At 63.6% G+C, this 54,958-nt stretch carries 59 protein-coding genes and 1 tRNA gene (1 of these 60 cut by a window edge); 41 read left to right on the forward strand and 19 right to left on the reverse strand.

What is annotated here, in order from left to right:
• A protein-coding gene (locus GB880_RS11425) for a peptide ABC transporter substrate-binding protein (RefSeq protein WP_263467145.1) crosses the window boundary here: on the reverse strand, window positions 1-890 show its 5' portion. The gene continues 715 nt to the left of window position 1, outside the view; 890 of the gene's 1,605 nt are visible here — the first part of the coding sequence; it begins with the start codon at window positions 888-890; its stop codon lies beyond the left edge, outside the window.
• 140 nt (window positions 891-1,030) lie between these two features.
• Here GB880_RS11425 and cobU point away from each other — a divergent pair, with 140 nt between their 5' ends.
• The 5 genes from cobU (at window position 1,031) to GB880_RS11450 (ending at window position 5,904) form a co-directional block, all read left to right on the forward strand.
• Window positions 1,031-1,561: a bifunctional adenosylcobinamide kinase/adenosylcobinamide-phosphate guanylyltransferase gene (gene cobU, locus GB880_RS11430; RefSeq protein ID WP_154490255.1), complete on the forward strand. Its 531-nt coding sequence runs from the start codon at window positions 1,031-1,033 to the stop codon at window positions 1,559-1,561.
• Window positions 1,558-2,514 carry a nicotinate-nucleotide--dimethylbenzimidazole phosphoribosyltransferase gene (cobT, locus tag GB880_RS11435; RefSeq protein WP_263467146.1) on the forward strand — a complete coding sequence of 319 codons (957 nt, stop codon included), beginning with the start codon at window positions 1,558-1,560 and terminating at the stop codon, window positions 2,512-2,514. The genes cobU and cobT overlap by 4 nt, the downstream gene beginning before the upstream one ends.
• A gap of 85 nt (window positions 2,515-2,599) precedes the next feature.
• The gene (locus GB880_RS11440; protein WP_154490329.1) at window positions 2,600-3,301 is read left to right on the forward strand and encodes an adenosylcobinamide-GDP ribazoletransferase; all 702 of its coding nucleotides are present in this window, start codon (window positions 2,600-2,602) and stop codon (window positions 3,299-3,301) included.
• Window positions 3,302-3,436: 135 nt separating this feature from the next.
• A complete protein-coding gene (locus GB880_RS11445; RefSeq protein ID WP_154490251.1) occupies window positions 3,437-4,060 on the forward strand; it encodes a TRAP transporter small permease subunit in 624 nt (207 codons plus the stop codon).
• Window positions 4,057-5,904, forward strand: coding sequence for a TRAP transporter large permease (locus GB880_RS11450; protein ID WP_154490249.1), 1,848 nt, complete (start codon window positions 4,057-4,059; stop codon window positions 5,902-5,904). Before GB880_RS11445 ends, GB880_RS11450 begins: the two co-directional genes overlap by 4 nt.
• Before the next feature lie 109 nt (window positions 5,905-6,013).
• Here GB880_RS11450 and GB880_RS11455 read toward each other — a convergent pair whose 3' ends face one another.
• Window positions 6,014-7,138 (reverse strand): TRAP transporter substrate-binding protein, encoded by a 1,125-nt coding sequence (locus GB880_RS11455; RefSeq protein ID WP_154490247.1) that lies wholly within the window; start codon window positions 7,136-7,138, stop codon window positions 6,014-6,016.
• A gap of 241 nt (window positions 7,139-7,379) precedes the next feature.
• Between GB880_RS11455 and nrdR the strand changes: the two genes are divergently transcribed.
• Both nrdR and ribD read left to right on the forward strand, forming a co-directional pair.
• Window positions 7,380-7,844 (forward strand): transcriptional regulator NrdR, encoded by a 465-nt coding sequence (gene nrdR / locus GB880_RS11460; protein ID WP_154490245.1) that lies wholly within the window; start codon window positions 7,380-7,382, stop codon window positions 7,842-7,844.
• Between the two features lie 14 nt (window positions 7,845-7,858).
• Window positions 7,859-8,836 (forward strand): bifunctional diaminohydroxyphosphoribosylaminopyrimidine deaminase/5-amino-6-(5-phosphoribosylamino)uracil reductase RibD, encoded by a 978-nt coding sequence (gene ribD, locus GB880_RS11465; protein ID WP_154490327.1) that lies wholly within the window; start codon window positions 7,859-7,861, stop codon window positions 8,834-8,836.
• 135 nt (window positions 8,837-8,971) lie between these two features.
• Here the strand turns inward: ribD and GB880_RS11470 are convergent, their stop codons facing one another.
• From GB880_RS11470 to GB880_RS11480, 3 genes are all read right to left on the reverse strand, one after another.
• Complete coding sequence (locus GB880_RS11470; protein ID WP_154490243.1) at window positions 8,972-10,975, reverse strand: capsular polysaccharide biosynthesis protein; 2,004 nt, start codon at window positions 10,973-10,975, stop codon at window positions 8,972-8,974.
• 9 nt (window positions 10,976-10,984) lie between these two features.
• Window positions 10,985-12,082 (reverse strand): polysaccharide biosynthesis/export family protein, encoded by a 1,098-nt coding sequence (locus GB880_RS11475; RefSeq protein WP_229774258.1) that lies wholly within the window; start codon window positions 12,080-12,082, stop codon window positions 10,985-10,987.
• A 180-nt stretch (window positions 12,083-12,262) separates the two neighbouring features.
• Window positions 12,263-13,648, reverse strand: a complete 1,386-nt coding sequence (locus tag GB880_RS11480) for a capsule biosynthesis protein (RefSeq protein WP_442793761.1) — start codon at window positions 13,646-13,648, stop codon at window positions 12,263-12,265.
• 179 nt (window positions 13,649-13,827) lie between these two features.
• On the opposite strand from GB880_RS11480, the gene GB880_RS11485 reads away from it, so the two are divergent.
• From GB880_RS11485 to GB880_RS11515, 7 genes are all read left to right on the forward strand, one after another.
• Window positions 13,828-14,421, forward strand: a complete 594-nt coding sequence (locus GB880_RS11485; RefSeq protein WP_154490241.1) for a riboflavin synthase — start codon at window positions 13,828-13,830, stop codon at window positions 14,419-14,421.
• A gap of 81 nt (window positions 14,422-14,502) precedes the next feature.
• Window positions 14,503-15,621: a 3,4-dihydroxy-2-butanone-4-phosphate synthase gene (gene ribB, locus GB880_RS11490; protein ID WP_154490239.1), complete on the forward strand. Its 1,119-nt coding sequence runs from the start codon at window positions 14,503-14,505 to the stop codon at window positions 15,619-15,621.
• A 4-nt stretch (window positions 15,622-15,625) separates the two neighbouring features.
• Entirely contained in the window at window positions 15,626-16,168 is a 543-nt protein-coding gene (locus tag GB880_RS11495) for a 6,7-dimethyl-8-ribityllumazine synthase (protein ID WP_263467147.1), read from the forward strand.
• The gene (gene nusB / locus GB880_RS11500) at window positions 16,165-16,668 is read left to right on the forward strand and encodes a transcription antitermination factor NusB (protein WP_154490235.1); all 504 of its coding nucleotides are present in this window, start codon (window positions 16,165-16,167) and stop codon (window positions 16,666-16,668) included. The genes GB880_RS11495 and nusB overlap by 4 nt, the downstream gene beginning before the upstream one ends.
• 80 nt (window positions 16,669-16,748) lie before the next feature.
• Window positions 16,749-17,045, forward strand: a complete 297-nt coding sequence (locus GB880_RS11505) for a hypothetical protein (RefSeq protein WP_154490234.1) — start codon at window positions 16,749-16,751, stop codon at window positions 17,043-17,045.
• A 425-nt stretch (window positions 17,046-17,470) separates the two neighbouring features.
• Window positions 17,471-18,391 carry a DUF481 domain-containing protein gene (locus GB880_RS11510; RefSeq protein ID WP_154490232.1) on the forward strand — a complete coding sequence of 307 codons (921 nt, stop codon included), beginning with the start codon at window positions 17,471-17,473 and terminating at the stop codon, window positions 18,389-18,391.
• Window positions 18,392-18,707: 316 nt separating this feature from the next.
• Window positions 18,708-19,181: an MmcB family DNA repair protein gene (locus tag GB880_RS11515; protein ID WP_154490230.1), complete on the forward strand. Its 474-nt coding sequence runs from the start codon at window positions 18,708-18,710 to the stop codon at window positions 19,179-19,181.
• Here the strand turns inward: GB880_RS11515 and GB880_RS11520 are convergent.
• Window positions 19,162-19,386: a DUF6324 family protein gene (locus GB880_RS11520; protein ID WP_154490228.1), complete on the reverse strand. Its 225-nt coding sequence runs from the start codon at window positions 19,384-19,386 to the stop codon at window positions 19,162-19,164. The two genes, GB880_RS11515 and GB880_RS11520, sit on opposite strands and share 20 nt — an antisense overlap.
• Before the next feature lie 114 nt (window positions 19,387-19,500).
• Here GB880_RS11520 and GB880_RS11525 point away from each other — a divergent pair.
• Window positions 19,501-19,577, forward strand: a tRNA-His gene (locus GB880_RS11525).
• Between the two features lie 80 nt (window positions 19,578-19,657).
• The gene (gene dusA / locus GB880_RS11530; protein ID WP_154490226.1) at window positions 19,658-20,674 is read left to right on the forward strand and encodes a tRNA dihydrouridine(20/20a) synthase DusA; all 1,017 of its coding nucleotides are present in this window, start codon (window positions 19,658-19,660) and stop codon (window positions 20,672-20,674) included.
• Here the strand turns inward: dusA and GB880_RS11535 are convergent.
• Window positions 20,658-21,470, reverse strand: coding sequence for a phosphotransferase (locus GB880_RS11535; protein WP_263467148.1), 813 nt, complete (start codon window positions 21,468-21,470; stop codon window positions 20,658-20,660). The two genes, dusA and GB880_RS11535, sit on opposite strands and share 17 nt — an antisense overlap.
• 82 nt (window positions 21,471-21,552) lie before the next feature.
• Window positions 21,553-22,308 (reverse strand): nucleoside triphosphate pyrophosphohydrolase, encoded by a 756-nt coding sequence (mazG, locus tag GB880_RS11540; RefSeq protein WP_229774260.1) that lies wholly within the window; start codon window positions 22,306-22,308, stop codon window positions 21,553-21,555.
• A gap of 252 nt (window positions 22,309-22,560) precedes the next feature.
• On the opposite strand from mazG, the gene yajC reads away from it, so the two are divergent.
• From yajC to GB880_RS11595, 11 genes are all read left to right on the forward strand, one after another.
• The gene (gene yajC, locus GB880_RS11545) at window positions 22,561-22,893 is read left to right on the forward strand and encodes a preprotein translocase subunit YajC (RefSeq protein WP_154490222.1); all 333 of its coding nucleotides are present in this window, start codon (window positions 22,561-22,563) and stop codon (window positions 22,891-22,893) included.
• 17 nt (window positions 22,894-22,910) lie between these two features.
• Window positions 22,911-24,575, forward strand: coding sequence for a protein translocase subunit SecD (gene secD / locus GB880_RS11550; RefSeq protein WP_154490220.1), 1,665 nt, complete (start codon window positions 22,911-22,913; stop codon window positions 24,573-24,575).
• 12 nt (window positions 24,576-24,587) lie between these two features.
• Window positions 24,588-25,583, forward strand: a complete 996-nt coding sequence (secF, locus tag GB880_RS11555; RefSeq protein WP_154490218.1) for a protein translocase subunit SecF — start codon at window positions 24,588-24,590, stop codon at window positions 25,581-25,583.
• Window positions 25,583-25,939, forward strand: a complete 357-nt coding sequence (locus tag GB880_RS11560) for an Mth938-like domain-containing protein (protein WP_154490216.1) — start codon at window positions 25,583-25,585, stop codon at window positions 25,937-25,939. Before secF ends, GB880_RS11560 begins: the two co-directional genes overlap by 1 nt.
• The gene (gene ccmA / locus GB880_RS11565; RefSeq protein WP_154490214.1) at window positions 25,936-26,568 is read left to right on the forward strand and encodes a heme ABC exporter ATP-binding protein CcmA; all 633 of its coding nucleotides are present in this window, start codon (window positions 25,936-25,938) and stop codon (window positions 26,566-26,568) included. Before GB880_RS11560 ends, ccmA begins: the two co-directional genes overlap by 4 nt.
• On the forward strand, window positions 26,565-27,221 hold the full coding sequence (gene ccmB / locus GB880_RS11570; RefSeq protein WP_154490212.1) for a heme exporter protein CcmB: 657 nt from the start codon (window positions 26,565-26,567) through the stop codon (window positions 27,219-27,221). The genes ccmA and ccmB overlap by 4 nt, the downstream gene beginning before the upstream one ends.
• A 41-nt stretch (window positions 27,222-27,262) precedes the next feature.
• The gene (locus GB880_RS11575; protein ID WP_154490210.1) at window positions 27,263-27,988 is read left to right on the forward strand and encodes a heme ABC transporter permease; all 726 of its coding nucleotides are present in this window, start codon (window positions 27,263-27,265) and stop codon (window positions 27,986-27,988) included.
• On the forward strand, window positions 27,985-28,128 hold the full coding sequence (gene ccmD / locus GB880_RS11580; RefSeq protein WP_154490208.1) for a heme exporter protein CcmD: 144 nt from the start codon (window positions 27,985-27,987) through the stop codon (window positions 28,126-28,128). The genes GB880_RS11575 and ccmD overlap by 4 nt, the downstream gene beginning before the upstream one ends.
• A gap of 13 nt (window positions 28,129-28,141) precedes the next feature.
• Entirely contained in the window at window positions 28,142-28,660 is a 519-nt protein-coding gene (locus GB880_RS11585; protein WP_154490319.1) for a DsbE family thiol:disulfide interchange protein, read from the forward strand.
• A gap of 86 nt (window positions 28,661-28,746) precedes the next feature.
• The gene (gene hisC / locus GB880_RS11590; protein ID WP_154490206.1) at window positions 28,747-29,850 is read left to right on the forward strand and encodes a histidinol-phosphate transaminase; all 1,104 of its coding nucleotides are present in this window, start codon (window positions 28,747-28,749) and stop codon (window positions 29,848-29,850) included.
• Window positions 29,850-30,791, forward strand: a complete 942-nt coding sequence (locus tag GB880_RS11595; RefSeq protein WP_154490204.1) for a prephenate/arogenate dehydrogenase family protein — start codon at window positions 29,850-29,852, stop codon at window positions 30,789-30,791. Before hisC ends, GB880_RS11595 begins: the two co-directional genes overlap by 1 nt.
• Window position 30,792: 1 nt before the next feature.
• Here GB880_RS11595 and GB880_RS11600 read toward each other — a convergent pair whose 3' ends face one another.
• Entirely contained in the window at window positions 30,793-31,803 is a 1,011-nt protein-coding gene (locus GB880_RS11600; RefSeq protein WP_154490202.1) for a DUF2125 domain-containing protein, read from the reverse strand.
• Between the two features lie 92 nt (window positions 31,804-31,895).
• Between GB880_RS11600 and GB880_RS11605 the strand changes: the two genes are divergently transcribed.
• The 3 genes from GB880_RS11605 to GB880_RS11615 all read left to right on the forward strand — a co-directional run bounded on the left by GB880_RS11605 (window position 31,896) and on the right by GB880_RS11615 (window position 35,336).
• On the forward strand, window positions 31,896-32,453 hold the full coding sequence (locus tag GB880_RS11605; protein ID WP_154490200.1) for a gamma-glutamylcyclotransferase: 558 nt from the start codon (window positions 31,896-31,898) through the stop codon (window positions 32,451-32,453).
• 65 nt (window positions 32,454-32,518) lie between these two features.
• A complete protein-coding gene (locus GB880_RS11610; protein ID WP_154490198.1) occupies window positions 32,519-34,018 on the forward strand; it encodes a hypothetical protein in 1,500 nt (499 codons plus the stop codon).
• Window positions 34,008-35,336, forward strand: a complete 1,329-nt coding sequence (locus GB880_RS11615; protein WP_154490315.1) for a peptidoglycan -binding protein — start codon at window positions 34,008-34,010, stop codon at window positions 35,334-35,336. Before GB880_RS11610 ends, GB880_RS11615 begins: the two co-directional genes overlap by 11 nt.
• 15 nt (window positions 35,337-35,351) lie before the next feature.
• Here the strand turns inward: GB880_RS11615 and GB880_RS11620 are convergent, their stop codons facing one another.
• The gene (locus tag GB880_RS11620) at window positions 35,352-35,903 is read right to left on the reverse strand and encodes a LabA-like NYN domain-containing protein (RefSeq protein WP_263467149.1); all 552 of its coding nucleotides are present in this window, start codon (window positions 35,901-35,903) and stop codon (window positions 35,352-35,354) included.
• Window positions 35,904-35,914: 11 nt separating this feature from the next.
• Here GB880_RS11620 and folK point away from each other — a divergent pair, with 11 nt between their 5' ends.
• The 4 genes from folK to GB880_RS11640 all read left to right on the forward strand — a co-directional run bounded on the left by folK (window position 35,915) and on the right by GB880_RS11640 (window position 39,747).
• Complete coding sequence (gene folK, locus GB880_RS11625; RefSeq protein WP_154490196.1) at window positions 35,915-36,511, forward strand: 2-amino-4-hydroxy-6-hydroxymethyldihydropteridine diphosphokinase; 597 nt, start codon at window positions 35,915-35,917, stop codon at window positions 36,509-36,511.
• A 69-nt stretch (window positions 36,512-36,580) separates the two neighbouring features.
• Complete coding sequence (gene rpoZ, locus GB880_RS11630) at window positions 36,581-36,937, forward strand: DNA-directed RNA polymerase subunit omega (RefSeq protein ID WP_154490194.1); 357 nt, start codon at window positions 36,581-36,583, stop codon at window positions 36,935-36,937.
• Window positions 36,938-36,959: 22 nt separating this feature from the next.
• Window positions 36,960-39,077, forward strand: coding sequence for a RelA/SpoT family protein (locus tag GB880_RS11635; RefSeq protein WP_154490192.1), 2,118 nt, complete (start codon window positions 36,960-36,962; stop codon window positions 39,075-39,077).
• Window positions 39,078-39,087: 10 nt separating this feature from the next.
• Window positions 39,088-39,747 carry a DUF2062 domain-containing protein gene (locus GB880_RS11640; RefSeq protein ID WP_154490190.1) on the forward strand — a complete coding sequence of 220 codons (660 nt, stop codon included), beginning with the start codon at window positions 39,088-39,090 and terminating at the stop codon, window positions 39,745-39,747.
• Here the strand turns inward: GB880_RS11640 and GB880_RS11645 are convergent.
• From GB880_RS11645 to GB880_RS11655, 3 genes are read right to left on the reverse strand one after another with little or no spacing between them, the layout of a single operon-like run.
• Complete coding sequence (locus GB880_RS11645) at window positions 39,744-41,054, reverse strand: NAD(P)/FAD-dependent oxidoreductase (protein ID WP_154490188.1); 1,311 nt, start codon at window positions 41,052-41,054, stop codon at window positions 39,744-39,746. The genes GB880_RS11640 and GB880_RS11645 overlap by 4 nt on opposite strands.
• Window positions 41,051-42,409 (reverse strand): glutamine synthetase family protein, encoded by a 1,359-nt coding sequence (locus GB880_RS11650; protein WP_154490186.1) that lies wholly within the window; start codon window positions 42,407-42,409, stop codon window positions 41,051-41,053. The genes GB880_RS11645 and GB880_RS11650 overlap by 4 nt, the downstream gene beginning before the upstream one ends.
• Window positions 42,406-43,107, reverse strand: coding sequence for a type 1 glutamine amidotransferase (locus GB880_RS11655; RefSeq protein WP_154490184.1), 702 nt, complete (start codon window positions 43,105-43,107; stop codon window positions 42,406-42,408). The genes GB880_RS11650 and GB880_RS11655 overlap by 4 nt, the downstream gene beginning before the upstream one ends.
• Window positions 43,108-43,240: 133 nt before the next feature.
• Here GB880_RS11655 and GB880_RS11660 point away from each other — a divergent pair, with 133 nt between their 5' ends.
• The gene (locus GB880_RS11660; RefSeq protein ID WP_154490182.1) at window positions 43,241-44,368 is read left to right on the forward strand and encodes an aminotransferase class V-fold PLP-dependent enzyme; all 1,128 of its coding nucleotides are present in this window, start codon (window positions 43,241-43,243) and stop codon (window positions 44,366-44,368) included.
• Here GB880_RS11660 and GB880_RS11665 read toward each other — a convergent pair.
• Complete coding sequence (locus tag GB880_RS11665) at window positions 44,365-45,222, reverse strand: ferritin-like domain-containing protein (RefSeq protein ID WP_154490313.1); 858 nt, start codon at window positions 45,220-45,222, stop codon at window positions 44,365-44,367. The genes GB880_RS11660 and GB880_RS11665 overlap by 4 nt on opposite strands.
• Window positions 45,223-45,384: 162 nt before the next feature.
• Here GB880_RS11665 and GB880_RS11670 point away from each other — a divergent pair, with 162 nt between their 5' ends.
• From GB880_RS11670 to GB880_RS11695, 6 genes are all read left to right on the forward strand, one after another.
• A complete protein-coding gene (locus GB880_RS11670; protein ID WP_154490180.1) occupies window positions 45,385-45,939 on the forward strand; it encodes a thioredoxin family protein in 555 nt (184 codons plus the stop codon).
• A gap of 8 nt (window positions 45,940-45,947) precedes the next feature.
• Complete coding sequence (gene gph, locus GB880_RS11675) at window positions 45,948-46,619, forward strand: phosphoglycolate phosphatase (RefSeq protein WP_229774256.1); 672 nt, start codon at window positions 45,948-45,950, stop codon at window positions 46,617-46,619.
• Window positions 46,620-46,710: 91 nt separating this feature from the next.
• Window positions 46,711-47,139: a TIGR01244 family sulfur transferase gene (locus GB880_RS11680; protein ID WP_154490176.1), complete on the forward strand. Its 429-nt coding sequence runs from the start codon at window positions 46,711-46,713 to the stop codon at window positions 47,137-47,139.
• Window positions 47,140-47,375: 236 nt separating this feature from the next.
• The gene (gene typA / locus GB880_RS11685) at window positions 47,376-49,196 is read left to right on the forward strand and encodes a translational GTPase TypA (RefSeq protein ID WP_154490174.1); all 1,821 of its coding nucleotides are present in this window, start codon (window positions 47,376-47,378) and stop codon (window positions 49,194-49,196) included.
• A gap of 84 nt (window positions 49,197-49,280) precedes the next feature.
• Window positions 49,281-49,709 (forward strand): TetR-like C-terminal domain-containing protein, encoded by a 429-nt coding sequence (locus tag GB880_RS11690; protein WP_263467150.1) that lies wholly within the window; start codon window positions 49,281-49,283, stop codon window positions 49,707-49,709.
• Window positions 49,710-49,735: 26 nt separating this feature from the next.
• Complete coding sequence (locus GB880_RS11695; RefSeq protein ID WP_263467151.1) at window positions 49,736-49,903, forward strand: hypothetical protein; 168 nt, start codon at window positions 49,736-49,738, stop codon at window positions 49,901-49,903.
• A 30-nt stretch (window positions 49,904-49,933) separates the two neighbouring features.
• Here the strand turns inward: GB880_RS11695 and GB880_RS11700 are convergent, their stop codons facing one another.
• The 5 genes from GB880_RS11700 to GB880_RS11720 form a co-directional block, all read right to left on the reverse strand.
• Window positions 49,934-50,257 (reverse strand): 2Fe-2S iron-sulfur cluster-binding protein, encoded by a 324-nt coding sequence (locus GB880_RS11700; protein ID WP_154490170.1) that lies wholly within the window; start codon window positions 50,255-50,257, stop codon window positions 49,934-49,936.
• Window positions 50,258-50,335: 78 nt separating this feature from the next.
• Window positions 50,336-51,544 (reverse strand): beta-ketoacyl-[acyl-carrier-protein] synthase family protein, encoded by a 1,209-nt coding sequence (locus GB880_RS11705; RefSeq protein ID WP_154490311.1) that lies wholly within the window; start codon window positions 51,542-51,544, stop codon window positions 50,336-50,338.
• Window positions 51,545-51,681: 137 nt separating this feature from the next.
• The gene (locus GB880_RS11710) at window positions 51,682-51,942 is read right to left on the reverse strand and encodes an acyl carrier protein (RefSeq protein ID WP_154490168.1); all 261 of its coding nucleotides are present in this window, start codon (window positions 51,940-51,942) and stop codon (window positions 51,682-51,684) included.
• A gap of 31 nt (window positions 51,943-51,973) precedes the next feature.
• Window positions 51,974-53,062: a UDP-3-O-(3-hydroxymyristoyl)glucosamine N-acyltransferase gene (gene lpxD / locus GB880_RS11715; RefSeq protein WP_154490166.1), complete on the reverse strand. Its 1,089-nt coding sequence runs from the start codon at window positions 53,060-53,062 to the stop codon at window positions 51,974-51,976.
• Between the two features lie 26 nt (window positions 53,063-53,088).
• The gene (locus tag GB880_RS11720) at window positions 53,089-54,723 is read right to left on the reverse strand and encodes a L,D-transpeptidase family protein (RefSeq protein ID WP_263467152.1); all 1,635 of its coding nucleotides are present in this window, start codon (window positions 54,721-54,723) and stop codon (window positions 53,089-53,091) included.
• Between the last annotated feature and the right edge of the window lie 235 nt (window positions 54,724-54,958).

Genomic DNA, 54,958 nt, shown 5'->3' on the forward strand with positions numbered 1-54,958 from the left:
TTCAGCAGATAGGCATAGGTGCAGGCATAGGGAATGGAAATCGCCTGATCGGGGAATTCCTGTTTCAGCCGCGGATATTGCCCGGCGGGGATCTGCACGCGGTCCAGCTCGCCGGCCTGATAGCGGGTCAGGGCGATGTTGTTGTCGTTGACGGTCAGACCCTTGATCTTTTCCATCACCACATTGTCGGCGTCCCAGTAGGTCGGGCTTTTTTCCATGCTGATCTGGACGCCCAGATCGTGACTGGTCAGGACATAGGCGCCATTGCCGACCAGCTTGCCGGGCTGGGTCCAACTGTCGCCTTCGGCCTCGACGACCTTCTGATTGACCGGGAAGGTCGAGGCGTGCGTCACCATCTTGGGGAAATAGGGGGTGGGCGTGGTCAGCTTGACCTCAAGCGTATGATCGTCCAGCGCCTTGACGCCCAGTTCCTCGGGTTTCTTTTCGCCCTTGACCACGGCAGTGGCGTTTTCGACGTTCATCAGTTCGATGAACCAGGCGTATTCGGACGCGGTTGCCGGATCGGCCAGGCGCCGCCAGCTATAGACGAAATCATTGGCAGTGACCGGATCGCCGTTCGACCATTTCGCCTCGGGCCGCAGCTTGAAGGTATAGGTCAGCTTGTCGTCCGAAACATCGAATCCCGTCGCGACGCCGGGAATCGGGGCGCCAGTGGCGTCCTCGTTCAGCAGGCCCTCGAACAGCTGGCGGATGACATCCGAGCCTGCGACATCGGTGTCCTTGTGCGGATCGGTCGTCTTGATCGCGTCCAGCAACCAGAAGGTATAGCTTTGGTTTTCTGCCAGCTTTTCACCTTCGCCCAGCTGGACAGCCATGGCGGGCATGGCCAGGCCAGCTACCAGCGCAGTGGTCAGGAAAAGACGGGTCATAGGGCACCTCTCTGAATGTTATTGCGCATTGCTACTTTCGCGTGTGCAATGCTGATTGCGCGAGTGTTGCCGATAAGCTGTCTGACAGCAAGCTTGATTTCCGGCTTTCGCTGCCGCGTCGCGTGTGAAACAAGACTGTCATGAGCAAGGAACCGCGCATCATCATGGTGACCGGCGGCGCCAGATCGGGAAAATCCCGTCTGGCCGAAGGGCTTGTGGATGGCCTTGGCGGTCCCCGCATCTATATTGCCACGGCCGAGGCAGGGGATGCCGAGATGGCTGATCGTATCGATCGCCACCGATTGCGCCGGGGTGGGGACTGGCAAACGCTCGAATCGCCCCGGGATCTGGTTGCGGCGCTGACAGCCACCGAAGGGCAGGGCGTGCGGCTGATCGATTGCCTGACCCTGTGGCTGGCCAACATCCTGGACAGCACCCAGCCCGAAGCCGCTGTCGCGGAGCTTTGCGCGACGCTTGCCCGCCAGCATTCCCCCGTCGTCCTGGTCACCAATGAACTTGGCTTGGGCATCGTGCCCGACAACGCACTTGCACGACGTTTCCGCGATCAGCATGGCTGGATGAATCAGGCGGTGGCCGAGGTTGCCGATCAGGTGTGGATGGCGGTCAGTGGTCTGCCGCTGCGGCTCAAACCAGAAAGAGGGACAACGTGAAAGAGTATGACACCGCTGCGGCCGAGGCTGCTCGGGCGCGTCAGGCCGAACTGACCAAGCCGCCCGGATCGCTGGGCCGGCTCGAGGATCTGGCCGTGTTCATGGCCGGCTGGCAGGGTCGCGCGCGTCCAAGTCTCGACAGGGTTCAGGCCCTGGTCTTTGCCGGCAATCACGGTATCGCCGCGCAGGGTGTCAGCCCCTATCCGGCCGAGGTGACTGCGCAGATGGTCGCCAACTTCCAGCGTGGCGGCGCAGCCATCAACCAGCTTTGCAAGATCGCCGGCGCGGAATTGCAGGTGGTTGCGCTGGACCTGGAGCGGCCGACAGCAGACTTCACCAAGGCGATGGCCATGGATGTGCCCGACCTGGTCGCCGCGATCCAGACCGGCAAGGATGCCGTCGATCCCGATGCGGATGCCATCATTCTTGGGGAAATGGGGATCGGCAATTCGACCGTCGCCGCCGCACTGGCCGCAGCCACCTTTGGCGGAACGGCCGAGGATTGGGTAGGCCCCGGCACAGGTGCCGATGCAGACATGCAGGCGGTCAAGGCAGCCGTCATCAATGCCGGGCTGCGTCGTCACAAGGGTGCGGCAACTGCGGCCTCGATCCTGGGCAGCTTTGGCGGACGCGAACAGGCCGCGATCTGCGGCGCCGTGATCCGCGCCCGCGAACTGGGAATTCCGGTCATTCTGGACGGCTTCATCTGCACCGCCGCCGCCGGGGTTCTGGTCGTGAATGACCGGCAGGCTCTGGATCACTGCCTGATCGGCCATGAAAGCGCCGAGCCCGGACACCGCAGGCTGATCGCCGTGCTGAAAAAGGATCCTGTCGTCACGCTGGACATGCGACTGGGCGAAGGAACTGGCGCAGCCGTGGCGCTGATGGTGCTGCGTGCGGCGCTGGAATGTCACAACGGCATGGCCACCTTTGCCGAGGCGGGGATTGGATAAGACGCCGGATCTGCGGAACTCGTTCGATCCGCGGGGGCTGGCAACCGCGTTTGTGTGGCTGACGCGCTTGCCGCTGGGCGGGTTCATGCGCACGCCACCCCCGCCACTGGCTGCGGCCGTCTGGGCATTTCCGCTGGTCGGGCTGGTCGTCGGGGCAGGGGGCGGCCTGGTGGTGCTGGGGGGAAGCATCCTCGGCCTGCCTGATTTCGCAATCGCGGTGCTCGCGGTCGCGGCCTGCATCATGCTGACCGGCGCCATGCACGAGGATGGCCTGGCGGATCTTGCCGATGCGGCAAGCGGGCGCGACCGAAACGAGCGCCTCGCGATAATGCGCGATTCGCGTATCGGCAGTTACGGGGTTCTGGCCCTGGGGCTGGTGAGCGCCCTGCGCATCACATCCCTTGCCGCTCTGGCGCACAGCACTCCCTGGCTTGGACTTGCCGGGCTGACGGGGGCCGCCGCGCTGTCGCGGGCGGCTATGGCATTGGGAATGTGGCATCTGCCACCGGCGCGATGCGATGGTCTGGGACGCATGGCGGGCCGGCCCACGATGGTCGGCGTCGGGCTGGCGCTTCTGCTGGGCGCCGCGATCCTGTGCTGGCCATGCCTGATGATGAGCCGGCCGCTGATGGCCTGGCTGACGACCATCGCGGTTGCAGCAATCCCGGTCATCTGGATCATGCGCCGCGCGCAACGACAGCTGGGGGGACAGACCGGAGATGTTCTTGGGGCCATGCAGCAGACCTGCGAATGTGCGGTGCTGCTGACCCTGGTGGCGTTCACGTGACGCTTCGTCACTTTCTGATGTGTTTTCCTTGAATGGCTTTTACGCTTCATTCATAGGTCACGATTACATCAATAGGTCGGGGCTACCGACCAGCCGTCCCGAACGGGTCGGCCAACTTGGGGGAGGTTTGTCGTCATGGGTGCCCTGCTGGGGCTGTCTCGCGGCATTGATCGCGTCAATACATTCATCGGCCGGAATGTCAGCTGGCTGATCCTGGTCGCGGTGCTGGTCAGCGCCGCGAATGCGGTGATCCGCAAGGTGCTGAACACATCGTCCAACGCCTGGCTTGAACTGCAATGGTATCTCTATGGCGCCGCTTTTCTTGGCGCCGCAGCCTATACGCTGAAGGAAAACGAACACATCCGCATCGACATCATCTACGGGCGCTGGTCACGCCGGACACAACACTGGATCGATCTGATCGGGCATGTGCTGTTCCTGATGCCCTTTGTCATACTGATGCTGTGGTTCCTTTATCCCTGGGTCATGCGCTCATATAACAGCGGCGAGGTCTCGACCAACTCGGGCGGGCTGATCCTGTGGCCTGCCAAGCTGTTGTTGCTGATCGGTTTCGTGCTTTTGTTCTTTCAAGGCATTTCCGAAATCATCAAGAAGATCGCGGTGATGCGCGGCCTGATCGACGATCCCAATCCCTTTGTCTCGCACCATGAGGCCGCGGCGCTGGAGGGCGAGGTCATGGTCCGCCAGATGCAGGATGCGCTGGACGAATCCCCCCGCAGCGAGGAGACGCGCAAATGATGGAATTCATTGCGATGAACATGGCGCCGATCATGTTCGCGTCGCTGGTGCTGTTCCTGCTGTTCGGCTATCCGGTCGCCTTTGCCCTGGCTGCGAACGGGCTTCTGTTCTTTGTGATCGGCGTCGAACTGGCACCCTTGTCGGGCGGATCGATCAATCTCAGCTGGCCCTTGCTGAACGCGATGCCCGAGCGATTGTGGGGGGTGTTGTCGAACGAGACATTGCTGGCCATTCCGTTCTTTACCTTCATGGGCATCGTGCTGGAAAAGTCCGGCATGGCCGAGGATCTGCTGGATACCATCGGGCAGCTGTTCGGTCCAATCCGGGGCGGTCTTGCCTATGCGGTGATCATCGTGGGCGCGCTTCTGGCCGCGACGACGGGCGTGGTGGCCGCTTCGGTGATCGCCATGGGTCTGATCTCGCTGCCGATCATGCTGCGCTATGGCTATGACCGCCGGATCGCGGCGGGCACCATCGCGGCTTCGGGCACGCTGGCGCAGATCATCCCGCCGTCTCTGGTCCTGATTGTTCTGGCCGATCAGCTGGGACGTTCGGTCGGCGACATGTACAAGGGGGCGTTGATCCCCGGTCTGGTCCTGACCGGGCTTTACATGTCCTACATCCTCGTCATGTCGATCATTCGCCCTAACAGCCTGCCTGCCCTGCCCAAGGAGGCGCGGACGCTGGGTTCGGGCGTGACATCGCTTTTCGTGGCCTTGGCCTTGACCTTGGTCATGGCCTGGTTGGCGTTCCGCTGGCTGCACCCGACGGCGGGCAAGGATGCCGATATCCTCGCCCCCGCGCTTGCCATCATCGCCATCTACATCCTGGCGTTGCTGGATCGGTCTCTGAAGATCAATGTGATGTCGCGGCTGGCGCAACAGGTCATCATCGTGCTGATCCCGCCGCTTGCACTGATCTTTCTGGTGCTGGGGACGATCTTTCTGGGCATTGCCACCCCGACCGAGGGGGGCGCGATGGGTGCTGTCGGCGCCTTGATCCTGGCAGCGATCAAGGGGCGCCTGAGCTATGACGTCATCCGGCAGGCCTTGCTGGCGACCACCCGCCTGTCGGCCTTCGTGATGTTCATCCTGATCGGGGCGCGCGTTTTCTCGCTGACCTTTTATGGCGTGAATGGTCATATCTGGGTCGAACATCTGCTGACCTCTCTGCCCGGTGGCGAATACGGCTTCCTGATCGCAGTATCGGTTCTGGTGTTCCTGCTGGCGTTCTTCCTGGACTTTTTCGAACTCGCCTTCATCATCGTGCCGCTTCTGGCTCCGGCCGCCGATGCCCTGGGTATCGACCTGATCTGGTTCGGCGTGTTGCTGGGGGTGAACATGCAGACCAGTTTCATGCACCCACCGTTCGGCTTCTCGCTGTTCTTCCTGCGGTCGGTCGCCCCAAAGGCACCCTACACGGACAAGGTCACGGGCAAGCTGATGCAGCCGGTCACGACCGGGCAGATCTATTGGGGCGCCGTTCCCTATGTCTGTATCCAGCTGGTCATGATCGGGATCGTGATGGCCTTCCCCGGCCTGGTGATGCATTACAAGGGGGCACCGATCGATACCTCGAACGTCAAGATCGAGGTGCCAAGCAGCGGCGGATTGGGCGATCTTGGCGGCTTCGGTGGGCTTGGCGGATCGCCCTTTGCTCAACCGGCAGCGCCTGGAACCGCCCCCTCGACCACAGCCGCGCCAGCAGACCCGTCCTCGGACAACCCCTTGTCGGGGCCGCCGCCTGGCCTTTCCGCGCCGGGTTCTTCACAAGCGCCGGCCAATCCCGCCGATCCGCTTTCCGGCCCACCTCCGGGCCTGTCTGCGCCGGCAGCTGGCAACTGACGCCGACGAAAAGGCCCATTTTTGGGCCTTTTCCGCTCTGCCGAGGTCACGAACATAAAAAAACCGCCGCGGATTTCCGCGGCGGTTTTCATTCTTGCGATGCCGTTTGTTACAGCGTGCCGTTGCGCTGCTGGATCATCATGAAGGTATCGTAGGTATATTCGGCAGTCTGGTTATAAAGATACCAGTCGTTGCGAACCGTCTTGATCGATTCCCAGATCTTCTTGAAGGCGGGGTTGGTCGCCTCGATCTCGGCATAGACCTCGTTGGCGGCCTTGTAGCAGGCGTCCAGGATTTCGGCGCTGAAGGGGCGCAGTTGGGCGCCCGCCGCCACCAGTTCCTTCAAGGCGATCGGATTCAGATGGTCATATTTCTGCAGCATGTTGGCGTCGGTCGCCTGGCACGCCGTGCGCAGCAGAGCCTTGTAGTTATCGGGCAGTTCTTCATACTTGCCCTTGTTGAAGAAGAAATGGACCGTCGGCCCACCTTCCCACCAGCCCGGATAATAGTAATAGGGTGCCACCTTGTAGAAGCCCAGCTTCTGATCGTCATAGGGGCCAACCCATTCCGAGGCGTCAATGGTGCCCTTTTCCAGCGCCGGATAGATATCGCCACCGGCAATCTGTTGCGGCACCGCGCCCAGACGCTCCATCACCTTGCCGGCAAAGCCGCCGACGCGGATCTTGAGGCCCTTGATATCGGCGACGGTGTTGATTTCCTTGCGGAACCAACCGCCCATCTGCGCACCGGTATTGCCTCCGGGCAGACCGAAGATGTTGTGCGTCGCAAGGAATTCATTGAACAGGTCGATCCCGCCGCCATGATATTGCCAGGCGTTCATCGCCCGTGCCGACAGCGCATAGGGAACCGCCGCGCCCAGGGCAAAGGTGGGATCCTTGCCCCAGCTGTAATAGGAAACGGTGTGGCAGGCCTCGACCGTGCCTTCGGTGACGGCATCCTGGGCTTGCAGGCCGGGGACGATTTCGCCAGCTGCAAAGACCTGCAACTGGAACTTGCCGCCGGTCGCCTCTGCCAGATGTTTGGACAGCACCTCGGCGCCGCCATAGATCGTGTCGAGCGATTTCGGAAAGGCCGAGGCCAGTCGCCACTTCACTTCGGGCATTTCCTGGGCGATCGCGGGCGCAGCCAGGGCCGCCCCGGCAGCGGCGGTGGCGCCGCCAATGGTTGCGCGCGTCAGGAAAGCGCGCCGGCCAAGCTGGGTCGTTTCAGTCATGAGTTCCTCCGCATTGCTCGGCCTTCTGCGCGGCCGATTGTGGCGACCTTTGCATGGCGCAAACCGTCTGTCGAGACGCGTGTTCCTCAAATCCGCGTCTGGGTGCAACTGGCTGTTCGTGCCGTTACGTCAATTGGCGGGACGGCCCGAAACCAGTATCTTGTGCCGCCATCATCGGGCTACCCAAGCCGTTTGGCGGGCCCTATAGTTGTGGGTGATCGTGGCCAAGGGGGAACAAGGGATGCGGTGCCCGTTCTGCGGAAATGTCGATACCCAGGTCAAGGATTCGCGTCCTGCCGAGGATAACGTGGCAATTCGTCGCCGGCGGTTCTGCCCGGCCTGTGGCGGTCGGTTCACCACCTACGAACGGGTTCAGTTGCGGGATCTGGTGGTGGTCAAGTCCAGCGGGCGGCGCGAGGATTTCGACCGCAGCAAGCTGGAGCGATCGATCCGCATCGCCATGCAGAAACGCCCGATCGAACCCGAGCGGATCGATCAGATGATTTCCGGCATCGTGCGACGTCTGGAGAGCATGGGCGACACGGACGTGCCCTCGAAAATCATCGGCGAAATCGTGATGGAGGCGCTGGCGCGCATCGATACCGTTGCCTATGTCCGCTTTGCCAGTGTCTACAAGAATTTTCAGGCAGCCGATGATTTCGACAAGTTCGTGTCGGAACTGCGCCCGGGTGCCGTCGAGGAATGAACGATCATCGCCACATGGCGCATGCGCTGACGCTGGCGCGGCGCGGGCATGGCAATACCTGGCCCAATCCTGCGGTTGGCTGCGTGCTGGTGCGCGATGACGTCGTCGTTGGGCGCGGTTGGACACAACCCGGCGGACGCCCCCATGCCGAGGCTATGGCGTTGGCCCAGGCGGGCGCAGCCGCGCGTGGGGCAACTGCCTATGTCACGCTTGAACCCTGCGCCCATCACGGCAAGACCCCGCCCTGCGCCGAAGCCCTGGTGCGGGCCGGTGTCGTGCGGGTGGTTTCGGCCCTGACCGATCCTGACCCGCGGGTGGCGGGTCGGGGGCACGCAATGCTGCGTCAGGCCGGCATCTGCGTTACCGAAAATATTTGTGCCAGGCAGGCAGGCCGGGATCAGGTGGGGTTCCTGACCCGCATCACGCGCGGGCGTCCGATGCTGACGCTGAAGCTGGCCAGCAGCTTCGATGGCCGCATCGCCACAGCCAGTGGGGAAAGCCAATGGATTACCGGCCCCGCAGCGCGCCGCCATGCCCACATGCTGCGCCTGACGCATGATGCGGTGATGGTCGGAGGAGAGACGGCGCGCATAGACCGCCCGACATTGAACGTGCGCGGTCTGGGTCGGGTGCGCCAGCCTGTGCGCGTGATCGTTTCAAACCGTGACCTGCCGCCCTTGCCGCCCGAGGACAGTGCGCACGGGCCTTTGTGGCATCTGCGGGGATCGGTCGCTGACGTCATGTCCGAGCTTGGAAGGCGCGGAGTCACCCGTGTCTTGTGCGAGGGTGGCGGGAAACTGGCGGCAAGTTTGCTGGCGGCGGATATGGTCGACCAGCTTGTCGGCTATTGTGCCGGGATCACGCTGGGTGGGGATGGCTTGCCGACCATTGCGTCGCTGGGCTTGAATCGGCTGGCTGACGCCCCGCGTTTCGAATTGGTCGAACTGCGGTCGCTGGGCGGCGATGTGCTGCATCGCTGGCAGCGGGCCTGACAGGGGCGGCCATTATCGATCGCGCATTTCCGTTCCGCATAATGGGCCTCGGCGCATAGCCGCGCCCCGTGCGCGGACGATCTTGAACGGTTCGACGGGTCATCGCCGCCGGCTGAGACGGCGCCAGCGGAAATTCTAGCGCCGCCAAAGCCAGGCGTGGGTGCTGAACAAACCCTGCAATTTGGCGAGGATACGCAAGACGCGCCCCCCGGCTTCATGCGGGTGATCTTCGCATAGACGGTCCACCACGACCTCGACAGGGCAGGGCAGGTCGCTGACCGGGTCGTGATAGCGGGGATAGGCGATCAATGCGGCGTGGATCAGCCGAAGCATGTCGGCACCTGCCTGACGGCGCGATGGCACCGGACCAAGGTCGTTGGTCAGCCCCAACCCGGCATAGAAGGGCGCGCCAACAGTGGTCACGGGCAGACCGCGCAGCAATGCCTCGAACCCTGTGGTCGAGGTGATGGTCCAGACCTCGTCCACCGCTGCCAGCAGTCGATCCATATCGGCATCGGTCACCACGACATCGGCAACGCCGCGCAGCTCGTCTGCGGAAATTGCGCCCGGCCGCAGGCCGGCTTGAACGTCGGGGTGCGGTTTATAGATCACGACGGATTGCGGTCGATGGGCCCGAACAAGCTGCAACAAGGAAAGATTGTCCCTTATCGCTCCGCCCCCCAGCCGGACCGAAGCGTCATCCTGCACCTGACCAGGCACCAGGATGCGATGACCTGTCGGCAGGGCGGGCAGCGGACCGCCCAGATTGTATTTGGTCAGCCTTGCCGACAGCAGACGTTCGTGCAGTGCTTGCGCCCGACGCTTTTGCTGCGGTGTCAGGGGCGTTGCCATCAGACGTTCAAGGCGGCTTTCGCGACCAGGATCGTAATAGATGCCAAGATCGTCTGCGACCAGCGACAGGGGTGGAACAAGCGCCGCGCCCAGCCCCCGGGACCGCAGGAAGCCATCCTCGATGCGCAAGGCGTTGGGGCAGGCGCTGGCCTTGCCAGCCCAGGCCAGGGTAATGTCCGGACCCGGGCGCGCGCAAAAGCGCACGCCCCGGCCATTACCGAAAAAGCGGGCGATAAGCGGGCGCTTCCATAGCCGGATGCCATAGGCGCGGTGTCCGTTTCGGTCCTGGCGCCAGGCGCGGGCTTCGGCTTCAAGTTGGGAAAGGACGGTTTCAAAATCGGTCAGCCGGTCGCGGCAAGGATCATACCAGGTCGGCGCAAGCAGGTGGCTTGCAGCAAACAGCGCCTCGACCGTGGCGGGCTGGCGGTCCGGCACGGGTTGCTCGTCCTGGGTCAACCCCCGTCCGGCGTAAAAGGGTTTGCCGAAAATGCGCGGCCGGTGACCGGCCAGGACGGCCTCGTATCCCAACAGGGACGACATTGCGTAAACCTGGCGGGCGCCAGCCAGCAGGCGCCAGGGCGATACCGGCGTGTCGCATATCGCCTCGCCCGGGCGCAGATCGGCAGTCAGGAAATGACCGGGCCGCAGACCGCTGGCGGTTTCCGGATGGGTGCGGACGATCAGCGGCAGATCAGGATTTTCGGCACGCGCCCGGTCCAGCATTCGCAGGAAATCGTGCCGGTCCGCCCCCATCAGCGATGCGTCGCCTCGGGTCTGGTCGATCACCAGCACGTAGCCCGGCGGCGGCGCATTTTCCTCGGGCAGGTGGATATTGTATTTCGACACATCCGCCGCGATCAGCCGATCGATGCAATCGCGCGCTCGTGCAAGGGTTTCGGCATCCATGTCGCGCGACAGACAGGCGTCGATCACCGAGGGACGCGACGGGTCAAAGTGAATCCCGTGCGGATCGATCATCAAACCGATCGGCCCCCGTCGCGCGACCCGGCCCCTTGCCCGGCCAGGCAGGACCGAACGCAGGAATGCGTCCTCGACATGCACAAGCCGTGCGCGGCGTGCCTTGGCCAGTGCCCGCCCGCGCCATGCTGTCGGGCTGTTTCCCCAGACACCGACATGATCGTCCGGCCCGGGCAGGCCAAGACGCACCGACCAGCCCGCAAGAGCCAGGATGCGACGCAAGCGCGGTGCGGTAAGAAAGCCGCCGTTGCAGACGAAAAGCCGCCGGGCAAGGGGTTGCCCGGCGGCCTGGGTTTCAGACAGGTGCATCCCGCAGCCTTAGTCCAGCGAGCTGCTTGCCGTGCCCACCTGGGTGACGGGGGTCAGGATCGAATTCAGCGTCTTGCTCCACTGCACGAAGGGGGCTTCGGTGACATAGACGGTATCACCGTCGCGGATGACGAAATCACGCGCCAGGAACAGACCATCGGGTTTGGTCAGGTCCAGGACATAGGCCACCCGTTGATCGCCATAGATGTCAGACCGACCCAGCACTGCCCGAGCCACGGATTGCGGTTCGTTCCGCAGCACGAAAACGCCCTTGGGGTCGGCCAGGGTGGTGCTGAGCCCGCCGACCATGGCAACCGCTTCGATCGCATTGACCTGTTCGTTGCCCAGCGGCACCTTGGTCTGGCCCCCCAAGGCGCCCAGGGCGGTGAAGCTGCGCTGATCCTCTTCGACCAGGATCACATCGCCTGGGCGCAAGGCAATATCGTTGCGCGAGTTGGAATACAGGTCGCGCAGCCAGACCTTGCCACTGGCATTTCCGCGCTTGACGGTGACCACCGCAACTTCGGGTTCGACGCTGACGCCGCCCGCCTTGGACAGCATCGATGACAACGTGCGGGTCGGGCGCTCGATCGGATAGACGCCCTGGGCGTTGACCTTGCCCATGACCGACACGGTGGCGCCATCGCCGGCAACGCGGGTCACCATGACTTGCGGATCCGGGGTCTGGGTTTCCAGTTTCTGGGTGATGATGCGGCGCAGTTCGTCGGGGCTGTTGCCGGCGGCACGGATGCGCCCGGCATAAGGCACGAAGATATAACCCTGGCTGTCGACTTGCAGCTGCTGCAACTGGGTCGAACTGGAACCCATCGAGGCCAGCAGGCCGTCATCGACGTTTTCCCAGATCGACAGGCCCAGCACATCGCCGGGCCGGATCACGTCGGCCCCCACGGTTCCGGCCGAGCGGAAATCGGCGCTGAAGCCATAGGCAGGTGAATAGTTGGCAGCCCGGTTCACGCGATCGTCCACATGAACGATATGCGAACTGCCACCCTTGGCGACCGAGCCGGCGAGAATCTCGCCCTTGGTGGGGCCCGACCTCGGAAGCCCGCAGGCCGCTACCAGCAGCATGGCACCCAGCAGGCTCATCCGTCCAAGACGCGCACCAAGAGCCCGCTTGCCACGGCAAGACCGTGTCGGAAGGACGTGCGACAAATTCAGTTCGATCAAATTCAAGCTCCTGTCCACTCCTCCGCGATTCCTGAACCGCGGCTTATTTGCTCGCCACGTTAGCGTAGCACTGATTGCATTGCCATATTTTGTGCCGTGCTAATGATCTTTGTCGACCATCTGTTGCCGATGCTTGCCACGTCCGGCAAACAGCGCCTGATAGGGATCTTCGGGCGCAAGCATCATGTCCACCACGATACGCAAGGCATGCGCGCGCGAGCGGCGTGCATAGAACCCACCCGGAACCTGACTGCTTTCCAGAAGGAAATCGCGATAGCGTCGATAGGCTGCACCCTGCGGAGGCCGCGGGTCGCGCAGGAAATCGGCCAGGGTCTGATCGGAAACCAGGTCCGGCTTGGAAAATACGGCGCGCCCCATGGCCTTGACCGGCAGCCCGCGCCACAACGCCTGTTGCGCCGCGGTCGAGTTGACGGTGACCGCAGCGCGCGCCTCGTTCAGCAGCTGAGCCAGCTTGCCGCCGCGCACGAAATGCACCCGATCCTCGATCGCCAGCGAGCGCGCCTTGTCGCGGATCGCACGCCGAATGTCGCCACGCCCATCCTCGAGCGGATGGGCCTTGAATACCAGCCGATAGTGCGCCGGGGCGGCGCGCGCGAATTCGGTCAGCACCTCATCGGTGAAATCCGCCATGCGCGCATAAGGGGAATGCGCGACAAAGTTGGAATCGTGCTCAAGCTGCATCAGCACCAGGATATAGGGAAAGCCGCCACGACTTATCCGCCGCGCCTCGCGCCGCTGAGCAAGCGCATCGAACGGTGTCAGCAGCAACCGGCGCAGATGCAGCCTGAATTCCTGCAACACACCGATTTCGCGATGGGTCCGATATCCCGGATAGCGCCCATTGGCCGCGAGGATCATGAAATGGTAAAGGGCGCCGTAGAACTTGTGCTGGCGCATGTCCCCCCAGCGCGCCGGAGGGCGCGTGACTTCGGAACCGCGCAGATGCAAGGCCTGGCGCATGGCGCGCAGGGGAATGTGCATCAGCGCCGAATTTCCGTTGGAGCCACCGCGTTCATAGGTGATCCAGAAGGGGCGCAGATAACCTTCCTCGAATACATGCAGCACCAGCTCGTGATCCTGGGCGGCCTGGCGCGCGGCGGCATGGATCGGTCGCACGTCGCCGTAAAGCACGATATCGGTCACACCCTTTTCGCGGATGATCCGGTCCAGATGCGCGGGCCAATCCTGCGGCTGGCCACTGTGGCGGATGAAGCGTGGCTTGTCGGACCAGAAGAACTCGTCCCCCGCGTTGAATCCTACGCGCCAGACCTGGGCGCCCGCATCGCGAAGCAGCGCACCCACGCGATCGAAGAACGGCCCATGCGGCCCTTGCAGCATCAGGAAAACCCGGCGCGAGGCTGGCATGGCGGCAATGGCCGACACGGGCGTCAGATGTGCGCCGGCGCCGCTTTTCGCGCGCGCTGTCAGGATAGGGCTGGCCTGGGGTTCCGGCAAGGTGGACATCGGCAACTGCAAACTGGATAAACGGGGAACCGCCCCCGATTCTGATTGCCTCAGATGATGCCTGCTGTCACGCGGTTTTGCATATCTGTCTTAATGGATCGGTTTGCCCGTCTCTGCCTTGCTTGAAGATTCTGCGACAACGTTCTAGGTGTCGCACAGGAAGGCTTCAGGGGACGTTCATGTTTACCGGCATCATCACGGATATCGGAATTGTTTCCCAGGTCGAGATGCGCGGCGACATGCGGGCGCGCATCAGCTGCAATTATGACATGTCCGGGGTGGATCTGGGCGCGTCCATCGCCTGCGACGGGGTATGTCTCACGGTCGTGGACAAGGGCGCGGACTGGTTCGATGTCGATATTTCGGCCGAAACCCTGTCCAGGACCAATATCGGCGCCAATGGCTGGGCCGGCGGCAGGCGGCTGAACCTCGAACGCGCGCTGCGCGTGGGCGACGAACTGGGGGGGCACATCGTTTCGGGCCATGTGGATGGCGTCGCCCGCATAGAGGCCATGCAGGACGAAGGCGACAGCACCCGGATGACCTTTTCGGCGCCGCCCGCGCTGGCGCGGTTCATCGCCACGAAAGGTTCGGTCGCGCTGAACGGTACATCGTTGACGGTGAACGAGGTGGACGGCAACCGTTTCGGGGTCAACATCATCCCGCACACCCAGGCAGTTACCACCTGGGGCGAGGCCAGGGTGGGCGATCTGGTCAATCTGGAAATCGACACCTTGGCGCGTTATGTGGCGCGCCTGGCCGAGACGGGCTAAGGACACGTCCGGGCGGATGGAAGCAATCGGGCGGCATGGCGGGTTGCGCCGCTCGCCACAGGATCACTGCAGGAGATGCACATGCATTACGACAAGCCCGGACCCGTTGAGCGCGACTGGTCGCAAGCCATCTCTCCGATCGAAGACATCATCAACGAGGCCCGGAACGGTCGCATGTTCATCCTGGTCGATCACGAGGATCGCGAGAACGAAGGCGATCTGGTGATACCGGCCCAGATGGCCACGCCCGAGGCGATCAACTTCATGGCCACGCATGGGCGCGGGCTGATCTGCCTGTCGCTGCCCGGTTCGCGGATCGATGCGCTTGGCCTGCCCCTGATGAGCCCGAAGAACTCCAGCCGGCATGAAACCGCGTTCACCATGTCGATCGAGGCGCGTGAAGGGGTCACGACGGGCATTTCGGCCCATGATCGCGCGCGCACCGTTGCGGTCGCCATCGATCCGACCAAGGGCGCGGCCGATATCGCGACACCGGGCCATGTGTTTCCGCTGCGCGCGCGCGAAGGGGGCGTGCTGGTGCGCGCCGGACATACGGAAGCGGCCGTCGACATCGCCCGGCTGGCCGGGCTCAACCCGTCGGGCGTGATCTGCGAGATCATGAACGAGGACGGGACCATGGCGCGCCTGCCCGATCTGGTCAGCTTTGCGCAGAAACATGGGCTCAAGATCGGCACCATCAGCGATCTGATCGCCTATCGCCGCCGTCACGACAACCTTATTGCCGAACGCGGACAGCGCGCGGTCAAGTCGATCCATGGCGGCGACTGGATGATGCGCATCTTTGCCGATGAAACGACGGGGGCCGAACATATTGTCTTGACCAAGGGGGATCTGACGGCGCCGGGGCCGGTGACGGTGCGGATGCATGTGCTGGATCCGTTGCATGATGTCCTGGGCATCGGTCGCGCAGAGGCCGGCACATTGGGTGCGGCGATGAACATCATCGCGCAGGAAGGGCGCGGGGTCGTCGTCCTGTTCCGCGACCTCGAGCCGCGACTGCCGCGTCAGGACGAGGTGTCGTCGCATGTTTTGCGGCAATATGGACTGGGTGCACAGATCTTGTCGGCGCTGGGACTTTCCGAATTGATCCTGCTGACCAATTCCGCACCTGTAAGGGTCGTCGGACTTGACGCCTACGGTCTTTCGATCCATTCCACCCGCTCGATTCCCAAGGAATAAGCTCGTGGCCGCCAGCATAGAACATTATCAGCTTCCCCTGCCGCAGATCGAGGGCGCGCGCCTGTTGATCGTGGTCGCACCTTATTATCGCCAGATCGCCGACGGGCTGATCGCGGGTGCGCGCGATGTCGCCGCCCGCGCCGGGGCCAGCGTCGATCTGGTCGAGGTGCCGGGGGCGCTGGAAGTTCCCACGGCCATTGCCATGGCGGCAAGCCGTGGGCTTTATGACGGCTATGTCGCGCTGGGTTGCGTCATCCGCGGCGAAACCACGCATTACGACACGGTCTGCAATGACAGTTCGCGTGGCATCACCCTGCTTGGCTTGCAGGGGCACTGCATCGGCAACGGTATCCTGACGGTCGAGAACGTCGCCCAGGCCGAGGTGCGCGCCGATCCCCAAGGGCAGAACAAGGGGGGCGGCGCCGCGGCAGCAGCCTTGCATCTGATCGCGCTGAAGCGGCGCTGGGACATGCAGTCGCCCCGTGCCGACCGCCCGCGGGACCCGATCCGCCTGGCCGGCGATCTGGAAGGGACGCGCCCGGCATGAGCGACACCCCCACATCCCGTCCGCGACATCCCGCCGATCGCGCCCAGCGTCAGGCGCGCAGCGCCGCCGCCCGCCTTTATGCCGTGCAGGCTCTTTTCCAGATGGAGGCCGCAGGACAATCCGCCGATCGCGTCCAGCGCGAGTTCCTGAACTGGCGAATCGGGCGTGAGGGCGAGGATGACGATATCGTTTCGGCCGAGGCCGACGATGCCCTGTTTGCGCGTATCGTCGACGATGCCGTTACCTGGCAGGCACGGATCGATCAGATGACGGATCGGGCCCTGGTCGCCAAATGGCCGATCGACCGCATCGATCCTGTGCTGCGTTCGGTGTTCCGCGCAGCCGGGGCGGAGCTTGTGGCCGGGAAGGCGCCGCCGCGTGTCGTGATCAGCGAATATATCCGCATCGCCGAAGCATTCTTCGCCGAAGGTCGCGAAGCAAAATTCGTCAATGCCGTCCTGGATCACATGGCACGCGAGGCCCGGCCCGAGGCATTCTGACACAGGGGCGGATATTTGCTTGGGCAAATGTCCGCGTCACGCTATACTGCGGGTCAGGTTTTCTGCACCATCGGCCTTCAATGCCACAGCTTGTGCGCCTTTACGCAGTCAGCATCGTCATCGGAACGGCTCTGGCCGCTGTATTCGCGGTATTGATCGTTTCGTGCGACATCGCGGGATTGCGTCACCTGATCCTTGCGTCGCCCCAGGGCTGGATTGCCGGCCTGATGCTTTGGCTGTTTCCTGCACTGCTGTTTTCAGGCGTTCAGTTCGGCATACGCGTGATGCTGATGGCCGAGGATGAGGATACCGGCGGGGGTCAGCCGCGCCCGGCACAGCCTGAATCGCTGGTCATCCCGGTTCCCGTGCGGCGCTGAGCTGCACTTTAAGGTTCGGTTCGTGAATTATTTGCCACGCCACTGTGGACGCTGTGCAACAGATGATGCGGTTGCGGCTTCGCCCGGTTCTGCCTGAATTTTAAGCAGTGCGCACACGTCAGCAGAATTGTTTCGGCCCGTTAACAGTGTGTGAGCGCGAACACCGCAAATTAACTGTTGAAAAACTTTTGTTTTGTCGATGTTGTTCACGCCCCCTTGAGGTTCCATCACGAATCATACCGAACGGTTTTCTGCCGATGGGCTCGGATGTTGCCGATTTCACGTTTTTGCGACTTCTGGTGATCGTTCGCGAGCCTCTTTAAGCGCGAATGGGTCGGCTCTACCTCTGTGCCAGCAGAGATGCTCGTGATCCCGGAGGGCCGGGGTTGCGGACAACTAACGGTTCGAGAAAAGGACTGATTGAGATGAAAACCATCGCTTATCTTGCAGGCGCTACCGCCCTGGCCGCGGCCTTTGCCGCCCCTGCCTTTGCGCAGTCGGAAACCGCGACCGGTGCCAACGCCACCGGCATTTCCGCCGTGAACGAACAGATCAAGGATGTCGAGGAAGCCGTCCGCGACGATTTCGACCGTTCGGCCGATGCCTACCGTTTCGGCAACCCAGAGCGTCGTGAAGGCCTCTATGGTTCGGTCGCGATGACCTATGCCGGCCGCACCGGCAACAGCGAAAACCAGGACTTCAGCCTGGCTGGTCGTCTGTCGCACAACCAGGGCCCGTTCTCGCAGTCGGTCGGTATCCTGCTTGAGTATGGCGAGAACAACGCCGGCGACAAGGACACCGAAAAGACCTACGTGATCTACGAAGGCATGTATAACTTCAACGATCGTTTCTATGGTTTCGCGCTGGGTCGTCTGACCACCGACGCGCTGGCCAATGATCCGATCAGCCTGGCTTCGGATCAGACATTTGCCGATCTGAACGGCCGGCTGAAGCGTGATGCCTATTTCGGCGTTGGTCCGGGCTATCGTGTGATCAACAACGAAACCACCGCCTGGCGCGTGCAGGCTGCCGTTGGCGTGCGTTACACCAAGGCCGTGAACGTGATCGACCCGGTCGCCGAGACCTATGACTACAACTCGAACACCGAAGCCGGCTACCTGCTGTCGTCGCGCTTCTACCACAAGTTCAACGACCAGTTCTTCCTGACCAACGACACCGACTACCTGACGTCGGACACCAACGATACGGCCACGAACGAACTGGGCCTGAACTTCAAGATGTCGGATGCCTTTGCAACCCGTGTGTCCTACAAGACGGAATACGTCTCGGACCGCGCGATCCGCACCGACAACACGCTGGGCGTGTCGCTGGTCTACGGCTTCTGATCGGGTAACTTCCCTTCTCTCTCGTGCGGGGCGGCCTTCGGGTCGCCCCTTTCGATTGCGGGGAAGGGTGGCGGGAACCGCAGCGACCGTGACGGCACAGGTTTCCCCGAAAGCCTGGATGTCCAGGTGGGTGCCGGATAACGGGACCAGGGCCCCGACAGAGCCAGCCCCCTCGGTGAAGTTATAGGCCAGTGAGAAAAATGGCCGCACACGCGAAGAGCAGAAACCCGCCAATGCGCAAGATAGGGCAGGGTGGCAGGCGTCGCAAGAGAGGCGCGGGCTTGCAGAATGTTTTTGTTTCGTTCATGTTTCAGGCATGACGCATCCCGATGCCGCCTCGACAAGCCTGCCACTGCGTCCGGGTCAGCGACTGGCACGGGGGGTATCGCGCTATCTGATCGACGCGGGCCATGCGCCGCTGGTCGAATTTGTGCCCGACGCAGGTCTCAGGGTGGATGTCGTGTCGATTTCACCAAAAGGGGAAATCTGGATCGTCGAATGCAAGAGCAGTCGCGCCGATTTCCTGTCCGACCGCAAATGGCAGGGTTACCTGGATTTCTGCGACCGCTTCTTCTGGGCGGTGGACGAGACATTTCCCGACGAGCTGCTGCCCCTGGGGGCCGGCCTGATCCGCGCTGACAACTGGGCGGCGGAAATGGTGCGCATGGCGCCCGAAACCCGCCTGCCAGCAGCCCGACGCGCGCGATTGCTGCGCGATATTGCCCGCGTGTCTTCCCGGCGGCTGATGGCTCTGACCGATCCGATAGGGGTCAGCGGCGCGGCTTTCTAGGCCCCTTTGCCGGGCCGGGCTTGCCCATGCTGCGCGCAGCCTCTGCGGCGGCCATAAGTTCTTCGGCGATTTCCTCGGCTTCGTCCGGGTCGAAATCCAGCGGCAGATCGATGTTTTCGGCCTCGACATAGATGCGCACCATCCCCTGATCGGTGGGACCGATCTGCAGATTCGCCGCAATATCGCTTTCGCTGTTGATGCCCATTTGCAATTTCCTGACACTGGCTCGAAGAGGTGGAAATTTTCCTTAGCGCCGATGCGAAAAAGCGGCAAGACGGGCTTGCGCACGCAGTTTGCTGGCGCTAGATACCACGCCTGTGCCGCCTTAGCTCAGTTGGTTAGAGCGCTAGATTGTGGATCTAGAGGTCCCCCGTTCGAGCCGGGGAGGCGGTACCACCAGATCAGGCGCTGATATTGGCAGGGGCGGCGATTGCGGCCCCCATACGCCATTCCAGACAGGGCAGAGGATGTCGCCGATGCAATCGCAGACACCTGCCAGGGTGCAGGATATCAAAGACGCCAGCCGGTTGTCCGTCGCCCCGATGATGGATTGGACTGACAGCTTGTGCCGGCGTTTCCATCGGCTGCTATCGCGGCGCGCGCTGCTTTATACCGAAATGGTGACGGCGCAGGCGCTGGTCTTTGGCGATCGCGCGCGGCTTCTGCACCATGACGCAGCGGAACACCCCTTGGCGCTGCAACTGGGCGGGTCCGATCCCGACCAGCTGGCGCAGGCCGCACGCATCGGCGCGGATTGGGGATATGACGAGATCAACCTGAACGTCGGCTGCCCCAGTGACCGGGTGCAATCGGGCTGTTTCGGGGCGGTGCTGATGACGCGGCCTGAACTGGTGGCCGATTGCGTGGCGGCGATGATCGCGGCCAGCGCCGTCGAAGTTACCGTCAAGTGCCGCATCGGGGTCGATGATCAGAACCCCGAAGAAGTGCTGCCCGATTTTCTTGCACGTATGCGCGCGGCGGGGGTCAGGCGCGTCATCATCCATGCCCGCAAGGCATGGCTGCAAGGGCTGTCGCCGCGCGAAAACCGCGAGATTCCGCCGCTGGACTATCCGCTGGTGCATCGGATGCGGCAGGAATTTCCCGATCTGCACCTGTCGATCAACGGCGGCATCACCTCGCTGGATCAGGTGCGCCAACACCTGCAACACATGGATGGGGTGATGGTGGGGCGTGCGGCATATCATCAGCCCTGGGATATTCTGGGTGACGCCGATCTGCTATGGGGCGACACGCCGCCCTTCGATGACCCGCTGGAGGTGGCACGGGCGATGCGTCCGCAGATCGAGGCGCATCTGGCGCAGGGCGGCAGGCTGCACCAGATCAGCCGCCACATGCTGGGCCTGTTTCACGGTCGCGCCGGCGCCCGCGGCTGGCGGCGTCAATTGTCCGAGGGAGCCAGCCGTGCGCGCGATGCGGCTGCGGCGTTGGCGGTCTATGACGCGGCCCTGGCCGAGGTCATGGCCCCGGCCTGATCGCCCAGTCGCGCATCGCCCGCGCCAGCGCCTGGCGGCGATCGGGCTTGCTGGCGCTGGCCAGATAATAATCCAGCAGCAATTCCCCGATCATGAAGCGCAGGATCGGCGCCTGATCGGCGGGCAGCAGACCGGACAGCGCGGAAAGCGCCGTGTGATCGGCGAGGGCGATCCCGTCGCGCTGCGCCGGCGCCGGGCAGTCGCGTCGGCTTTCCAGCCAGACCAGCAGCCGCGCCACATCGCGAACGACCGGTAACGGCGACGAGGGGCGCGGATCGATCGCGGTCAGCCGCGCGCCATGCAAAAACAGGTTGTCGGGCGTAAGATCGCCGTGGATGGTGGCCCGCAAGACCTTAGCGCCTTGCAATTTCATGGCCGCCTCTCGAAGCACGCCCATATGCGCGGCCACCAGAATCCTGTCGATTGGTGCGCGCACTTGCGCAATCCTGCCGTCCAGCCGGTGCAACCAGAAACCGGGTGCGAAAGGTGCCCGGTGACGATCCTGTCCGATCAGGCGGCGCAACCAGGCCGCGATTCTCGCCAGCAGTGCGGCACGGCGCTGCGGCGGGGCCGCGGCGAGCAGGCGCGACATCTGCTGACCGGGTGCTGCGGCGGTGATCAGAACCCCGTGGGCGGGCAGGGTCAGCAGGAGCTGGCACAGCGCATCCGGCCCCTCATCCAGCAAAGCGGCCATGCGCGCGATCTGATCGAGGGTGGCGTCCAGCCGATCCTGGGCGTCGGGGCCCAGGAACTGCTTCAGAAAGGCGGGCCGACCATGCAGGCGGATTTCCAGCACCAACCTGTCCGGCCGGTCGCGGCACAGTCGCAGGGGCTGGACCCCCGCCAGTTCGGGCAGCGCCAGCAGCGCCGCCAGCGGATCAGGCGCGCTCGGCAGCCTTTGCCTCGTTCCACAGACGATCCATTTCGGCCAGGTCGCTGTCCTCGGGGCGGCGGCCCTGCAACGCCAGTGCGCTTTCGATTGCGCGGAATCGGCGGGTGAACTTGGCATTCGCCAGACGCAACGCCTCTTCGGGATCAATCTTCAGATGGCGGGCCAGATTGGCCATGACGAACATCAGATCACCGAATTCCTCGGTCAAATGGGCGTGATCGCCGCTGTCGCGCGCAGTGACCAGTTCGCGAGTTTCCTCGGCGATCTTGTCAAGCACCTCGGTCGCGTCGGGCCAGTCGAATCCGACACGGGCGGCGCGGTTTTGCAGCTTGACTGCGCGCGTCAGCGCAGGCAGGCCCAGCGCCACCCCGTCCAGGACACCCTGTTCGGCCTTGGCCGCGCGTTCTCGGGCCTTGATCGCCTCCCAGTCGCGGACCTGCTGCTCGGCGGTCTTGTCGCGCGATTCGCTGCCAAAGATATGTGGGTGCCGGTCGATCATCTTGTCGGTGACGGATTGCACGACATCGGAAAACCCGAACATTCCCGCCTCTTCGGCCATGCGGGCGTGAAAGACGACCTGCAACAGCAGATCGCCCAGCTCGCCCGGAAGTTCGTCCCAGGCCTCGCGCGCGATGGCATCGGCGACCTCATGGGCTTCCTCGATCGTATAGGGGGCGATGCTGGCGAAATCCTGTTCGATGTCCCAGGGGCAGCCGCTTTGCGGGTCGCGCAGCGCCGCCATGATTGCAAGCAGGCGGGCGATTCCGGTCTGGTCCCCTTCCCGCAGGGCCAGCGCGGGATGGCGCGCATCGGGGCTGTGCTGGTTCATGCCTGTTCCCTTGCGTTGGTGCTTGCCCCTGAACTGCCACAGCGGCATGGCCATGTCCACGTCCCGCGCATGTCCCAGCTTTCTTGCCTTCGGCCGGGCTGGCGGCTAGGGTGCGCGCCAATCTGGCGGGGTCAGCCCGCAGCAAAGCCAAGAAGGGATCCTTTGATGTTCGTGACCCCCGCCTATGCCCAGGCCGCCACCGCCCCCTCTGCCGGGGCCGGCCTTGCCTCGTTCCTGCCGCTGATCCTGATTTTCGTCATCATGTATTTCCTGATGATCCGTCCGCAGCAAAAGCGGATGAAGGAACACCGCGCCATGGTCGAGGCCCTGAAGAAGGGCGACGAGGTCGTGACCCAAGGCGGGCTGATCGGCAAGATCGCTGCCGTGCGCGACAACGAGGTCGAGGTCGAGATTGCTCCCGGCGTCAAGGTGCGCGTGGTGCGTTCGACCATCACCGGGCTTGTCAACCGCACACAACCTGCCGCCGCCAACAACTGAAGGCCGCGCGCTGAAAAATGCTGGACATACCTTTCTGGAAGCGTCTGCTGATCCTGGGCCTGGTGGCCCTGGGTCTGTTCTATGCGATGCCGAACCTGTTCTACACCAAGGTCGAGCAGCATAACGACGCGATCGCCAAGATCGAGCGCACCGGCGTCGAGACGCCCGAGGATCTGGCCGACCGCGCCCGCTGGCCGGACTGGCTGCCCTCGGGGCTGGTCAATCTGGGCCTTGATCTGCGCGGCGGCGCCCATCTGCTGGGCGAGGTTCATGTCCAGGACGTCTACAAGGCGCGGATGGATGCGCTGTGGCCGGAACTGCGCGACGCGCTGATGGCTCAGCGCGACGTGGTGGGCGCCGTGCGCCGCGTCAACGCACCCGAAGGAGAGCTTGCGGTCGAGATCGCCAACCCCGAGCAAATGGCCAAGGCGGTCGAGATTGCGCGTGGCCTGGCCACGCCGGTCGTCTCGCTGACCGGGGCCGGGCAAAGCGATCTTGATATCTCGGGCGCCGGCAACCGCCTGTCCGTGCGTCTGTCCGACGCCGAAAAGGCCGCGACCGATGATCGCACCGTGCAGCAATCGCTTGAAATCATCCGTCGTCGCATCGACGAGGTCGGCACGCGCGAGCCGACCATCGTCCGTCAGGGCAAGGACCGGATCCTGATCCAGGTGCCCGGGATCGGCTCGGCCGAGGAATTGAAGCAGCTGATCGGCACCACCGCCAAGCTGACGTTCAACCCGGTCGTTGGCCGCACGTCGGATGCCAATGCTCGCGCCGGGGCCGGCAATGTCGTGCTGCCGTCGATGGATGAACCCGGCGTCTATTACATCATCGAGGAAGCCCCCGTCGTCACCGGCGAGGATCTGACCGACGCCCGGCCCAGTTTTGACCAGAACGGTCAGCCCGCGGTCGATTTCCGCTTTGGCCCGTCCGGGGCGAAGCGGTTCGGGGCCTATACCTCGTCCAACATCGGCCAGCCTTTCGCCATTGTTCTGGACAATCAGGTGATTTCTGCGCCGGTGATCCGCCAGGCGATCACCACCGGCTCGGGCCAGATTTCGGGCGCGATGAATGTCGAGGAATCCAGCCGCCTTGCCGTGCTGTTGCGGGCAGGGGCGCTGCCGGCCGAAATGACCTTCCTGGAGGAGCGGACGGTCGGCCCCGAACTGGGGCAGGATTCGATCGACGCCGGGCGGCTCTCGTCGATCATCGCCACGGCGGCGGTGGTTGCCTACATGATCGCCAGCTACGGGCTTTTCGGTGTCTTTGCCTCGATCGCGGTGGTGACCAACGTGATCCTGATCCTGGCGGTGATGTCGATGATGGGCGCGACGCTGACCTTGCCGGGCATCGCCGGCATCGTGCTGACCGTCGGCACCGCGGTCGATGCCAACGTCATCATCTATGAACGCATCCGCGAGGAGTTGCGCGCCGGCAAGCGCGTGGTCAAGGCCATCGACGACGGCTTCAACGAAGCCATGAGCGCAATCATCGATGCCAACGTCACCACCTTCATCGCCGCCATGGTGATGTTCTTTCTGGGCTCGGGTCCGGTCAAGGGCTTTGCCGTGACGCTGACCATCGGCCTGGTGACATCGGTGTTTACCGCCATTTACCTGACGCGGCTGCTGATCGTGTTCTGGCTGGAATGGCGCAAGCCGAAGCAGCTGATTCTGTAAGGGGACTGGAACATGGCCTTTCGTCTGAAGCTGGTGCCCGACCAGACCAATTTCAACTTCTTTCGCTGGCAGTGGCTTACCTTTGGCATCTCGGCTGTAGCCATGGTGGCATCGGTGGTGCTGGTCCTGGTGATGGGGCTGAACTTCGGCATCGATTTCCGGGGCGGCACCACCATCCGCACCGAAAGCCCGACCGCCTTCGAGGTGGGCGATTATCGCCAGGCGCTGAGCGATCTGAACCTGGGCGATGTCGCCATCACCGAGGTGTTCGACCCGTCCTTCGGCCAGGAAAAGCATGTGGCGATGATCCGCATCGGCACGACCGAGGGCGCCGGCTCGGTCACGCCCGAACAGCTGAACCAGGTCGAGGCCGCGCTGCAAACCGTCGATCCGGCAGTGCGCTTTGCGGCGGTGGAATCGGTCGGGCCCAAGGTCTCGGGCGAATTGATCAAGACCGCGATCTATGCGGTGGGGGCGGCGACCATCGCCATCATGTTCTACATCTGGCTGCGTTTCGAATGGCAGTTCGCCCTGGGCGCGGTGGTGTCGATCGCGCATGACGTGCTGCTGACGCTGGGCCTGTTCGCGCTGTTCCAGCTGAAATTCGATCTGACCACTATTGCAGCGCTGCTGACCACGCTGGGGTATTCGGTCAACGATACCGTGGTGGTCTTTGACCGGTTGCGGGAAAACCTGATCAAATACAAGTCGATGCCGCTGATCGACGTGATGAACCTGACCGTCAACGAAACCCTGTCGCGCACTGTGATGACGGCGGTCACCACCGCGCTGGCGCTGACCGCCATGCTGATTTTTGGCGGCGACGTCATCCGCGAGTTTGTCATCGCCATGTTGTGGGGGGTGTTCGTCGGCGCCTATTCAACGGTCTATGTCGCCAAGAACGTGGTGCTGTGGCTGGGCGTCAAGCGCGACTGGTCCAAGCCCGGCGACAAGAAGGACAAGCCCGTGGGTGAGGATGTGCCCGCCGCCTTCCGGGACGCGCCCTGATGGCCAACATGGTCCCGACCGAGTTTCTGGGGGCGGTGCCGATCGACGGCTATGGGCCCGGATTCTTCCGTGTCGGCGGCGTGGTGCATCGCGGTGCGGTCATCGTGACCGCGTCCGGGGTCACGCCCTGGGGCGGACTTGAGGATCGCGCCGCCTTGCTGGCACTGGCGGGACAGATCGATGTGCTGTTTCTGGGCATGGGCGCCGACATCGCCTTGCCCTCGGCGGAATTGCGGGCGGCGCTGGATCGGGCCGGGCTGATGGCCGAGCCGATGAACACCCCCTCGGCGGCGCGCAGCTATAACGTGACGCTTTCCGAAGGGCGGCGCGTGGCCTGCGCGCTGCTGCCGGTATGAATCTGCTGACCGTCAGCGATCTGGCGGTAGCGCGGGGCGGGCTGCGGGCGGTCGAAGGGCTGTCTTTCGTGCTCGAGCCGGGGCGGGTGCTGCTGTTGCGCGGCCCGAACGGGATCGGCAAGACCACGGTGCTGCGCACGCTGGCCGGATTGCAGCCGGCCGCGGCCGGCGAAATCGAGGCCGCGCCCGAGATCATGGCCTATGCGGGCCACGCCGACGGGCTGAAGCCGGCGCTGAGCGTGGCCGAGAATCTGACCTTCTGGGCGGGTATCTTCGGTGGTGGCACGGTCGGCCCGGCGCTTGAGCAGATGAACCTGACCGCGCTGGCGCGACGACCGGCGCATGCGCTTTCCGCCGGTCAGAAGCGCCGCCTGGGTCTGGCGCGGTTGCTGGTCACCGGCCGGCCGCTGTGGCTGCTGGATGAGCCTACGGTCTCGCTGGATGCGGCTTCGGTGCAGCTTTTTGCCGACACCCTGCGGCGCCACCTGGGGCAGGGGGGCGCAGCGCTGATCGCCACCCATATCGACCTTGGCCTGCCCGAGGCCGACAGCCTGGACCTCAGCTCCTATCGCGCCCGCAACCTGTGTCCCCCGCCGCGACCGGCAGGTTTCAACGAGGCATTCGGATGAAAACCCTGGTGTGGCGCGACCTGCGACTGGCCATCCGCGCCGGCGGCGGTTTCGGCCTGGCGCTGGCGTTTTTCCTGATCGTCTGCACGCTGGTGCCCTTTGGCGTCGGGCCGCAGCAAGCGCAGCTGGCCCCCATCGCCGCGGGCGTGCTGTGGGTGGCGGCGCTGCTCTCGTGCCTGCTGTCGCTCGATCGCATCTTTGCCCTGGATTACGAGGACGGCTCGCTGGATCTGCTGGCCACCGCCCCCCTGCCGCTCGAGGGCGTGGTGGCGGCCAAGGCGCTGGCGCATTGGCTGGTCACGGGGCTGCCGCTGGCATTGGCGGCGCCGGTGTTCGGACTGCTGCTGCATCTGCCGGCGCCGGCCTATCCGTGGCTGGTGGTGTCGTTGCTGATCGGCACGCCGGCGCTGTCGATGCTGGGCGCCTTTGGCGCGGCGGTGACAGTGGGGCTACGCCGCGGCGGGTTGCTGCTGTCGTTGCTGGTGTTACCGCTTTATGTGCCGACGCTGATCTTTGGCGCCGATGCGGTGCGGCGTGCTGCCGCAGGGGGCGATCCGGGCACAGCGCTGGCGTTTCTGGGCGCGATTTCCCTTGCGACGCTGGCGCTTGTGCCATTTGCCGCGGCTGCGGCGCTGCGGGTCAATCTGCGGTGAGCGGGCTTGAGCCAAGCCGCCGCAGCGGATAGTGAGGGCTGATGTCGATCTGGGAATACGCCAATCCTGCCAAGTTCATGCGCACCTCGGGGCGGCTGCTGCCCTGGGCGGTGGCGGGTGCCGCGGTCTGCACCGTTACCGGCCTGGTCTGGGGCTTTCTGACCCCCGAGGATTACAAGCAGGGCTCGACCGTCAAGATCATCTTCCTGCACGTTCCGGCGGCGCTGATGGCGATCAACATCTGGCTGATGATGCTTGCCGCCTCGCTGATCTGGCTGATCCGTCGTCATCACGTCAGTGCGCTGGCCGCCAAGGCGGCAGCGCCGGTGGGCGCGGTGATGACGCTGATCGCGCTGGTTACCGGGGCGATCTGGGGCCAGCCGATGTGGGGCACCTGGTGGGAATGGGATCCGCGGCTGACATCCTTTCTGATCCTGTTCCTGTTCTATCTGGGATATATCGCGCTGTGGGCGGCGGTCGAGGATCCCGACAGCGCCGCCGATCTGACCGGGGTGCTGTGCCTGGTCGGTTCGGTCTTTGCGCTGCTGTCGCGCTACGCGGTCAATTTCTGGAACCAGGGCCTGCATCAGGGGGCGTCGCTGTCGCTGGCGCCGGGAGAACGCATGTCGGCGGTCTATCGCTATCCGTTGTATCTGACCATGCTGGGGTTTTTCCTGCTGTTCCTGGCGCTGCTGCTGGTCCGCACCCGGACCGAGATTCGCCGCCGCCGCCTGGCCGCCCTGTTGGCAAAGGAGAACCGGAGTTGATCGATCTGGGCAAATACGCGGGCACGGTGCTTGCTGCCTATGGCGTCAGCCTGCTGCTCTTGGTGGGGGTGATCGTGCAAAGCGCGCTGGCCAGCCGCCGCGCCCGCCGCGCATTGGAGGAGTTCGAGGATCGTGGCTAGGTTGTCGCCGATGATGCTGTTGCCGGTCGCAATCTTTGCCGGCTTTGCCGCCGTTGCCGGCTGGGCGCTGCTGCGCTCGGACCCCAATGACCTGCCCTCGGCCTTCATCGGACGCGAGGCGCCATCGGTCGGGGCGACCACCTTGCCCGGCAAGACCCAGCTGACCGACGAGATGCTGCGCCAGCCCGGGGTCAAGCTGGTCAATTTCTGGGCCAGCTGGTGCCCGCCCTGCCGGGCCGAGCATCCGACCCTGACCGAGCTTTCGGCCCGCATGCCCGTCTATGGCGTCGACCTGAAAGACCCCGAGGCCAATGCCCAGGCATTCCTGTCCGAACACGGTGATCCCTTTCATGCGCTGGCCACCGACCCGCGCGGGCGCGTCGCCATCGATTGGGGGGTAACCGCGCCGCCGGAAACCTTCATTCTGGACGGAAACGGCCGTATCCTTTACCGGCACGCAGGGCCCCTGGTCCGCGACGATTATACCAACCGCTTCCTGCCCGAACTGGAAAAGGCGCTGGCGGCGCAGTGACGGGCGGCATCGGCCGCGCCGTGCGGTCGAGGCTTTCCATTGCCATTCAGCGGGGTTAAGACGGCCGGGCTTGCAAGAGGCCCGCCATGTCGCAGAACCAGACGACCATCGCCCCGCAACCCGGCATCATGGACATCGCCCTGTATGAGGGCGGCGCCGCCAAGATTGCCGGGGTGGAAAATGTCACCAAGCTTTCGTCGAACGAAAACCCCTTCGGCCCCTCTGACAAGGCGCGCGAGGCCTTTGCCCGTGCCGTTCACAACCTGCACCGCTATCCGAGCACCGATCATTCCGGCCTGCGCGCGGCCATTGCCGAGGTTCACGGCCTGGATGCGCGCCGCATCATCTGTGGCGTCGGCTCGGACGAGATCATCCATTTCCTGTGCCAGGCCTATGCCGGTCCGGGCACCGAGGTTCTGTTCACCGAACACGGATTCCTGATGTATCGGATCAGCGCCCAGGCGGCTGGCGCCACTCCCGTTCAGGTGGCCGAGCGCGAGCGCGTCACCGATGTCGACGCGCTGATCGCCGCAGTTACTCCGCACACGCGACTGATCTTTGTCGCCAACCCGAACAACCCCACCGGCACGATGATCGGCCTGGCCGAGCTTGAGCGTCTGGCCCGCGCCGCGCCGCATGCGATCGTGGTCATCGACGCCGCCTATGCCGAATATGTCGAGGATTACGATGGCGGTGCCGAGCTGGCGACGCGGCTGCCCAACGTTTTCATGACGCGGACGTTTTCCAAGATCTACGGTCTTGGCGGCCTGCGGGTGGGCTGGGGCTACGGGCCGCAGGCGATCGTGGATGTGCTGAACCGAATCCGCGGCCCCTTCAACCTGTCGTCGGCGGCGCTCGAGGCGGCCGAAGCTGCGGTGCGCGACCGCGATCACGTCACGCGCTGCCAGGCTGAGAATGCGCGCATGCGCGCCTGGCTGGCCGAGGCGCTGGCAGAAAAGGGGGTGCCTTCGGACACCTCCTGCGCGAACTTCATCCTTGCTCGCTTTGCCGACACCGCCACCGCCGAGGCCTGCGACGAGGCGCTGAAGCGCGAAGGTCTGATCGTGCGGCGCGTCGCAGGTTACGGCCTGCCGCATTGCCTGCGCATCACTATCGGAGACGAGGCATCCTGCCGCCGTGTTGCCCATGTCATCGGCCAGTTCATGGCCCAGCGCGCAGGGGATCGCTGATGCAGCCGATGTTCCAGCGGGTTGCTTTGATCGGTCTGGGCCTGATCGCGGGATCGATGTCGCTGGCAATGCGCCAGGCTGGCCTGGCGGGCGAGGTGGTGGGCTATGCGCGATCGGCCGAAACCCGTCGGGTGGCGGCAGAGATCGATCTTGTCGATCGGGTCGTGGACACTGCCGAACAGGCGGTTGCCGGTGCCGATCTGGTGGTGTTGGCGGTTCCGGTCGGCGCGATGGGCGAGGTCGCGGCCCGCATTGCCCCGCATCTGAGCCCGGGCGCCATCGTGACCGATGTGGGGTCGGTAAAGCGGGCTGTGGTCGACGAAGTGTCCCCCCATATCCCGCCAGGCGTGCATTTCATTCCGGGCCATCCCTTGGCGGGCACCGAACATTCCGGCCCGCGATCGGGCTTTGCCACGCTGTTTCACAACCGCTGGTGGCTGCTGACCCCGGCCGAGGATGTCGATGCACAGGCGATTGCGCGGCTGACGGCATTGATCCGGGCGATGGGCGCCAATGTCGAAAGCATGGATGCCGCCCATCATGATCTGGTGCTGGCGGTGACGAGCCATACCCCGCACCTGATCGCCTATACGATGGTTGGCGTGGCCGATCACCTCAAGCGCGTCACCGAAAGCGAGGTCATCAAGTATTCCGCCGCCGGTTTTCGCGATTTCACCCGCATCGCCGCATCCGATCCGACGATGTGGCGGGATGTATTCCTGCAGAACAAGGACGCGGTTCTGGACATTCTTGGTCGGTTCACCGAAGAGCTTTTCGTGTTGCAGCGTGCCATTCGCATGGGCGACGGTCAGCATCTGCACGACTATTTTACCCGGACCCGTGCCATTCGGCGTGGGATCATCGAGGCAGGCCAGGACACCGCCGCCCCGGATTTCGGCCGCAGCCAGGCATCGCCACCGATACCCGGCAACAAGGCCTGATCTAGCGCATCAGCACTGGCGCTGGTCCCAGGGGCAGGGCGCCAAGGCTGATCCGTCCCCTCTCCATCAGGAAAGGCAGGCGCATTTCCCCAGCCTGCGGCGCGGGCAGTTCCTGCGCCGGGCCCGGCGGCAATGGCATGGCTGCGATATTGTCCAGCATCGTTGCGGCCAGCACCACCGCCTTGGCCGGGATGAAGCCGCTTTCGGCCGCCAGGGCAAGCCAGGGTCGGGGGTCGCTTGTATAAATGCCCAGATGACCCTGCGCGCGGCCCTGCTCGTCTGCCGAAATACTCCCGACGATACGCGCATTCAGGCGACCGACGCGCAGCTGTCCATCGCTGATGTCCAACCCCAGCAGGCGCGGGGTGCGAAGGGGATCGGCAAGGCTATCTGGGGTTGCTGCGCGATCCAGCCACAGCCGAGCGCGCAGGCTGCCATCAAGTTCTGCACCTTCCGGCAGACCGGCCGGCAACAGCGATGCCGACAAACCGGTGACCGACATGTCCAGATCATAGGCCGCGGCCGTGCCGACCGGTGCATCTTCGGGAACATTCGCCTGCACGGCCTGGGCACTGATCGCCTTGGCCAATGTCTCGCCTTCCAGCTTCAAGGGACCGGCCGCAGCAACAGCCGTTCCGATCTGCAAGCCATGCAGAGGCCGCAGGCGCAAGTTGACATGCGCATCCCCCAGATCGGCGATGACCGGCCCACCACCCAGATCCGCCCCAGCTTGCTCGGGCAGGTCCAGTCGCAGCACCGCGGGCGATGTCGCGGCCAGCCAAAGCCTGGCTTCGGGCAATGTGATCCGGCCCCGGTCGCTGCGGATCACGATACCGGTCGCATCGACGCCAACCCGGCCCGGCTGACGCAGGGCTGCGATCTGCTGGATGGTCACTGCGGATTCCTGTGCCAGCTGGCGCGACAACTGCCGCACCAGCAGCGTCTCGGACCCCCACCACAGAACCACCACCGCCAAACACCCCAGGATCAAGAGGCGAGTTAGACGCTTCATCGCAAAACCTCTGCTTCGCACCGCCTTGGAAGGTCGGCCCGGCTGTCCTAATCTGGATTGCGTGGCTTGTATGCACCCGTTCGGGGACAAGAATGAGTGATCACTGGGTCTTTGCCTATGGTTCGCTGATGTGGAACCCGGGTTTCCCGGTGGCCGAGGCGGTCCGCGCCCATGCCCACGACTTTGCCCGCAGCTTCTGCATGCGTTCCGTCGTTCACCGCGGCACGACCGAAACTCCTGGTCTGGTTCTGGGGCTGGAACTGCAGCCCGGCGCCTGCTGTCATGGGCTTGCCTTGCGGGTCCATGCACGGGACTGGCCGGCAACGCTGACGCTGTTGCGGCGGCGCGAGCTGCCCACCGATGCCTATGCCGAGGTGCAGCTGCCGATCTTTCTGGAGGACGGGCGTCAGGTCGAAGGGCTGACCTATGTCATTCGCCGCGACCATCGCCAGTATTGGGCCGATCTGGACACGGTTGATCAGGCCCGCATCATCGCCGAAGCCCGCGGCAAAAGCGGTGCCAACGCCGAATACCTGTTCAACACCGCGCGGCATCTCGAGGAAATGAACATAGACGAGCCGCAGATTCATGATCTGGCCCGGCGGGTTGCGCAGCTGATGAAACGCAACGGCGGGGACCATTGTTGCTGATGGCATCGCTTGGCAGCAGGGGCTTCTGCCCCTAAAGTCGGGCCGAAGCAGCCAGAGGATGCCCTTTGTCCCGCAACGACGCTGAACTGCCCCCCGCAAACTCCGGCCCGCCCCAGGGGCGCCGGGCGCGCGCCGCCCGACTGTCGGCCCAGCGCAATGCCGCCGCGGTTCCCAGCCAGCCGCAATTCTCGCAGCCGGTGCGCCAGATCGTGATGATGCTGGTGGTGCTGGTGCTGGTGATCGCCGGTGCCTGGTGGACCTATGGGCGCATCCTGTCCGTATTTTCATCCAACATCGCACTGAACGGCCTGATCCTGGCGGTATTCGTCATGGGGGTACTGGCCTGTTTCTGGCAGGTGGCCGAACTGGTCAAATCGGTCAGCTGGATCGAACGCTTTGCAGCGCGCCGAGGCGGCGGCGCGGGCGCAGCGGCCGCGCTGGATGCGCCCGATCAGGCGCCGCGACTGCTGGCGCCGCTGGCGGCGCTGCTGGGGCAGGGTGGGCCGCAGGGCACAGTGCTTTCCACCGAATCGGCCCGATCGATCCTCGAGTCTGTCGCCACCCGCATCGACGAGGCGCGCGACATTACGCGCTATCTGGCGAATCTGCTGATATTCCTGGGGCTTCTGGGCACATTCTATGGTCTTGCGACAACGGTGCCGGCGGTGGTCGATACCATCCGGGCACTGGCGCCTTCCGATGGCGAAACCGGAATCGAGGTTTTCAACAAGCTGATGACCGGGCTGGAATCGCAACTGGGCGGCATGGCCACGGCGTTTTCCAGTTCCCTGTTGGGTCTTGCGGGCTCGCTTGTGGTGGGACTGCTGGAGCTGTTCGCAACCCATGGGCAGAATCGCTTTTACCGCGAACTCGAAGAATGGATGTCGGGATTTACCCGCATCGGGCTGGCCGGAGCCGAGGGGCAGGGGCTGGCCGAAGCAGCGCTGATGGGCTTTGTCGATCGTATGGATCGCCGCTTGTCCGCACTGCAGGATTTCTACGCCGAACGAGACCAGATCCGGGACGAGGAATCCTCGGCTGCCGATCAGCGGTCGCTGGCACTGGCCCGCGGGGTCGAAGAGCTGACCGCGCTGATGGGACGCGAACGGGATGCCCTGGTCAGCGCGTTGGAGGAACAGCGCAGCATCAGCGCCCAGGCGCTGGCGCGGCTGGAAACCGCGATGGAAATGCGCGATCGCTCGGCCGCGCCGGATCACGGGCCGCAGATACTGGCCGTTCTGGAGCGGCTGGCCGAGATACAGACGCGCATGCTCGAGCATGCTGAAACAGCACGCGGCACGGTGCCCGATCAGACCAATTTGGCACCGGCCCTGGCGCGGCTGGCCGACGCACAGGATCGACTGATCGATCTGACCCAGTCGCGGGGCCCGACAGCCACCGACGATCCCGAAGCGCGGATGCGGTTGCGGTCGATCGATGTGCAACTGGGGCGTCTGGTCGAAGAGGCAGCTGCCGGTCGCGACGGACTTATTGCCGAATTGCGCGCTGACATGGCGGCATTGACCCGGGCGATACGGCGGCTGGAGCATGGCGATGGGACTTAGCCGCGGCAACGGCAACCGCTTCTCTGCCGCCATCTGGCCGGGCTTCGTCGATGCGATGACCGCGCTGTTGATGGTGATGATGTTCGTGCTGACCATCTTTTTGCTGGTTCAGTCGGTTCTGCGCGATCAGATCACCACCCAGGACAGCGAACTGGACCAACTTGGCGCGCAAGTGGCGCAGCTTTCCGATGCCTTGGCCTTGTCGCAGGATCGCGCCCGGCAACTTGACCGCGATCTGGCGGCGACTGGTGAAAAACTGGATGCCGCAGCAGAACAGGCACGACTGGAAGCCGCGCGCCGAGCCGCGCTGGAGGCACTGACGGCCGATCTTCGCCGCCGCAACAGCGATACCCAGGCCCGGCTGGATGAGGCCCAGACCGCCCGGCAGGCATTGGACGCCAGGCTGAACGCCACCGAAAGCGAGCTGGCGGCCATGACCATGGAGCTTGAAAGCGCACGCAAGCAGGCGCAGGAAACGCTGACACTGCTGGCCGCGGCCGATGCGGCACGCAAGGAAGTCGAGGCAAAGGCCCAGGAAAACCTCGGCGAAGCTCAGCGACAGGCAGCGCTGCTGGCGGTGGCCCAGCAAAAGCTGACCGAACAGCAGGAACTCTCGGCCGAGGACCAGCGCCGCGTGGCCTTGCTCAATCAGCAGGTGGCGCAGTTGAACAGCCAGTTGGGTTCGCTGCGCGAGGTGCTGGCAAGCGCCGAAGAACGGGGCGAGGCGGCGGATGTCCGGATCAAGGATCTTGGGCAACAGCTGAATCTGGCACTGCTGCGCGCCAGCGAAGAAGAACGCAAGCGCCGCGCCCTGGAAGAGGCGGCCCGTCAGAAGGCCGAAGCCGAGGCCCGGGATCTGGCGCGCTACCGTTCCGAATTCTTTGGCCGGCTGTCCCAGATCCTGGCTGGCCGGGAAGGCGTGCGCGTCGTCGGCGACCGGTTTGCCTTTTCCTCGGAAGTGCTGTTTGCACCGGGCGAGGCCAATCTTTCCACCGAGGGCCGCGCGCAGATTGCCCGCGTGGCCGACAGCTTGCGCCAGATCGTGCCGGAAATACCGCCGGAAATCGACTGGATCATCCGTGTGGATGGCCACACCGACGACCAGCCGCTATCCGGGCAGGGGCGCTATCGCGACAACCGCGAACTCAGCCAGGCACGCGCCTTGGCCGTGGTTCGTTACATGGTGGATGAGCTCGGCTTTCCCGCAGAACGCCTGCTGCCGACGGGCTTTGCCGACACCCGCCCCGTGGTTCCCGGAACCAGCCCCGAGGCAAGGGCCCAGAACCGACGCATCGAATTGAAGCTGACCGAACGCTAGGCCCGGTCAGCGAAGTCACGCATCGCTTGCCGCCGTTTCACGCGGCGGACGGCCGATGATCTCGCGCAGGGCGTCAAGCTCGATGAAATTGTCTGCCTGACGCCGCAGTTCGTCCGCGATCATGGGCGGCTGGCTGCGCATCGTGGAAACCACCGAAACCCGCACCCCCTGGCGCTGCAAGGCCTCGACCAGCGGCCGAAAATCGCCGTCGCCGGAAAAAAGCACCGCGTGATCAAGCCGCGGCGCAAGTTCCATCGCATTGATGACCAGTTCGACGTCCATGTTGCCCTTGACCTTGCGCCGACCCAGGGCATCGGTGTATTCACGGGCAGGTTTGGTTACCATCGAGTAGCCGTTGTAGTGCAGCCAGTCGACCAACGGACGGATCGGTGAGTAATCCTCGTTCTCGAGCAGCGCGGTATAGTAATAGGCGCGGATCAGTTTGCCACGACGCTCGAATTCCTGACGCAACAGCTTGTAATCAATATCGAAACCCAGAGCCTTTGCCGCCGCGTATAAATTCGACCCGTCGATGAACAGCGCGAGTCGGTCGTCCTTGTAAAACACGTTTCCCCCAGATGAATGGCAGCCAAAGCCGGAACGCACCTTTCTTAGCCCTAGTCGCTCTGGGGGCAAACCTGCCTAGTTCGGCAGGTGCGCCGCAAGCCAGTTTGCGCTTTGCGTTGAACAGGATAGCGCAGGTGCCGGGGGTCGCCTTGACCGCCGTCAGCCGTTTCTGGATCACGCCTGCCCATCCGCGCGGCTCTGGGCCCGACTATGTGAACGCCGCGGCGGCGCTGCGCACCAGCCTGCCGGCCGACAGCCTGCTGACACATCTGCACGCGATCGAGTCGGAGCTGGGCCGCGAACGCAGCGGTGCCCGCTGGCAGGCGCGGGGTCTGGATCTGGACCTGCTGGCGGTCGAGGACATGGTCTGCCCCGATACTGCCCAGCACGACCGCTGGCGCCTGCTGCCACCCGATCAACAGCCGCTACATGCCCCGCAGGAACTGATCCTGCCGCATCCGCGCTTGCAGGACCGCGGCTTTGTTCTAGCCCCTCTGGCCGAGATTGCCCCGAACTGGTGCCATCCGCGCCTGGGCCTTGGCGTGGCGCAGATGCTGGCCGCCTTGCCAGCCGAGGCAATGATGGATATAAGACCGGCGACAACTTGACATTTTCGGTGGACGAAGCACATATTCCGGTTTCGCCCTTGAACTCCGATTCCAGATGATAGGTGACCTATGGCCCGCGTGACAGTCGAAGATTGCGTCGACAAGGTTCCGAACCGGTTCGACTTGGTGATGCTGGCCGCGCATCGTGCCCGCGAAATTGCCGCCGGCAGCCCGCTGACCGTGGATCGGGACAATGACAAGAACCCGGTCGTTGCGCTGCGTGAAATCGCCGATGAAACCCAACCCGTCGACGAGCTGCGCGAGCGCATGATCGAGGCGAGCCAGACCCAGATCGAGGTCGACGAACCCGAAGAGGACGCCATGGCGCTGCTGCTGGGCGCGGAAATTGACCGTCCCAAGCCGGCCGACGAGGAATCCGAAGAGCGCATGTTGCGCATGATGCTGGAAGCACAAGGGCGTAACTGAACCAGGGGTCTTCGGCTGAATCATGATCGATGTCGAAGACCTGATCGCGCTTGTCAGAAACTACAATCCGCGCACGAATGCCGATCTGCTGCGCGATGCCTATGAATACGGCCGGCGGATGCACGAAGGGCAGTTCCGCCATTCTGGCGAGCCTTACTTCACGCATCCCGTGGCGGTGGCGGCGATCCTGACCGAAATGCGGCTGGATGACGCAACCATCGTCACCGCCCTGCTGCATGACACGATCGAGGATACCCGTTCGACCTGGAACGAGGTTTCCCAGTTGTTCGGGCGTGAGATCGCCGATCTGGTCGATGGCGTCACCAAGCTGACCAATCTGCAACTTTCTGGCGCCCACAGCAAGCAGGCTGAGAATTTTCGCAAGCTTTTCATGGCCATGTCACGCGATCTTCGTGTGATCCTGGTCAAGCTTGCCGACCGGCTGCACAATATGCGCACGATCAAGTCGATGCGCCCGGAAAAGCAGCTGCAAAAGGCGCGCGAAACCATGGACATCTATGCGCCATTGGCCGGGCGCATGGGCATGCAGTGGATGCGCGAGGAACTGGAAGACCTTGCTTTCAAGGTCATCAACCCCGAAGCACGAAACTCGATCATCCGGCGCTTTGTCAGCCTGCAACGCGAATCCGGCGATGTGATCCCAAAGATCACCGCCGATATCCGCATGGAACTTGAACGCGAGGGCATCGAGGCCGATGTCTATGGCCGCGCCAAGCGTCCCTTCAGCATCTGGCGCAAGATGCAGGAAAAGCAGCTGTCCTTTTCCCGGCTGTCCGACATCTACGGCTTTCGCATCATCACCCGGACCGAGCCGGATTGCTATCGAACGCTGGGGGTCATCCATCATCGCTGGCGCGCCGTCCCTGGCCGGTTCAAGGATTACATCAGCCAGCCCAAGGCCAACGGCTATCGCTCGATCCACACCACAGTTTCCGGACGCGACGGCAAACGGGTCGAGGTGCAGATCCGCACCCGCCAGATGCACGAGGTCGCCGAGGCCGGCGTGGCCGCGCATTGGGCCTATCGCGATGGCGTGCGCACCGAAAACCCCTTTGCGGTCGATCCCGGCGAGTGGGTCTCCAGCCTGACCGAGCGTTTCGGCGAAGAGGATCACGACGAGTTCCTGGAACACGTGAAGCTGGAAATGTATTCCGATCAGGTGTTCTGCTTTTCACCCAAGGGCGAGGTGATCCCGCTGCCCAAGGGCGCGACGCCGCTGGATTTTGCCTATGCGATTCATACACGTCTGGGCAACAGTTGTGTCGGCGCCAAGGTCGACGGCATCCGCGTGCCGCTGTGGACACGGCTCAAGAACGGGCAGTCGGTCGAAATCATTGCCGCCTCGGGGCAGCGGCCGCAGGCAACCTGGCTCGACATTGTCGTGACCGGCCGTGCCAAGGCCGCGATCCGTCGCAGCCTGCGGCAAGAGGATAGATCACGCTTCATCCGGCTGGGCTCGGAGCTGGTGCGCGTCGCCTTCGAGCATGTAGGCCGTCGTGTGAGCGACAAGGCGCTGCGCACCGCGGCGCGAACAATGGCGCTGCCCGATACCGACGAGCTGCTGGCCCGCATCGGCAGTGCCGAAATTTCGGCTCACGATGTGCTGAGCACGCTTTACCCGGAACTTGCGGCCAAACGCAGCGAAATCGACAGCCGTGCCGCTGTTGCCGGGCTGGAGGCAGATCAGGAATTCACGCGCGCGCCCTGCTGCAATCCTTTGCCGGGGGAACGCATCGTCGGGATCACCTATCGCGGCAAGGGTGTGGTGATTCATGCCATCGACTGCCCGATCCTGGCCGAGTTCGAGGACAGTCCGCAACGCTGGGTCGATCTGCACTGGCGCGAAGGCCAGCACCCGCCTGCCTATTCCACCATGCTGTCGCTGACCATCCGTCATGATGCCGGCGTTCTCGGACGGATATGCACCTTGATCGGGGCGCAGGGCGCAAATATTTCCGATCTCGAGTTCGTGGATCGCAAGCCCGATTTCTACCGCCTGCGGGTCGAGGTAGAGTTGCGCGACCGCGAACACCTTCATGCGCTGCTGACTGCGCTTGAGGCCGAAAGCGACGTTGCACAAGTCGCGCGCATTCGCGATCCTTCAGCGCATGTAAGCTGAGATCGGCCCGATGTTCAAACGCCGCAAGCCACTGAGCTATGCTCGGATGTGGACCGAACTGTTCTATCCGCGCTCGGGGTGGAAGCGCGCATCCAAATATGTGCTGCATCGGCTGCGCCGGCTGCCGGATCAGCCGCATCGCATCGCCCGCGGTTGGGCCTGCGGAATCTTCATTTCCTTTACGCCATTCTTCGGCTTTCATTTCATGGGCGCGGCGCTGCTGGCGTGGATCGTCCGCGGCAATATCCTGGCGGCGCTGCTGGGCACCTTTGTCGGCAATCCGCTGACGCTGCCCTTCATCGCGTTGATCTCGGTCGGCCTGGGGCGGCGGATGCTGGGGGTCGAGGGCAAGTTTACCCCGAATCTGATATTCGAGGAATTTACCCGCGCCGGCAGCGAGTTCTGGAACAATCTTCTGGCCCCGCTGAGCCCCGAGCGCAGTGCCCATTGGGATCAGCTGGCACAGTTCAACGAACAGATATTTACCCCCTATCTGGTTGGTGGTCTGGTCCCAGGGCTGATTGTGTCCGTCGCGGCCCATTACCTGACGGTCCCGATCATCCGCGCCTATCACCGCCATCGTGAAAAGCAGATGGCTGATCGCATCGCCCGCGCCAAGGCGCGGCGCGAACAGCAATCCAGCCCGCCATCCGATCGGGATGGTGCCTAGAAACCCAGCCGATCGCGCAGCGAATACCAGCTCATTCCCGCTACCAGCAGGGGCCAGCGTAACATCGCGCCGCCGGGAAAGGGGCGCGAGGGCAGGGCGGCCATGGTATCGAAGCCCTGCGCTTGCCCCAGGACTGCCTGCGCCATCAGCTTGCCGGCCAGATTGGCCAGGGCCAGGCCATGACCGGAATAGCCGCTGGCCGACAGGCAGTTCGGGGCCGGCCGGGCAAAGCAGGGCATCCGGTTCATCGTGATGGCCAGCGTTCCACCCCAGGCGTGGGTCAGCGCCACATCGGCAAGCTGCGGATAGATGGACAACAACGGCTTGCGCACCTTGGCAAAGATGTCGGCCGGAAAGCGATAGCTGACGTTTTCGCCGCCGCCAAAGATCAGCCGGCCTTCGGGGTCCAGCCGCCAGTAATTGACCACGAATTTGGTGTCATGCACGCCGATGTTTCGGGTCAGCACCTGGGCGGCGCGCGGGCCCAGCGGCTCGGTCGCCACGATGAAGTTGTTGATCGGCATCACCCGCGCCGCGACATGGCCGTTCAGCTGCCCCATGTAACCATTGCCGGCCAGGATGACATGATCGCACAGCACGCGGCCCCTCTCGGTCTGGACCACGGTCTTGTCACTGGCCAGACGGGCGTGGCGAATGTGGTGAACGTGGCTAAGTTCGCGCAAACGCGCCCCGGCAGCATCGGCCAGCCGCGCCAGGCCCAGGACCAGTTCAAGCGGATTGAGATGCCCCGCGCCATGGTCCAGTTCGCCCGCGATATAGGCATCCGACGGCACCAGCGCCCGGAACGCGTCGCGCGCCAGCGGCTCGATCCGATCATAACCGTAATCGCGCGCCAGCTTGTCGATCAGTCGCCGGGCATGGTCGAATTCGGCGGGCTTGCGAAAGGCGTGGGCGATACCGTCAGCGACCGGCACCTGGCAGCGCGCCGCAAGGGCGCGGGTCAGGGCCTTGGCCTCTTCGGCCATGTCCCAAAGCCGACGCGCGGCCTCTGGACCGGCCAGACGTTCCAGTTCGTCGACCTCAAGCCGTTGGCCAGAGCCGAGCTGCCCGCCGTTGCGTCCCGAGGCGCCGAAGCCGACCCGATGCGCCTCGAGCACCATCACATCGCGACCGGCCTCGGCCAGGTGCAGGGCGGCGGAAAGCCCTGTGTAGCCCGCACCCACGACCACGACATCGGCGCGCTCTTCGCCCTGCTGACGCGGAAATGCGGGCAGGGCGCTGCGGCTGGCCGCATAAAGGCTGGGCGGATACTCGCCACGCCGATCGTTGGAAAACAGCAGGTTCATACGTTCAGCAACAGATGTTCGCGTTCCCAGGGGCTGATGACCTGCAGGAATTCCTTGTATTCATTGCGCTTTACCGCCTGATAGATGGCAAAGAACTCGGAACCCAGCACCTCGCGCATGGGCACGCTTTCATCCATCAGGTCCAGCGCATCGCCCAGGTTATAGGGCAACTCGTCCTCGGACATATAGGCGTCGCCCAGACATTCGGCTCGGGGGTTTTCCTGCTCGATCAGGCCCAGATAGCCGCAGGCCAGCGAGGCAGCCAGCCCCAGGTAGGGATTGCAGTCCATCCCGGCCAGGCGATTTTCGACGCGGCGGGATTCCGGCCCCGAAATCGGCACACGCAGGCCCGTCGTTCGATTGTCGCGCCCCCATTCAAGGTTGATTGGCGCAGCAAAATCGGGGACATAGCGGCGATAGCTGTTCACATAAGGTGCCAGCAGCGCCACGGCTGCGGGCAGATGCTTCTGCATGCCGGCGATGAAATGCATGAAGGCGGGTGTCTCACGGCCCTGATCGTCGGAAAAGATGTTGCGACCATCCTTCAGCCCAACCACCGAATGATGGATGTGCATCGCACTGCCCGGCTCGCCCTCGATCGGTTTGGCCATGAAGGTGGCAAAACAGTCGTGGCGCAGGGCGGCTTCGCGGATCAGCCGCTTGAAATAAAAGATCTGGTCGGCCAGCTGCACAGGGTCACCGTGGTTGAGGTTGATCTCGACCTGGCCGGCACCGCCTTCCTGCAGGATACCGTCAATCTCGAAGCCCTGTGCCTCGGCGAAATCGTAGATGTCGTCGATGACCTTGCCGTATTCATCGACCGCCGACATCGAATAGGCCTGCTTGGCGGCAGCGCGGCGACCTGACCGGCCCATCGGCGGCATGATCGGCTGGTTCGGATCGATGTTGCGGGCGACCAGGAAGAATTCCATTTCCGGGGCGACGATCGGTTGCCAGCCTTTCTGGCGATACAGGTCGACCACGCGCTTTAGCACGTTGCGCGGGGCAGTGGGCACCGGCCGGCCGGATTGGTCGGTCACGTCGTGGATGACCTGCAAGGTCACATCCGCAGTCCAGGGTGCGGCGGTCGCCGTGGAAAAATCCGGCGTCAGGATCATGTCAGGTTCGGTAAACGCCCCCGACGGGTTGTCGGCCCAGTCGCCGGTGATCGTCTGCAAGAAGATGGAATTGGGCAGATAGAAGCGTTCCTGATGGGCAAACTTCGATGCGGGCATCGCCTTGCCGCGGGCCACGCCGGCAATGTCGGCAACGATGCATTCGACCTCGTCCAGGCGTCGACCGGCAATGTAATCCTGCGCAGCCTGCGGAGTTTCGGAAATCCAGTGGGCTTTCATTCGGCACCTTTGGCCGCGGCGTCGCGCGGCGACTTGAAGAATTGTTCGATACGGTCGGCCAGTGTGGCCGAATGGCGCGCACCACCCATGCGTGACTGCGCGTCGTCAAGCAGTTCATCGGGAACCTTGCCCCGCGCCCGGTGCGTGATCAGTCCCTGAATGAAGCCGTCGTCGAATTCGGGATGAGCCTGCACGGTGAACGCCTGGCTGCCATAGACCAGTGCGGCGTTTTCGCAGAACTCGTTGCTGGCTGCGACCTCGGCCCCGGCCGGGCGTTCCACCACCTGATCCTGATGCCAGGCATTCAAGGTCAGTGTCTGATCGTCAAATCGGTAATCCTGAGCCCCGATCGCCCAGCCGCCCGGATGCTTGATGACCCGCCCACCCAGGGCCTGGGCAATGATCTGGTGGCCGAAACAGATGCCGACCATCGGCACCTGCGCGCGATAGGCGCGACGGATGAAATCCTCGAGCGGGGGGATGAAGGGATGATCCTCATAGGCGCCGTGGCGCGATCCGGTCAGCAGCCAGCCCTGGGCGTCGTGGACATCGGCCGGAAACTGCATGGCCTCGACGTGGTAGCTGGTGAACTCGAACCCCCGGCCGGCAAGAAGTCTTTCGAACATGGTGTCATAATCGCCCATATCGCCACGAATCTCTTCGGGCGATTGGCCGCATTTCAGAATGCCGATACGCATGATTGGCCTGTTGGTTGTCCGGCCTCAAGCTAGTCCTCGGACCGTGATACGGCAAGAGGGCCTGCGCGGTCTGGCCGGCAGGCGCGTCGGGCGCTAGGGTGATGGCAATCGTCACCTTGTCACAGGAAAGATCATGCCCGGACTGCTTCCCCACGTGGATCCTGATGGCCTGCAGGAATTTTCGGTCGTGTTCACCGACCGCTCGCTGAACCACATGTCGCAGAAATTTCAGCAGGCCATGCGCGACATCTCGACGATGTTGCGGGATGTTTATGGCGCCGAGGCCGTGGCTTTGGTTCCCGGCGGCGGCACCGCCGCGATGGAGGCCGTGGCCCGCCAGTTCGGCCGCGATGCCCATGCGCTGATCGTGCGCAACGGGTTTTTCAGCTATCGGTGGAGCCAGATCTTCGACGCCGGCGGATTTGCCCGCGAAACCACGGTGATGCGGGCGCGACAGGCCGGAAACGATTCCCGGGCACCCTTTGCCCCCGCGGCCATCGACGAGGTGGTGGCCAGCATCCGCGAAAATCGGCCCGATGCGGTCTTTGCACCACATGTCGAAACCGCATCTGGCATGATCCTGCCCGACGACTACATCACCGCGCTGGCCGATGCCGCGCATGAGGTCGGGGCGATCATGGTTCTGGACTGCATCGCCTCGGGGGCGATCTGGGTAGACATGCGCAAGACCGGGGTGGATGTGCTGATTTCGGCACCGCAAAAAGGGTGGTCGGCCTCGCCCTCGGCCGGGATGGTGATGTTTTCCGCAAGGGGCATGGAACGGCTGGCGGCGACGACTAGCGACAGCTTCATGCTGGACCTGAAGAAATGGCGCGCGATCATGCAGGCCTATGAGCAGGGGGGGCATGCCTATCACGCCACCATGCCGACCGATGCGCTGATGGGGCTGCGCGATGCCATGATCGAAACTCGCGACATGGGCTTTCAGGCGGCCTGCGACGCGCAATGGCAACTGGGCCGGGCGGTGCGCGCCGAACTGGCACAGCGCGGTCTGCGTTCGGTCGCGGCCGAAGGGTATCTGGCGCCGGGCGTGGTGGTCTGTTACACCGACGACGCGGACATCCAGAGCGGCCGGCGCTTTCTTGACGAAGGCTATCAGATCGCGGCCGGAGTTCCTTTGCAGGTAGGCGAGGGCGAGGGCTATCGCAGCTTTCGCATCGGCCTGTTCGGGCTGGACAAGCTGAAGGATGTCGAAGGCACCGTCGCCCGCCTGCGCCCGGTGCTGGACAAGTTGTTCTAGGCAGTGATGCCCGATTGCGCCGCCGGTTCATCCCCGGCGGCGGTTTCGGCCAGCGGCCAATAGAAATCGGGCGGCAGGCCGGCCTCGGCGCGCTTTTCCTCGTTGAACGGAGGCTTCAACGCGCCGTGGAAATACTTCCGCACCAGGGCGTGGAACGTCTCCTTGGGGTCAAGCTCGTGCCGGCCGCACAGGAAATGAAACCATTTCGAGCCATAGGCGACATGGCCAACCTCTTCGGCATAGATGGTTTCCAGCGCCGCCACCGCATCCGACTGTCCGGCCTTGCGAAATATCTCGATCATCCCGGGGGTCACGTCCAGACCGCGTGCCTCAAGAACCATGGGCACCACCGTCAGTCGGCCCATCAGGTCATCCACCGTATCCTCGGCCGCGCGCCACATGCCGGCATGGGCCGGCAAAGCACCGTAAAAGCTGTCCATGCGCTGAAGGCAGTCGCTGACCAGATTGAAATGCCTGGATTCCTCATCCGCCGATTTCACCCAGTCGTCATAAAATCCCATTGGCATGGGTGTCGCAGTAAAGCGGGCAATGATGTCCCAGTGCAGGTCTACGGCATTCAGCTCGATATGGGCGACCGCATGCAGCAAGGCCGTGCGCCCCTGAGCGGTGCCGGGGCGGCGGCGCGGCACATCGCGTGGCGCCAGCAGATCGGGCCTGGTCGGCCGCGCGGGACGCAAAGGCGGCGCGACAGTGCCCAGCGGCATCGGCTTGCCAGCGGCGCGACCGGCGAACCAGGCGGCGGCATGGGCGCGCGAACGGGCAGTCTTTTCCCATGGGTCTGCGGTGGTCAGGACATCGACGGCGCAGGCGGCAAGGCAATCGGGCGTGTTCATGACGTGCAGGATAACGGTGCCGGCCAGAACCGGCCAGACCGAAAGCGGGCCCGACGGCAAGAACTATAAATTGGATAATCCGTATTATGTAATATGATCTCTTGTGCGGATGCCGGATTGCTGCGATGATTTCTGTTCAATGTCCAGATGAACGAGGCGCGAATGGCGGTCAGTCCTCCGGTATGTGATTTTGGGGCCAAGGCCCCGGATTTTGCGCTGCCCGATCCGGATGGCAGGATTTTCCGGCTGGGTGACATTGCAGGGCCGCGTGGCACTCTGGTGATGTTCATTTGCAATCATTGCCCCTATGTCCAGGCGGTGGCCGACCGGATCCGACGTGATGCTGCCGAGTTGCAGCAGCTGGGCATCGGCGTGGTGGCGATCTCATCGAATGATATCGAGGCCTATCCCGAGGACGCCCCGGAAATGATGAAGGCCGAGGCGGCGCGGCATGGTTTCACCTTTCCGTATCTTTACGATGAAACCCAAGAGGTTGCCCGTGCTTACGGAGCAGAATGCACGCCCGACTTCTTTGGCTACAACGCCAGGCTAGAGTTGCAATATCGCGGTCGCCTGGATGCCTCCGGTCGGGCGCCGGCTGCCCTGGATGCAAGACGCGAGCTGTTCGAAGCCATGCGTCAGATCGCCGAAACCGGCCAGGGACCACGCGATCAGGTGGCCTCGATCGGATGTTCGATCAAATGGAAACCTGAATGAACCTCTGCATGGCACCCTGCCCGGTCGTCTTTGATCTGGACGGCACATTGATCGACAGTGCGCCCGACATTCATGCCTGCGTCAACAACGTATTGCGCTTGCACGGGCTGCGGCCGCTGACGCTTGATCAGGTGCGCGGTTTTATCGGTGGCGGCGTCGACGTGCTGTGGCGGCGCATCATCGCCGCCCTGGGCCTGTCGCCCGAGAGCGAACGCGATCTGATCGCATCCTTCATGACACGCTATCATCAGGCAACCAGTCTGACGCGCCTGTATCCCGACGCACTGGAATGTCTGGGCATTCTGGCCGATCGCGGTCATCCATTGGGGATCTGCACCAACAAGCCGGAAGGCCCGACCCGCGCCGTGCTGGACCATTTCGGCATTCAGGGATTGTTTGCAAAGATCGTGGGGGGCGACAGCCTGCCCCAGCGCAAACCAGATCCGCGCCCCCTGCGCGCGACCTTCGTGGCGCTGGGCGCCCATCCCGATAGCATTCGGGGCATCTATGTCGGCGACAGCGAATACGATGCCCGCGCAGCCCACGCTATACCGGTGCCCTTCCTGCTTTACACGCAGGGTTATCGCAAGGCAGCAATCGCGGATCTTGGCCCCCAGGCCAGCTTCGACAGTTTCGCTGAACTGCCGGCGCTGGTCGAAGGCGCGATGATGGGGTTGTGAACCGGATGCACGCTTGCGTTCGCTTGACACCAGCCGCAAACCAGAGGATGCCTCGGCCAAAGCCGATTTTCCTGCACGAAAAGGAAATGCCATGGATCTGCGCCAATTGACCCCTGATCTTGCGGTTTCTGCACAAATCCGCCCGGAGGATGTGCCGGCCCTGGCAGATGCGGGCTTTCGTGTGCTGATCAACAATCGCCCCGACGCCGAGGTGGGTGAAGATGAAAATGACGCGGCGATGCGCAAGGCCGCCGAAGATGCGGGACTAAGCTATTTCTACATCCCCTTCAGCCCCGGTCAGGTCACACCGGACATGATCACCGCCCAGGCCGAGGCACTATCGGCGCCCGGTCCAAAGGTGGCCTATTGCCGGTCCGGCAATCGCTCGACGGTCCTGTGGGCGCTGACACGTGCGGGACAACAACCGATCGATGAGTTGATGCAGGCCGCGGCACGCGCCGGTCATGATATTGCAGGCATACGCCCCCTGATCGAGACGCTGGCGCGCCGCCCGGCCTGAGCGATACGGGAACCCTCTCTGCCCGGCGGACGTTCCTGAACATGTCCAAGCCATCCGAGGCACCTCTGGGCCAGGGAGAAAATCATGAATTCGATCATCTATCTTGTGGGACTTGTGGTCGTCGTCCTGTTCATTCTCAGCATTCTGGGATTGCGCTAGGTCGCTTGCGATTGACGCTGGCCTTTCGCGGCCCCTTGCGTTAGGGGGGCGCAACTCAAGTCAAAGGCCCGCACCGCATGGATATCCGCAATATTGCGATCATCGCCCACGTCGACCACGGAAAAACCACCTTGGTCGATCAGCTTCTGAAGCAATCCGGCGCCTTCCGCGAAAATCAGGCCGTCGCCGAACGTGCGATGGACAGCAACGACATCGAACGCGAACGCGGCATCACCATTCTGGCCAAGGCGACCTCGGTCGAATGGAAAGGCACCCGCATCAATATCGTCGATACGCCCGGCCACGCCGATTTCGGCGGCGAAGTCGAACGCATCCTGTCGATGGTGGATGGCGTCTGTCTGCTGGTCGATGCCGCCGAGGGGCCGATGCCGCAAACCAAGTTCGTGACATCCAAGGCCCTGGCCCTGGGTCTGCGGCCGATCGTCGTTCTGAACAAGGTCGACAAACCTGCCGCCGACCCCGACAATGCGCTGAACGAGGTGTTCGACCTGTTCGCCAATCTGGGTGCGTCAGACGAACAGCTTGACTTTCCACATCTTTATGCCTCGGGCATCGGCGGCTGGGCCGATCTGACGCTGGACGGTCCGCGCAAGGACATGTCGGCCCTGTTCGATCTGGTGCTGCGCCATGTCGAGCCGCCCCGTCAGATCGCGCGTCAGGACGAGCCTTTCCAGATGCTGGCGACCACACTTGGCGCCGATCCCTTCATCGGCCGCATCCTGACCGGACGGGTCGAGGCTGGCCGTGCCCGCGCCGGCGACACCATCAAGGCATTGTCGCGCGACGGCGAACGGATCGAACAGTTCCGCATCTCGAAGGTTCTGGCCTTTCGCGGCCTGACCCAGCAGCCGATCGATGAAGCTGTCGCCGGGGATATCGTGTCGCTGGCGGGCATGTCCAAGGCGACCGTTGCCGATACGCTTTGTGCGCTCGAGGTCGAAAGCCCCCTGCCCGCGCAGCCGATCGATCCGCCGACCATCAGCGTGACCTTCGGTATCAATGACAGCCCCCTGGCCGGCCGCGATGGCAACAAGGTGCAGTCGCGCGTGATTCGCGAGCGCCTGCTGAAAGAGGCCGAGTCCAACGTCGCCATCCGGGTCGAGGATACGCCTGGCGGCGAAGCCTTCGTGGTGTCCGGTCGTGGCGAACTGCAGATGGGCGTCTTGATCGAAAACATGCGCCGCGAGGGTTTCGAGCTGTCGATCAGCCGGCCGCGCGTGATCTTCCGCGAGGAAAACGGTCAGCGGCTCGAACCGGTCGAAGAGGTGATCGTCGATGTCGACGATGATTACACCGGTGTCGTCATCGAAAAGCTGACGGGTGATCGCAAGGGCGAGATGGTCGACATGCGACCCGCAGGCCACGGCAAGACCCGCATCATCGCGCATGTGCCCTCGCGCGGTCTGATCGGCTATCATGGCGAATTCATGACGGATACACGCGGAAATGGCGTGCTGAACCGGATCTTTCATGGATGGACCCCCTACAAGGGGCCGATTCAGGGCCGGCGCCAGGGTGTGCTGATCTCGATGGAAGACGGGGTATCGGTCGCTTATGCGCTGTGGAACCTGGAAGAGCGCGGCAAGATGTTCATCGGCGCCCAGGAACAAGTCTATCAGGGCATGATCATCGGCGAACATTCGCGCGACAACGATCTTGAGGTCAATCCGCTCAAGGGCAAGAAGTTGACCAATATTCGCGCTTCGGGATCGGATGAAGCCGTGCGCCTGACGCCCCCGGTGCGGATGTCGCTGGAAGAGGCCATCGCCTATATCGATGATGACGAGCTGGTCGAGGTCACGCCCAAGAGCATCCGTTTGCGCAAGCGTCATCTGGATCCGCATGAACGCAAGCGCCAGGCGCGCGCCGAGGGCTGATCTGTCACGAAATTCATGATTTTACAGACTTCCGCCTTGGCGGAAGTCTGCTAATCTATTGGTGTTGCCTGTTCAGGAGCGGCTATGGAAAGCCGGGGAAACATTTATCAGACGCTGATTCTTGCCGCCCAGTCCCATCTGGAGGAAAAAGGATACATACCCGAGGATCTGGACGATTTCGCGGCTCGCTGTTCGCTTGCGGCCGATGAGATCCTGGCGGTTTTCCCCTCGACCAGTGATCTGCGTGAAGGTCTTATCTATCAGGCCGTGACCTTGCTGAACGACGCCCTGCGCGATGGGGTGATTCATGCAGCCAGCGACGATCCGCTGGTGCAGCTGCGGGCGATTGGTCATGCCTACCTGAAATGGGCCGAAGCAAATCCGGCCTTGTTCCGAATGCTGGTCACGGCGCTGAACGGTCCGATCGAGCCCGACAGCACCCTGCATCGCTATACCAGTTCGATGCCGACCTTTACCATCGCAAGCTGGCCGAAGCACAGAATCGTGGGCTGATCTCGTCGGCGCGGAATATCGAGGTGGTGACCATGATGCTGCATTGCCTGGTCAAGGGCGGCAACATGATGTTCCTGACCCGCGACACGGACCCATGGTATCAAGGCGAAACGCGTTCCACCCGTGATCTTGCGGAAAGTATCTTTCAGGAGTTTTTGGACAGCATTTCTGCCAAGCCGGCTGCGGCAGGATAGGCGCGGCCACCGCCGCGCCTGCCCCCGGCATCAGATCTGGCGTTCCGGCAGATTGACGATCAGCCCATCCAGTTCGGGCGTCACCTTGATCTGACAGGTCAGGCGCGAGCGTTCCGGATCCGGCTGCCAGGCAAAATCCAGCATGTCCTCTTCCATCGCCTCGCGCGGGGGCAGGCGGTCGATCCAAGCTGCATCGACATAGACGTGGCAGGTCGAACACGCGCAGGCCCCGCCGCAATCGGCATCGATGCCCGGCACGCCATGGTCGCGCGCCCCCTCCATCACGGTCATGCCGGGTTTGACATCGACCTCGTGGACGGTGCCGTTGTGTTCGATATAGGTGATCTTGGCCATGGTCGCTTCCTTGGGCATTCTGCAGCAGAGGGATCATGGCGGGCCGCTGCAAGACACCGCCGACAATTGTTTCCGGTTTCAGACCTTGCGCAGCGCAATCACCGCATTCAACCCACCAAAGGCGAAGGCGTTCGACAGCGCGGCCTCGACCTTGGCTTCGCGCGCCTCGTTCGGCACCACGTCCAGCGCACATTCCGGGTCGGGTTCCTCGTAGCCGATGGTGGGCGCAATGATGCCATCGCGCAGCGCCATGATGCAGGCCAGCAGTTCGACCGCACCGGTGCCGCCTATAAGATGCCCGTGCATGGATTTGGTCGATGAGATCATCAGCCGGTCGGCGTGATGGCCAAAGGCATGGGCCACGGCGGCGCATTCCGTCTTGTCATTGGCGGCGGTGCCGGTGCCATGGGCGTTGATATATCCGACCTCGTCGGGGCGCATATGCGCGTCGTGCATGGCGCCGGTGATGGTGCGCTCGGCGCCGATGGCTGAAGGCATCACGATGTCCTGCGCATCGGCGGACATGGAAAACCCGACGACTTCGGCCAGGATATCGGCGCCCCGCGCCACTGCATGTTCCCAATCCTCGAACACGAAGATGCCCGCACCCTCGCCCTGCACCATGCCGTTGCGGGTGGCCGAGAACGGACGGCAGGCGTCCTTCGACATGACCCGCAGCCCCTCCCACGCCTTGACGCCGCCAAAGCACAGCATGGCCTCGGAGCCACCCGTCAGCATGACAGTGGCCGCACCGGAACGCACCATGTTGAAGGCCATGCCCATCGCGTGGTTGGAACTGGCGCAGGCGGTCGCCACCGTGAAGCTGGGGCCCAACAACCCGTATTCCATGCTGAGATGCGAACAGGCGGCATTGTTCATCAGCTTCGGCACCACAAAGGGGTGAACGCGGTTCTTCCCCTCTTCGTAGACGGTGCGATAGTTTTCGTCCCAGGTGTTCATGCCACCGGCGGCGGTGCCCAGCACCACGCCGGACCGCAGGCCCAACTCGCCCTCGAACACCAGCCCTGACTGGTTGACCGCCTCGCGCGCGGCCAGCAGGGTGAACTGCGTGAACTTGTCGTAAAGAACGATCTGCTGGCGGTTGAAATAGGTCTCTGGTTCCCAGTCGCGCACCTGGCCACCGATACGCACCGCCAGCCGATCGACGTCGCGGAAATCCAGCGGGCCGATGCCGCAGCGTCCTTCACGCATTGCTTCCAGCGTCGAAGGCACGTCGCGCCCCAATGCGTTGATGGTGCCCATGCCGGTAATTGCGACCCGGCGCATACCATTGGCGTGACGCCCCATGATGACGCGACCCAGCATGGTGCGGGCGATCTTGGTCGCGTTCTTGACCTTTCCCTTGACCTTTGCGGTCTTGGGCGTTGCTTTCGCGGCCTTTTCGGCCTTGGTTCTTTTCGCGTTCATGCCTTCTCGGTGACCAGTTTTTCGACAGCGGCGACGATCGCCCCCAGACTGGACACGTCGAAATCCGATTTTTCGGGCTCATTGGCGTTGAACGGCACCGAGATGTCGAAAGCCTCCTCGATGGCGAAAATCGATTCGACCAGGCCCAGACTGTCGATGCCAATGTCCTGAGGCGACATTTCGAGGCTCAGTTCCGAAGGGTCCATCATCGCCTGTTCGGCAACGATCTGGATGATGCGATCGCGGATTTCACTCATGTCGATATCCGATTGGCCTCCTGCGCTGGACTCATTCGCTCTTGTCGAGCAGTTTCTTGACGTTTTCACGAAGCTCCGCCACCTGCGCGTAAAGACGCGGCAGGCGGCGGATGTTCTTTTGCGCCTCGACATGCGCATCCATCTTGACCGCCGGGCTGCCGAGCAGCACCCGACCTGCGGGCGCATTGGTAAAGATCTTGGTCGCGCCGCCGGCAATCACGTCGTCCCCGACAAAGATGTTGTCGGACACCCCGACCTGCCCGCCCAGGACGACGCGGTTGCCGATCCGGGCCGAGCCCGCGATCCCGACCAGACCGCACAAAAGACAGTCCTCACCCACCACGACATTGTGGCCGATCTGGACCAGGTTGTCGATTTTGGTGCCTCGTCCAATGCTGGTGGCCCGAACCGTGCCCCGGTCGATGGTGGAATTGGCGCCAACCTCGACATCGTCGCCGATGTTCAGCCCGCCCAGCGAATGAATCCGCGTCCAGTGCTGCTGTCGGATCTGCTGACGCTCGCCCAGGGTTTCGCGGATTTCCTCGACGCCGGATTTTTCCGGAGTGACAAAGGAAAACCCGTCGCCTCCCAGAACAACGCCGGGCTGGAGGATCACACGGTTGCCGATCGAGACCCTATGCGCGATGCGAACGCCCGCATGAATCAGTGCGTCGCGGCCGATCCTGCTGTCGGCGCCAATCGAGACATGGGGGGCGATCCGCGCGCCAGCACCGATGCGCACGCGCGCACCGATCACCACGAAGGGCCCGATTGCTGCATCATCGCCGATCTCGGCGCTGGGGTCGACGATGGCGCTGGGATGAATGCCCGGTGCAATTTGCGGTCCGGGATCGAAGCTGCGGGTCAATCCGGCCATGGCAAGGCGGGGGCGCGTCACCAGGATCGCAGCGCGCAGTCCCAAGGCGTCGGGATCGGTCCCTTCGGCCAGCAGTGCCAGGCCGCCCGGTGCCAGCTTTTCCACATAGGCCGGGGTTGTGGCCAGCGCGATCTGGTCTGGCCCGGCCTGGCCGGCCTCGGCCGCGCCGGCGACGAGGGCCGTGCCATCGCCCCAGAACGGGGCATCCAGAGCCTTGGCCAGTTCCGCAATGGTCAGTGTCATGAAATCCCCATCCGTTCGGGGATGATCTAGTCGCCCCGGCGACCAGAATCCAGCCCGGCCTTGAGCAAAGCCGCATGAACCAGCGCATCGCGGCCGTAAATGTCGGGGAAGTGATGGATACGCCCCGCCTCGTCCGGGAAGGCGGTGAAATAGACCAGATGCACCGGCACCGGGGGGCGCAGATTCAGATAGGTCTCGCGCCCGGATTTCAGCGCCTTGCCGAACACCGCCGCGGGGTCGGCGCTTTGCGGGCGCAGCAACTCATGCGCCAGGTCGATCGGCCGCCCCACCCGGATGCAGCCATGCGAATAGGCCCGGCTGGATTGATTGAACAGGTGTTTGGTTGGGGTGTCGTGCAGATAGATGTTCCACGGATTGGGGAACATGAACTTCACCTGCCCCAGCGCATTGTCGTCGCTGGGCTTTTGCCGCATGCGATACGGGAATGTGCGGGCTGAGTATTTGTTGAAATCGATGCGGTCGCGGGGAATGACATTGCCCGCACCATCCACGATATCCAGGTGGCTGACCGCGTAACGGTTGGCCTGAAGGCGCGGCAGATACTCCTTGACGGTGATGGATCGCGGCACGTTCCAGCGCGGATTGACGACCATGTATTTCATGGTTTCGGAAAATTCCGGCGTCTCGAACTCCTGGTTGGCCTTGCCGATCACGACCCTGGTTTCAAAGATTTCGCTGCCGTCCTGATAGATGCGGGCGGTGAACTCGGGCAGGTTGACCCAGACGTGGCGCGCATTCAGATCGTGGCCGCGCATCCAGCGCATGCGTTCAAGCGCGACGACCAGGGCAGCCGCCTCGCGGCCGGGTCCGCGGTTCAGCCGTGTCACGGTGCGGGGGCCGGCAATGCCGTCGGCGGTCATGCCCGCACGCTGCTGAAAGGCGGCCACGGCCGCGGTCAGCGGCGCATCGAACGTCTGCTCGCTGGCCAAGGGCGGTGCCGGGAAGCCGATTGCCGTCAGTCGCGCCCGCAGCGCGGCGACCGCCGGATGGGTCATTCCTTCGCGCCAGACGCCTTCGGCAATGGACGGCAGATCGGCCGGAGCCGTCAGCCCCCCCTGCCCGGCCAAGGCCGCTTGCAGCGCCAGATAGCGGGGGTCGCGCGGCGCGAGGTTCTGCAACATCGCGGCAGGATCGGTCGAACGCACGAACTCGCGCAGCAGCTCGCCGGTCGGCGGCCGTTCCGGGATCCGTTTGATGCCCTGTTCGACCTTTCGCGGATCAAGAATCCCGCCGGTGATGTCATGGGTCCAGTCGGCAAAGACACGCGCGAAAAGCAGCTCTGCCTGCAAATCGTCGGCAGTCGCATTTTCCAAGGATGCGAGGTCCTGGCGACGATATCGGATCGCGGGCAGCCCATGCGCCGACGCCTGGGAAACCGCGTCGATCAACGCCCGGCGGCGGGCGGCGGCTTCGGGTCCGGTAAAGACGGGCCTGAGGCCGTTGCTGCCATAGAATTCGGCCAGACCGGGAAAGGATGCGACCATTTCCGCCAGCGCCAGTTCCTGGGGCGAAAAGATCAGTCGCGGCGACGGCAGACTTGCCACGGGAGCAGCCTCGAAAGCCTGGCCATGCGCCGTCACGCCGGACAGGGCCAGCACTCCGGCCGCAATCATGGCGCGAATCGCTTTCGTCCACTTCACCTTGGATCCCCCGTCACTCTGCGCTGCTGGCGCGCCGCGAATCTTCGCACCTTGTCCGAATCTGGTCCAGACAGGGGAAATCATCTTTCGTCAACTGATGCAGACCGACAACGCGATGAAAAAATCCCATGGGAGGGTTCCAGAATCGTTATGGCGTCGGCGGATTCTCGCCGAACATGGCAGAGATCCGCCGCGCTCGGAACGAAATGCTTCCCTACGCTCGCGAGCTGGTGAC

This window comes from Paracoccus sp. SMMA_5_TC, from assembly GCF_009696685.2.
Taxonomy (GTDB): domain Bacteria; phylum Pseudomonadota; class Alphaproteobacteria; order Rhodobacterales; family Rhodobacteraceae; genus Paracoccus.

Coding starts and splice junctions, on each gene's coding strand:
- cobU (WP_154490255.1), top strand. CDS start 1,031: ATGAGCAAGGAACCGCGCATCATCATGGTGACCGGCGGCGCCAGATCG.
- GB880_RS11440 (WP_154490329.1), top strand. CDS start 2,600: ATGCGCACGCCACCCCCGCCACTGGCTGCGGCCGTCTGGGCATTTCCG.
- GB880_RS11445 (WP_154490251.1), top strand. CDS start 3,437: ATGGGTGCCCTGCTGGGGCTGTCTCGCGGCATTGATCGCGTCAATACA.
- GB880_RS11450 (WP_154490249.1), top strand. CDS start 4,057: ATGATGGAATTCATTGCGATGAACATGGCGCCGATCATGTTCGCGTCG.
- GB880_RS11455 (WP_154490247.1), bottom strand. CDS start 7,138: ATGACTGAAACGACCCAGCTTGGCCGGCGCGCTTTCCTGACGCGCGCA.
- nrdR (WP_154490245.1), top strand. CDS start 7,380: ATGCGGTGCCCGTTCTGCGGAAATGTCGATACCCAGGTCAAGGATTCG.
- ribD (WP_154490327.1), top strand. CDS start 7,859: ATGGCGCATGCGCTGACGCTGGCGCGGCGCGGGCATGGCAATACCTGG.
- GB880_RS11470 (WP_154490243.1), bottom strand. CDS start 10,975: ATGCACCTGTCTGAAACCCAGGCCGCCGGGCAACCCCTTGCCCGGCGG.
- GB880_RS11475 (WP_229774258.1), bottom strand. CDS start 12,082: ATGAGCCTGCTGGGTGCCATGCTGCTGGTAGCGGCCTGCGGGCTTCCG.
- GB880_RS11480 (WP_442793761.1), bottom strand. CDS start 13,648: ATGTCCACCTTGCCGGAACCCCAGGCCAGCCCTATCCTGACAGCGCGC.
- GB880_RS11485 (WP_154490241.1), top strand. CDS start 13,828: ATGTTTACCGGCATCATCACGGATATCGGAATTGTTTCCCAGGTCGAG.
- ribB (WP_154490239.1), top strand. CDS start 14,503: ATGCATTACGACAAGCCCGGACCCGTTGAGCGCGACTGGTCGCAAGCC.
- nusB (WP_154490235.1), top strand. CDS start 16,165: ATGAGCGACACCCCCACATCCCGTCCGCGACATCCCGCCGATCGCGCC.
- GB880_RS11505 (WP_154490234.1), top strand. CDS start 16,749: ATGCCACAGCTTGTGCGCCTTTACGCAGTCAGCATCGTCATCGGAACG.
- GB880_RS11510 (WP_154490232.1), top strand. CDS start 17,471: ATGAAAACCATCGCTTATCTTGCAGGCGCTACCGCCCTGGCCGCGGCC.
- GB880_RS11515 (WP_154490230.1), top strand. CDS start 18,708: ATGACGCATCCCGATGCCGCCTCGACAAGCCTGCCACTGCGTCCGGGT.
- GB880_RS11520 (WP_154490228.1), bottom strand. CDS start 19,386: ATGGGCATCAACAGCGAAAGCGATATTGCGGCGAATCTGCAGATCGGT.
- dusA (WP_154490226.1), top strand. CDS start 19,658: ATGCAATCGCAGACACCTGCCAGGGTGCAGGATATCAAAGACGCCAGC.
- mazG (WP_229774260.1), bottom strand. CDS start 22,308: ATGGCGGCGCTGCGCGACCCGCAAAGCGGCTGCCCCTGGGACATCGAA.
- yajC (WP_154490222.1), top strand. CDS start 22,561: ATGTTCGTGACCCCCGCCTATGCCCAGGCCGCCACCGCCCCCTCTGCC.
- secD (WP_154490220.1), top strand. CDS start 22,911: ATGCTGGACATACCTTTCTGGAAGCGTCTGCTGATCCTGGGCCTGGTG.
- secF (WP_154490218.1), top strand. CDS start 24,588: ATGGCCTTTCGTCTGAAGCTGGTGCCCGACCAGACCAATTTCAACTTC.
- GB880_RS11560 (WP_154490216.1), top strand. CDS start 25,583: ATGGCCAACATGGTCCCGACCGAGTTTCTGGGGGCGGTGCCGATCGAC.
- ccmA (WP_154490214.1), top strand. CDS start 25,936: ATGAATCTGCTGACCGTCAGCGATCTGGCGGTAGCGCGGGGCGGGCTG.
- ccmB (WP_154490212.1), top strand. CDS start 26,565: ATGAAAACCCTGGTGTGGCGCGACCTGCGACTGGCCATCCGCGCCGGC.
- GB880_RS11575 (WP_154490210.1), top strand. CDS start 27,263: ATGTCGATCTGGGAATACGCCAATCCTGCCAAGTTCATGCGCACCTCG.
- GB880_RS11585 (WP_154490319.1), top strand. CDS start 28,142: ATGCTGTTGCCGGTCGCAATCTTTGCCGGCTTTGCCGCCGTTGCCGGC.
- hisC (WP_154490206.1), top strand. CDS start 28,747: ATGTCGCAGAACCAGACGACCATCGCCCCGCAACCCGGCATCATGGAC.
- GB880_RS11595 (WP_154490204.1), top strand. CDS start 29,850: ATGCAGCCGATGTTCCAGCGGGTTGCTTTGATCGGTCTGGGCCTGATC.
- GB880_RS11600 (WP_154490202.1), bottom strand. CDS start 31,803: ATGAAGCGTCTAACTCGCCTCTTGATCCTGGGGTGTTTGGCGGTGGTG.
- GB880_RS11605 (WP_154490200.1), top strand. CDS start 31,896: ATGAGTGATCACTGGGTCTTTGCCTATGGTTCGCTGATGTGGAACCCG.
- GB880_RS11615 (WP_154490315.1), top strand. CDS start 34,008: ATGGGACTTAGCCGCGGCAACGGCAACCGCTTCTCTGCCGCCATCTGG.
- folK (WP_154490196.1), top strand. CDS start 35,915: ATGAATGGCAGCCAAAGCCGGAACGCACCTTTCTTAGCCCTAGTCGCT.
- rpoZ (WP_154490194.1), top strand. CDS start 36,581: ATGGCCCGCGTGACAGTCGAAGATTGCGTCGACAAGGTTCCGAACCGG.
- GB880_RS11635 (WP_154490192.1), top strand. CDS start 36,960: ATGATCGATGTCGAAGACCTGATCGCGCTTGTCAGAAACTACAATCCG.
- GB880_RS11640 (WP_154490190.1), top strand. CDS start 39,088: ATGTTCAAACGCCGCAAGCCACTGAGCTATGCTCGGATGTGGACCGAA.
- GB880_RS11645 (WP_154490188.1), bottom strand. CDS start 41,054: ATGAACCTGCTGTTTTCCAACGATCGGCGTGGCGAGTATCCGCCCAGC.
- GB880_RS11650 (WP_154490186.1), bottom strand. CDS start 42,409: ATGAAAGCCCACTGGATTTCCGAAACTCCGCAGGCTGCGCAGGATTAC.
- GB880_RS11655 (WP_154490184.1), bottom strand. CDS start 43,107: ATGCGTATCGGCATTCTGAAATGCGGCCAATCGCCCGAAGAGATTCGT.
- GB880_RS11660 (WP_154490182.1), top strand. CDS start 43,241: ATGCCCGGACTGCTTCCCCACGTGGATCCTGATGGCCTGCAGGAATTT.
- GB880_RS11665 (WP_154490313.1), bottom strand. CDS start 45,222: ATGAACACGCCCGATTGCCTTGCCGCCTGCGCCGTCGATGTCCTGACC.
- GB880_RS11670 (WP_154490180.1), top strand. CDS start 45,385: ATGGCGGTCAGTCCTCCGGTATGTGATTTTGGGGCCAAGGCCCCGGAT.
- gph (WP_229774256.1), top strand. CDS start 45,948: ATGGCACCCTGCCCGGTCGTCTTTGATCTGGACGGCACATTGATCGAC.
- GB880_RS11680 (WP_154490176.1), top strand. CDS start 46,711: ATGGATCTGCGCCAATTGACCCCTGATCTTGCGGTTTCTGCACAAATC.
- typA (WP_154490174.1), top strand. CDS start 47,376: ATGGATATCCGCAATATTGCGATCATCGCCCACGTCGACCACGGAAAA.
- GB880_RS11690 (WP_263467150.1), top strand. CDS start 49,281: ATGGAAAGCCGGGGAAACATTTATCAGACGCTGATTCTTGCCGCCCAG.
- GB880_RS11700 (WP_154490170.1), bottom strand. CDS start 50,257: ATGGCCAAGATCACCTATATCGAACACAACGGCACCGTCCACGAGGTC.
- GB880_RS11705 (WP_154490311.1), bottom strand. CDS start 51,544: ATGCGCCGGGTCGCAATTACCGGCATGGGCACCATCAACGCATTGGGG.
- GB880_RS11710 (WP_154490168.1), bottom strand. CDS start 51,942: ATGAGTGAAATCCGCGATCGCATCATCCAGATCGTTGCCGAACAGGCG.
- lpxD (WP_154490166.1), bottom strand. CDS start 53,062: ATGACACTGACCATTGCGGAACTGGCCAAGGCTCTGGATGCCCCGTTC.